The following is a 47,572-nucleotide window of genomic DNA, read 5'->3' on the forward strand; positions in this document are numbered from 1 at the left end:
CCGTCTCTGAACATTACACCCATTGAATCCAATCAACTATCTCTATGGGCGGCTTAAACAAGATTCACGTTTTATTAACAAAATACAGTGCAAACAAATTTGACATTGTAAAAAGTATTATCGAACTTCGTTTTATGTTCAAGAAATAGAAAACAACATCCATATCGCAAGCGTTACTATGGAGCAACGAGATTTATTAAAGGACCAGATCGAACAATTAGGTAAAGTATTAGCAAAGATACTTTCCGACTTTCTAGGATTAAAATCTAAAGGTCAGGGCTCCCAAAAAATTGAAATTACAGACCAACGCTTGTTAAGTGAACTTGACATTGATATTAAAATGTTAGCTGATTTCACAAAAAAAGAACTTAAAAACTATTTTATCGCTCGAAAGTTCACTGCTAATCATTTAGAGATTTTATCGGACTATTTAAATGAAACTGGCAAAGTTGAAAATGCACTAAATAAAGAAGAGGTCAAAATACGTTTAAGAATAGCTGTTGAGCTCTTAGAAATTGCCGATGAAATTTCCAATACCCTGTCATTAGACAGGATTAATAAAAAAAAATGACATTACAAACTCATTAAAACAAAAAGACCTAATGGGTTAACCATTTCAACTTAAAATTACTCCCCTGGAAAATCCGCTTTCCGCTTTTCTAAAAAAGCAGAAGTTCCCTCCTTGAAATCGGCCGTTCCAAAACTTTTACCAAAGGCCTCAATCTCTACATCAAATCCATTAATACCGTCTTTATAATTTGCATTAATAGCTTTTATTGCAGCTCCTATAGCTACTGAAGAATTGCGCATTATTTTAGTTGCAATTTTTTTACATAACAATAGAAGTTCTTCCTGTGTGGTAACATGATTAACCAAACCATAGTTTAGTGCCTGATTAGCATCTATCATACCCGAAGTCATAATAAGCTCCATAGCACGCCCCTTACCTATAAGTTGTGGCAGGCGCTGTGTTCCACCATAACCAGGAATAACACCCAAAGACACCTCGGGCAGCCCCATTTTAGCATTATCACTCGCCACTCTAAAATGACAGGCCATAGCCAATTCCAGACCACCACCAAGAGCAAAACCATTAATAGCCGCTATAACCGGGGTTGATAAATTCTCAATATAATCAAACAATGTTTCCTGTCCTTTTGCAGCAAGCTCGACACCTTGGGTCACACTAAAATTTGCAAACTCACTAATATCTGCACCTGCTACAAAGGCCTTTTCTCCGCTTCCAGTTATTATAATGACTTTGGTTTCACTATTAGAGTCGGCATACTCTATGGCACTCCTCAACTCTTCAATAGTCAACCTATTTAAAGCATTTAACTTATTAGGCCTATTAATAGTGATAACAACAACCCCTCCTTCTTCTTGATATACAATATTATTGTAGTTCATAATTTTAATTTTAAAATTTTAACAAACCTAAATTATTCTATAGGAAACGATACTTTAAAAGTAGTGCCTTTATCCTTTTTGGACACAAACGAAATAGTACCATTATAAGTTTCAACAATATTCTTAACCATAGCAAGCCCTAGCCCCATACCACTAGTCTTTGTTGTAAATTTAGGCTCAAATATCTTATGCTTGTTCTCTTCAGAAACCCCAGCCCCATTATCTGCAACAGTAATCATCACGTCCTTCTGGTCTGTCTCTACATTAATAACAATGCGCGGTATGATAGTATCTGGCATAGACTGAATACTGTTTTTAACAAGATTGGTAACAACACGTATAAGCTGTGTTCTATCAAATTTTGCTATAATATCATTGGAAGTGGCTTTAAATTCAATATAATCCTCATTAAAGATATCTAAAGCCAGTTTTATTATTTCAACCACATTCAGGGTCTCATTCTTTTGCGCTGGCATTTTAGCAAAGGTTGAAAAAGCCGATGCTATGGAGCTCATAGTGTCTATTTGCTGAATTAAGGTCTTACTATATTCATCGAGTTTTTGGTGAATATTTTCATCTTTAGGATCGAACTTACGCTGAAAATTCTGAACAGTTAAACGCATAGGTGTCAACGGGTTCTTGATCTCATGGGCTACCTGTTTTGCCATTTCCCTCCAAGCTTGCTCCCTTTCACTTGTCGCTAATTTTACAGCACTCTCTTCAAGTTCATCAATCATACTGTTATAGGAATTAACCAAAGCGGTGATCTCCTCACTTGTATCGTTGATATCAATCTTCTCATTACTCTTTTCCAGTCGCGTGGCATTAATCTTATCACTAATGGTCTTTAATGACTTGGTAATGTATTTAGACAGCAAAAAGGCAATAACAATTGCCATGATTAAAACCAGTAGAAACGCATAGCCTATACGCTTTAAAAACTCATCCAATTCTTTAGCAAGAAAATCGTCATTTTCTAAGTACGGTAAGTTTAATATGGCTAGGTTCTTTGACTTTTGATCGGTGATATACGTATATGATGACTGGAATGTTTCTCCGTTTGCCACATGCTTATCCACAAAGCGATGTTCAAGCGTGTTAGTTATTGTATTTAATTCTACCGAGTGAAATAAGTCATTTAAAATTTCCGCATCCAAACATTGATTTTCAATATCCTTGTTCAAATCTACCTGTGTAGAAACCAACAAGCCCCCCTCTAGGTCATATAAGTTAATATGAAGTTTGTGAATATCTGTTATTTTGTATAGTTCCTCTTTAAAGATTATTGGGATATTTTCTGTTCTAACCTCCCAGGTATTCTGCCTGGAATTTAAAACACTTTTAATATGGGTTTGAATATTTATCTCTTTACGCTCAAGTCGCTGCTTATGATAATCTTCCCGTTCTTCCTTATATTGGTAAATAGCTACCGTAGAGATAAGAATGGAGGCCAGTAACACCAACAATATCATTGCCAAAAAAATGCGATTACGCAGAGAGAGCTTTCTAAGTTTCATTGAGTTCCATACATTTAAAGTAGCCTAAATATAGCAATAATCAAACCAAACAACCTAAGTCTAATTTAAAATACACTCACCAATATTACAGAAAACCTATTGGTTTAGAATTGAAATTTGATTTTTATGCTTCTGGATTTTTTTCTCGAATATTTTTATAGATTTTAAAGCCTAGAACAATAAGCACTCCCAAAACAATAATCCCCACAATGCCGTATATCCAGTTAATAGCACTTTTTAAAATAACCAAAAACACAACTGCAAATAAAATAAAGGTCGCTCCTTCATTCCAAATGCGCATAAAACTGGATGATTTTTTAACCACTCCTTCCTGCAACTGTTTAAAATATTGGTGCGTTTTTAAATGATAAACAAGCAGTAACACTACAAAACCCAATTTTACTTGCATCCAAGGCTGCTCTAAAAAATACGGTTGCAAAACAAGTAACCAAACAGCAAACAGCGTTGCCAATATCGCAGAAGGCCATGTAATAATATACCACAGCCGCTTAGCCATTAACTTTAACTGTTTTCCTAAAATTTCCTTATCTGGTGATGGTTTATGAAAGGCTTCTATTTGATACACGAATAATCTGGGAATGTAAAACAGCCCTGCAAACCATGTAATAACAAAAATTAGGTGAAAAGCTTTGATGTAATAATAATAGGCCATAATTTAAAGAGTTTTTAATCCAACAAATCTATTTCTGGTTTTAGATTCCTTACTATTTCCCTATTCAAAAAATAGGCTGTTACCACTGTTGCAAGAACATCGGATATCGGAAACGACATCCATACGCCCAACTCACCATAAAATATGGGCAAAATCAAAATAAGCGGTATAAAAAACACCCCTTGCCTTAACAAGGTTAGCAAAAGTGCAGGCTTGGCTTTACCAATAGCCTGAAAATATGCCGCCCCTATAAGCTGTATCGCTATAATAGGTGTAGCAGCAAACACCCAGCGCATATCACTTGGTGTTTGTTCAATAACAGCAGGGTCAGTAGTAAATAAACGTGTTATAGCTTCTGGAAAAACCATCAACACAACAAAAACCAAAGTAGCCAAAACTGCCGCATACTTTATAGCCGTATTGATAATTTCCCTAACCCTCTTAAAGTTTCGGGCTCCATAATTATAGCCCGCAATAGGCAAAAAGCCTTGGGTAATCCCTAACACGGGAAACATCGCAAACATGAGCATCCTACCAACAATTGCATAAGCCGTTACCGATGTTTCACCTCCTAGGTTAAATAAAATATTGTTCATAAACAAATAAGTAATACTAACAACAGCTTGCCTAGACAAGGTAACAAAGCCTAAAGAACTTATTTCTTTTACAATAGACACATTCAGTCCAAAATGAGCAAAATTTAACTTTAATTCTGAATGCTTGGATGAAAAAAACCAAAATATATAAATAAAACAAATAAGATAAGACGCCGTAGTTGCCCAAGCAGCCCCTTCCATTCCAAAATCCAAAACCTTAATTAGAATATAGTCTAGTAACAAATTACTAACCGATGGTATCATCATGGCATACATAGCAAACTTAGGCTTTCCCTCTGCCCTAATAACCGTGTTTCCCATCATGCATAGTGCAAGAAAAGGCACACCATACAATACGATAATGTAGTATATCTTAGCTGGTTCAAAAATAGCGCCTTTACCTCCAAATAGCGGAATAAGCGTATCAACAAACCACAAACCTAAAACAACCATTGCCACTGTTAACAACAACGTTAAAGTAAGCTGGTTCCCAAAGGTTTTAAGCGCTTTCTTTTTATTATCTGCTCCCAGTGCTCGTGAAATAATCGAAGACCCTCCAACGCCAATAGCCATTCCCAATGCAGCAATAAAGAAAGATACTGGCAATACGACATTAATGGCAGCAATGGCCACCGAACCTATCCATCTACCTACAAAAATAGTATCGATTAAGATATTTAGGGACATGACCAAAATACCTATGGAAGCCGGAACTGCTTGCTTTACAAGCAGCTTCCCTATTGGCTGTGTTCCAAGATCTTGCGATGAAACTTTAGCCATTACACAGCAAGTGTTTCTTTTACTGCCCAGTCATTTATCCATTTAGACAATAAAGCAACCCACTCGCTATCATCGTTTAAGCAAGGAATGGTTATAAAATTCTCTCCGCCCATTTCATGAAAAATCTCCTGCCCCTCCATAGCGATCTCTTCCAAAGTTTCTAAGCAATCACTAACAAATGCTGGCGTTACAATTGCCATATTTTTTACACCTTGCTTACCTAAGCGCTCTATAGTCCTATCTGTATATGGCTGCAACCAGGGATCGAACCCTAAACGAGACTGAAAGGATGTAGAAAACGAGCCTTCTTTAAGCTGTAGCTTTTCTACCACCAATCTGGTGACTTCCAAACACTGATGCCTATAGCAAAACTCATGTGCTTTTGATGGTGCTGTACAGCAACTTTTGTCTATTTTGCAATGTGACTTGGTAATATCACTTTTACGGATGTGTCGTTCTGGCACCCCGTGGTATGAAAACAGCAAATGCTCGTAGTTTTTCCCTTCTAAATATTTTTTTATAGAATTAGAAAGTACTTCAATATAATCTGGTTTATTATAAAATGCTGGCACCGATGTTATTTTCAAATCACGAAAACAATCTTGTCGAAGTTCTTCCGCCAATACCGTAATGGTTTCAGTTGTAGCCATAGCAAATTGAGGGTATAAAGGGAACAACAACACCTCATCTACACCTTTATCAACCAACTCCTGAAGCCCTTTTTTAATAGTCATACTACCATAACGCATGGCCAAAGCCATAGGCACCTCTACTTGCTTTTGTATTTTAGCCCTTAACCTTTCAGAAATAACAATAAGCGGCGAGCCTTCTTCCCACCATATCTTTTTATAAGCCGCAGCCGATGCTTTGGGTCTTGTTTTTAAAATAATACCTTTAACAAGTGCTGTTCTTGCCACCAAAGGGATATCAATAACACGCTCATCCATTAAAAACTCTCCCAGATAACGTTTAACATCTTTTGGGTCTGGACTATCTGGAGACCCGAGGTTTACAAGTAAAATTCCTTTCATTTAATTATTTTAAATAATAAAATACGAACCGATTTGGCTTTACTTCAAAAGGTTCATCTATAAATCTGTTTACGATAACGACATTAAATACTTTTTGGGCGTTGTCCCATATTTTTTTTTAAATGCTGCTATAAAGTGACTAGCCGTACTATACCCCACTTTATGCCCAACTTCATTTACATTATTTTCTCCAGATTCCAATAATTTTCGGGCAACTTCCATTTTGTAATCAAACAAAAAGCTGAAGACCGAATCACCATAAATTTGCTTAAATCCTTCTTTAAGTTTCTTAATGTTCAAGCCAATTTCATCGGCCAACTCCTGCAAACTGGGTGGTTCGGACATGCGAGCTACCACAATATCTTTAGCTTTCCTAATTTTAATCACATTGGTTTCATCAACTAAAAACGGGCATTGCTCAATATCGGCTTCCTCACTTCTATTAAAATAAAGACTTAACAACTCATACGCTTTTCCCTTAAAATAAATAGGCTTTATGGATTGATTTAAATTGTAGTTGATTAACTGATTCAAGACAATAGCCATAGAAGGCGTAATGGTTCGTTCTTTATAATATTTCTTATCCTTATTATCCTCATTTAAAAATGAAATATAATCTGCTTCTTGTGAAAACAACCCATGAAACTTTTTTATGGAGATTAAAACAGAAACAATCCATGAATTAGGGCTCACTTCCAAGTTAATGGGTAAATCGCGTTGCGGATTGTACAATAGCAACGAGTTTTCCTCTTGTATATTTAAAGTATAGCGCCCCTGATTAAAGATAAAGGCACTTAAGCCTTTTACGCAAAAATGAAATTGAATATAATCGCTATTTATGTCTCTTACAACACTTTGGGACTCACTGCTATCGTTTTTAAATGTAAATACCAAAAACCCATCATCAACCTGAGTTTCCTCAAAAGAACTTTGAGCGACATTTTTTAAAGTACCATCTTCAGCTTTCATATACAAATTATTTAGATTTATTCTAAATTGGTTGATTAAAAACACTTGAATCTAGTGCAAAAATATGACTTTTATCATATATTTTTTAAAAAACCCCTTAAAAAACCACAAACGACACTAAAAGTTCTTCTAGCGTTATTTTTTTAACGACTATCCCTATATTTTTGTTTTTGCAATTTCCAATTTACAATGCAGAAGTACAACATATCACGAAGCAACTACTTTTACTCCATAGGTTTAAGCTACAAAAAGGCCGATGCTGAAATTAGAGGTCATTTTAGTTTAGATGATGACGCCAAACGCGCTTTGCTTAACCAAGCTAAAGAAAATGACGTTGAAAGTTTAGTTGTCACTTCTACCTGTAACCGAACAGAGATCTACGGATTTGCACAGCATCCATTTCAATTAATCCAATTACTTTGTGACAATACAAGAGGCACTATTGAAGAGTTTCAAAAAGTTGCCTACATATATAAAAACAAAGATGCCATTGCACATATGTTCCGTGTTGGCTCTGGATTGGACAGTCAGATCCTTGGGGATTTCGAAATTATAAGTCAGCTCAAGTCCAGTGCAAAAGCCTCTAAAAAGAATGGTTTATTAAACCCCTTTACCGAACGCTTGGTAAATGCTGTTATCCAAGCCAGTAAACGCATTAAAACCGAAACCAATATTTCTTCGGGAGCCACCTCGGTATCTTTTGCTTCTGTACAATACATTTTTAACACTATCGAAAACATATCGGATAAAAACATTTTACTTTTTGGCACGGGAAAGATAGGGCGAAATACTTGTGAAAACTTGGTAAAACACACCAAGAATGAGCACATCACACTAATTAACCGGACTAAAGACAAAGCCGAAAAAATTGCTGGAAAATTTAATCTGATAGTTAAAGATTATGCCAACTTACAGGAAGAAATAAGTAAATCTGATATCCTAATTGTCGCCACCGGAGCACAACACCCCACGATAGACAAACACATTATCCAAACCAAAAAGCCTCTTCTAATTTTAGATCTTTCAATCCCTAAAAATGTAGATTCTAATGTTGAAGAACTTAACAACATATCGTTAGTTCATTTAGATCATTTATCAAAAATAACCGATAAAACCTTAGAAGATCGCAAAAAGCACATTCCCCTTGCCGAAGCTATTATTGAAGAGGTAAAAAAGGAATTTGGCGACTGGCTAGAGACCCGCAAATTTGCACCAACAATAAAAGCTTTAAAACACAAGCTTACCGATTTTGCTTTAGCCGAACTAGATACACAACGTAAAAAAAATACAGACTTTAATGAAGCACAAGCAAAGCTGATAAGCAATAATATTATCCAAAAGATTACTAACCACTTTGCCCATCATTTAAAGGATGACAATATCTCTACCGACGAGAGCCTCGAACTTATAAAAAAAGTGTTTCAGCTAGAAGAAACCCCAACAAATGTCTAAAACCATAAGAATTGGCACGCGCGATAGCGAATTAGCGCTATGGCAAGCCAAAATAGTACAACAGCAACTCGAAAAACTAGGTCATAAAACACAATTAATCCCAGTAAAATCCACTGGTGATTTAGTTTTAGATAAACCCCTATACGAACTAGGAATAACCGGCATATTTACCAGAACTTTGGATATCGCCATGCTAAATCATGATATTGATATAGCCGTACACTCTTTAAAAGATGTCCCAACCATACTACCCAAAGGCATCGTGCAAGCAGCTGTTTTAAAAAGGGGCAACGTTAACGACACTCTGGTATTTAAAAAGAATGAAGAGTTTTTGGGCTCTCCAAACGCTGTTGTTGCCACAGGTAGTTTACGCCGACGTGCACAATGGCTAAACAGATACCCAACACACACTATCGAAGATTTAAGGGGCAATGTAAACTCTCGACTACAAAAACTTGCAGACAACGACCACTGGAACGGTGCTATTTTTGCGGCCGCTGGTATAGGACGCATTGGTATTCGTCCAGAAGAAGCCATCAATTTAGAATGGATGATCCCAGCTCCTGCACAAGGTGCCATTATGATAACCGCCCTCGAAGAAGACGAAGAAACTAGAACTATTTGTCACGAACTTAATCATGAAGAAACTGAAATATGCACAAGCATTGAGCGTGCGTTTTTAAATAAATTAGAAGGTGGCTGTACGGCCCCTATCGGTGCCCTCGCCAAAATTAAGGATGATGAAATAACATTTAAAGGCGTCCTTTTAAGTGCCGATGGTTCCAACCGCATTGATGTAACCCGTGTTGAAAAATTAGGAAAACACCAAGACATCGCTGCCTTTTGTGCCAATTATATTATTGATCGTGGCGGCAAACGCCTTATGGACAACATAAAGCAGTCCAATCGTAAAACAAATATTTATTCTACAAAATCCTTTACCGAAGACCAGCGCCTTTTATTCCACGAAAAAGTAACCGCCAAAAGTTCTGATTTTGTAAAAATAAGCCTGAATAGGATTTCACCTTACTTTTTAAAATCCGAAATACAAAATGTTGTTATAACCAGTAAAAATGCTGTTGAATCGTTAATTACAAATTACTCGGCTATAGAGCTTCAATTTAAAAATATATATTGTGTTGGACGCCGAACAAAACGATTGATTGAAAACAAAATAGGAAAAGTTAAACATGCCGAAAATAACGCTAAAAAATTGGCAGATTATCTCGTTGAATACATTGAAGGTAACGAAGTAACCTACTTTTGTAGCGATTTAAGGCTTGATGATTTACCTTCAATTTTAACCGAAAACAATATAAAAGTAAACGAAATTGAAGCTTACCAAACCAAATATGACGGCATAAAAATAGAAGATTCCGTGGAAGGAGTTATGTTTTACAGCCCATCAACAGTTGAAAGCTTTGCACAAAAGAACAACAATGAGGTAATCGCCTTTTGTATTGGTGAAACCACAGCAAAAGAAGCCAGAAAACATTTTAAAGATGTTAGAATAGCCAAAGTTCCAACCGTAGAAAGTGTAATCGAATTAGTAAATGAACATTATGTTTAATCGCAGATAGCTACTAGCTATTTGCTCTTCACAGAAATACTGTCTAAAAAACCAATAGCAACTTAAACCTAAAGCCACCTAAAAAAATGAGAGACTTTAAAAAACTTGATATTTGGAAGAACGGAATTGATTTAGTAAAATTAGTCTATCAATTATCCGAAAAACTACCTTCTGAAGAAAAGTTTGACCTAAGAAGTCAAATAACAAGAGCTGCCACCTCAATACCATCAAATATAGCTGAAGGTTGTAGTAGGAATAGTGAAGTTGAATTTAAGCGCTTTCTAGAAATTGCTATGGGATCACTTTTTGAAGTAGAAACACAACTTATAATAACCCAAGAATTAAGATTTATAAGACCTAATGAACTTGAAGCTCTTTTCGATTTAATCCATAAAGAGGCAAAAATGATAAATAGTCTAATTAATAAAATAAAAAACAGCTAAGGGCTAATGGCCAAAAGCTTTCCACACAATATGATAAAAAACGATTTATTTTTAAGAGCTTTAAAGGGAGAAACAGTAAACCGCCCTCCGGTTTGGATGATGCGCCAAGCAGGACGATACTTGCCAGAATTTATGGCTATTCGTGAGAAATATGATTTCTTTACACGCTGTCGCACACCCGAATTAGCAAGTGAAATTACGGTACAGCCCATTCGCAGATACGGTATGGATGCCGCAATTTTATTTAGTGACATTCTAGTAATCCCACAGGCTATGAACATAGAGGTACAAATGAAACCTAACTTTGGACCTTATCTTCCAAACCCTATACGTAACCAAAAAGATGTCGACAATGTTGTTGTCCCTGACGTTACCGTTGAATTAGACTATGTCTACCAAGCGATTAAAGCCACTAAAGAATTATTAAACAACGAGGTTCCGCTCATTGGCTTTGCAGGTTCCCCATGGACTATTTTATGTTATTGTGTACAAGGACAAGGCAGTAAGACCTTCGATAAAGCCAAAGCATTTTGTTTTACAAATCCAGTAGCTGCCCATCAACTGCTTCAAAAAATAACCGATACGACAATTGCCTATTTAAAAGAAAAAGTAAAAGCAGGTGTGAATGCTGTTCAAATTTTTGATTCTTGGGGCGGGATGTTATCACCAACCGATTACCAAGAATTCTCATGGCAATACATTAACCAAATTATTGAAGCCCTAAAAGATGACACCCCTGTTATTGCCTTTGGAAAAGGCTGTTGGTTTGCCCTTGGCGAAATGGCAAAATCGAATGCCTCTGCACTAGGAATCGATTGGACTTGTTCGGCGCAAAATGCACGTTATTTAACAGGAGGGAACATTACCTTGCAAGGTAATTTTGACCCTGCTCGATTATTATCGCCTCCAACAGAAATTAAAAAACAAGTACATCAAATGATTAATGATTTTGGAAAAGATAAATATATCGTTAATCTGGGACACGGTATTTTACCCAACATCCCATTAGACCATGCCAAAGCCTTTATTGATGCCGTAAAAGAATACAATGCTTAAAAACATAGCAAAAGGAATACGTACATATTTTGAGGCATTTACCTTAATGTCTAAGCTCAAACTATGGAAGTTTTTTATCATTCCTATTGCTATAAGCATTATAACCGCCTTGTTAATAGGCGTCTCAGCTTATGGGCTTTCCGATAATATCGGCTTTTACATTTCAAAAATATGGATTTGGGAATGGGGCAAAGAAACATTTGCTGCGATTGGCAATGTTATTGGTGGATTAATTATTATAACGCTAGGGCTTATCGTCTATAAGCACATAATTATGGCACTGTCGGCACCATTTATGAGTCCTGTATCCGAAAGGATTGAAAACCATTTTTTAGAAGCAGATTCCAAATTAAAGCAACAACGTAGAAACACAACTTTTATGGAACAGTTATGGCGCGGTATTCGAATCAACATTAGAAACTTGGCCATGGAACTCCTATTAAGCATTCCTATTCTGGTAATAAGCTTTATTCCTGTAATTGGTATTTTTTCGGCTTTACTGCTCTTTTTAGTTCAAGCTTACTATGCTGGTTTTGGTAATATGGATTATACATTGGAACGCCATTTAAAATACAACGAAAGTTTAGCTTTTGTACGTAACCACCGTGGTTTAGCCATTGGAAATGGTGCTGTATTTATGCTGTTTTTATTAATTCCGATAATTGGCGTTATATTAGTACTACCCTTATCGGTTACGGCAGCTTCAAAAAATACAATTGAAGCGCTACAATTAAAAGGCAACTAAACCATGAATGAAAATAACATTCTCTCTCCTTTCCAAAAATTTGTCAAAATAGAAGGCTTTAGTGGCATTCTTTTGTTGTCGGCAACTATTGTAGCACTGTTTTGGGCCAATTCTTCTTTTTCGGAGAGTTATAACACACTTTGGCAATACAAAATAGGGGTTAGCACTGAGAGTTTTGAACTATACAAGCCTTTAATTCTCTGGATTAATGATGGTTTGATGGCTATTTTCTTTTTCTTGATAGGATTAGAAATTAAAAGAGAATTCCTCATTGGCGAATTAAATTCGCCTAAAAAATTAGCATTTCCCCTTTTTGGTGCACTAGGCGGTATGATTATTCCAGTAATATTGTTTGTTTGCGCGAACCAAAATCCAGACACGCTCAAAGGCTGGGGCATTCCAATGGCCACAGATATTGCCTTTTCTTTAGCTATTTTAAATGCCTTAGGAAAAAGAGTTCCTTTAAGCCTTAAGGTGTTTTTAACTGCGTTTGCCATAGTAGACGACCTAGGAGCAGTACTTGTTATTGCTCTATTTTACAGCGGCGCTATTAAGATTAGCTTATTGGGCATAGCTATTGGCCTGTTAACTGTATTATACCTTTTATCCTTTAAAGGCTTTTACTCCAAATTCTTAACAATTACTCTAGGAGTAGTTATTTGGACACTATTTCTTAAAGCAGGTATCCACCCCACATTGGCGGGTATTTTGCTAGCTTTTTCCATACCCATTAGGCAAAAAATAAAAACACCTGAATTTATAGACAATCTCGTAAAAATAACGAACAATATTAAGCAAGCCGCTATTTCAAAAAAACCAATCCTGTCTAAAGAACAAATACAGGAGATTGATGATTTGGAAGACTGGACAAACAAATACCAGTCACCACTGCAACACTTAGAACATAACCTGCACGATTGGGTAGCTTACTTTATCATTCCAATTTTCGCCCTGGCCAATGCAGGCGTGATTCTTAATAGTGATGTGCCCTTGGAAACATCGTTGGTTATAAACATCGTCATCTGCTTGGTTTTAGGTAAAAGTGTCGGTATTTCGGCAGTGGTATTACTAGCAAAAAAGTTAAAGCTTATAGACATCCCTTCAGACATTAACAAGCTTCAAATACTCGGCGTTTCGTTTTTAGCAGGCATCGGTTTTACCATGGCTATTTTTATTGCCGGGCTAGCCTTCAGCTCCAGTCCGACATACATCGATTCAGCCAAAATAGGCATCCTGATAGGATCCTTTATTTCAGCCGTTATCGGTTACCTTATTTTAAGATTTCAAAAAAAGCATGAAAACTAAATTTTACGAATACATACAAACCCTTCAAGACCAGATCACTTCTAAACTAGAAGCTATTGACGGCAAGGCCAAATTCCGGGAAGACCTTTGGAAACGTCCCGAAGGTGGAGGCGGCAGGACACGCGTTATTGAAAATGGTGACGTTTTCGAAAAAGGAGGTGTTAACATTTCGGCAGTTCATGGGAAACTTCCCCAATCCATGCAGTCCTATTTTAAGGTTGGTGATGTCGATTTTTTTGCTTGTGGACTAAGCCTCGTGCTGCATCCAAAAAATCCTATGACGCCCACTGTACATGCCAATTGGCGCTATTTTGAAATGTACGATCAGGAAGGCGCTATCGTGGACAGTTGGTTTGGAGGCGGCCAAGACCTTACCCCTTACTATTTGTTTGAAGAAGATGCCAAGCATTTTCACCAGACCTGTAAGACCGTATGTGATAAGCATCATCCTAATTTTTATGAACATTACAAAAAGAAGTGCGATGACTACTTCTATAACACACACCGCAGCGAAGCCCGCGGCATAGGGGGACTGTTTTTCGATTACTGCAAAGCTTCGGAGGACATGACAATGGAAGACTGGTATAATTTCGTTACCGATGTAGGCAATAGCTTTTTAGAAGCTTATGTTCCCATCGTTGAAAAACGAAAAGACCTGCCATATACCAAAACGCAACGCACTTGGCAGGAAATAAGGCGCGGTCGTTACGTGGAATTTAATTTGGTTCACGATAAAGGCACCCTTTTCGGGTTGAAAACCAATGGCCGAATAGAAAGCATTCTAATGAGTTTACCGTCATATGTGCAATGGGTCTACGATCATCATCCGGAAAAAGGCAGTGATGAAGAAAAACTATTAAACGTATTAAAACAGCCTAAAGAATGGGCATAATAAATTGTTATTGCGGAAACTCAAAAACCTATGCCGAATGCTGTCAAAAGGCCCACATCGACATGGCATCGGTTACAACTGCCGAACAATTAATGCGTTCCAGGTACAGTGCTTTTGTATTAGCTGATGTGGATTATTTAATGCAAAGTCACCACAGTACCACACGTCCTATAAAAGAAAAAAATGCCATTGTTACTTGGGCCAAATCGGTGCACTGGATAAAATTAGACGTAATTGAAACCTTCAAAGGAAACCCACATGACCAGGAAGGAACAGTTACGTTTAATGCTTATTTTTACGAAAATGGAAAAATAGATGTCATTCATGAAAAGTCTGCTTTCATTAAAGAAAACAAGCACTGGAAATACTTAGGATTAAGTAAATAAAATCAAAGAATATGTTCCCACTAAGACGAAACAGAAGACTACGAAGCAATGAAGCCATCCGCTCACTGGTTCGCGAGACCATTATTAGCCCAAACGATTTTTTAGTACCCCTATTCGTGGTAGAAGGGAAGGGTATTAAAGAAGAAATTACATCCATGCCCAACTACTACCGATACAGCCTGGATCTGTTACAAAATGAAGTCAGAGAACTCTGGAAATTAGGCTTAAAGTCGGTATTGTTATTTGTTAAAGTACCCGATAATTTAAAGGACAATAAAGGCACGGAAGCTTTAAACCCTAACGGATTGATGCAACGCGCCATTAAAACCGTTAAAAATGCCTGCCCGGACATGTTGGTCATGACCGATGTGGCATTGGATCCCTATTCTGCTTACGGACACGATGGCATTATTGAAAACGGACACATACTAAACGACGAAACAGCTATAGTATTATCGGACATGAGTTTATCGCACGCACAGGCTGGAGCCGACTTTGTAGCCCCCAGCGACATGATGGACGGTCGCATTCTATCCATTCGAGAAGCCTTGGAACAAAACGGCTTTAAAAACACCGGTATTATGAGTTATTCGGCAAAATACGCTTCGGCTTTTTATGGCCCCTTCCGCGATGCTTTAGATTCTGCACCGGTAGACATGATAGATATTCCAAAAGACAAAAAAACATACCAGATGGATTATGGCAATCGCATTGAAGCCATAAGGGAAACTTTAATGGATATTGACGAGGGTGCCGATATCGTAATGGTAAAACCTGGGTTGTGTTATCTGGACATTGTCCGAGATATTAAAAATGAAGTAGACGTTCCTGTAGCTGTTTACCAAGTGTCTGGTGAATATGCCATGATCAAGGCTGCCGCCGAAAAAGGCTGGCTAGACCATGATGCTGTCATGCTGGAACAAACCACAGCCATTAAACGTGCCGGTGCCGATATTATAGCAAGCTACTTCGCCAAAGAGGTCGTTACATTACTTAATGGGTAATTCTAGCACCTTGACCGGGTGAATGACATAAACAAGTAAGGCTCTCAATTTCTTGAGAGCCTTACTATTGTTAAGTGAAAAAGAGCGGACTCGAACCACCGACCTCTTGACTGCCAGTGTTGGGATTAGGGTATTAATCACAACCAAAAACCAATTTATATTATTGATTTACAGGGTTTTAATAAATTTTGATTTCATTTGATATCAAACGAAATCAAGGGTTTGCGTGCAAATTGCGTGCAAATTTTTTATTAACTTTGAGTATCATGAACACCAGTATAAAACTTACTTTAGATACCCGTCGAAAGAAAAAAGACGATACTTTTCCAATCATTTTAAGGTTAAGTCATCTTCGCAAAACCACGTCTATACGGGTCGGAGAATCTGTGCCATTAATTTTTTGGGATGAAAAAAGTGAAAGCATAAAAAAATCTTATGGTGATTCAATTACTGTAAAACGCTTAAATAATAAACTCTTAAAAGCAAAAGTGCGTGCAAATAATGTAATTGATAGGTTAAATGAAAAGGAAGAACTCAATTATTTGTCTTTAACACAGCTAAAAAACAAAATCACTAAAAAGGTAACAGTCAACTCATTTTTTGAATACAGTGACAGCATTATAGAAGAGCTCAATAAAGTTGAACGTTATGGTAACGCAAACTCTTATTATGCCATCACCAAAATATTAAAAAAGTTCAATAAGGATAATGATTTAAAGTTCAATGAAGTTAATTATGACTTTCTTAAAAAGTTTGAGCAATTTCATTATTCCAGGGGCAACTCTACCAACGGCCTTGCCGTTTACATGAAAACAATTAGGGCGATTTATAACAAAGCTATTAAGGCTGGAATAATTTCTAAAGAAGCTTATCCTTTTACCAATTATAAAATTAAAACAACACCAACTGAAAAAAGAGCTCTTGACATTAGCAGTATTAAATCCATAATGCAGTTACAATTAAACGAAAATGATGGTTTATTCCATTACCGAAACTACTTTTTAACCTCCTATATGCTCTATGGCGTTTCGTTTATAGACATGGCATTTTTGAAACTTGAAAACATTGTAGATAACCGCATTAAATTCTTTAGAAGAAAAACGTCTAAACCGTACGACATTAAAATTACCCCTCAATTAAAAGAGATCCTTAAATTTTACATCAAGAATAAGAACAAATCGGATTTTATTTTTCCAATCATTACACGTGACACCTATGAGCTCCAATATAAGGATGTATTATGGGCGCGTAAAAGGTATAACCAAGGTTTAAAGGAAATTGCCGATAAATGCAATATAGAACAGCGGTTAACTTCTTATGTTTCTCGCCATAGCTTTGCTACACAAGCGATGCTGCAAGATGTACCCCTACAAGCCATTTCCGCTATGCTTGGCCATAATCGCCTGTCCACTACACAAATTTATCTTAAATCTTTACCAAATGAGGTATTAGATGATTATAACAAAAAGTTGGTTGAAATATAATTACTTAAAACTCTCATAATCTCCCAAAATAGTATCTTCCCTTTTAACTAACGGGTCTAACCAATCAGCCTTTTCATTCGCCCAATTAATCCAGCTTTTTAATGATTGGCTCATTGAACTAGTTTTACTTGCATACTCTTTCTTTGCATTGATAAAACCCCTTAACTGTTCTGCTTTATAATAGCGCGTGGAATCCTCATATAAAAGATTAAATTTCTCAATTTCACTATTACGCAATTCTTTTAAGTCATCCTCTATTTTTTGTTTTCGTTTTTGCTCCTCTCTCCATTTTTCCCGTTCAATCTTTTCTGCCCTTTCCTTTATTGCCTGCTCCTCAAAATAATCTATAATCGAAGGTATTTTAGCTTCTAATTTTACAGATTTAGAGTCATGCCATTCCTTTCTAGGATAATCATCCCTTTTAAAAGCCAACTCACCAATGGGCTCTAATTCCGTTTCATTCCAAAGACCATTGTTTCTAACAATAATTCGCTTATTTTTTTCTCTTAGATATATTGGCGAATCAATACCATGAAGTGATACAACTGTTCCATAATATTCTTTAAACCAAATCTTAAAACCTCTTTCCTCAGCCAGTTTCACAAATAAATCCATAAAAATTAAGGCTCGAGAGACAAGTTTTGGTGTTACGGTAATATTCAAGATACCCTTAGACGTAGTAATCATTCCCTTAGAGGCATACCTATAAGACAGCTTTTTATTTGCTAAATCTTTTTTGGCAATAGCAACTAACTTATGTGACTTTGAAAGCTTTGCAGGTACAATAACTCTTTTTTTATCCAATTTATCGTTAATGGTTTCCAATTTGATTATCAAATCTTCGTCTCCATTTAATTCTGTCTTTTCAACATCTTTACCATGCTTAATTTTTGTCCAGTATCCACTTTTGGGCGTTGGAATATTAAACTTAGTACATTGCTCTTTAAGATAACTTGATTTTACATGAAATTGTTTGGATAAGGTAGATATTGGCTTAGACCAGACCAAATCATACAATTCTTTTCTTGTTAACTCTTTAGCTTCCATAATATTTTAAAATTATATTAGTAAATATCCGAGATTATTAGTAATTTTTACTAACTTTCTCGCAAATTTACTAAGATTGTATTTGTCCGATTTCATAAAAGAGCGTTTATCACTTGAAATATATTCCTTTAACAAGGAAGAGCTTCATGCTATTAGCCAAAAGAATAAATTATCCATATCTAGTGATTTATCATATCTGACAAAAAAGGGAGAGATTGTTCCTTTAAGAAAGGGATTCTATTTAATTATACCCCCAAGATATTCAAAACAGCAAAAGCTGCCCATTGAGCTTTATGTTGAAAACCTATTTAAATTTATTGAAAGACCTTACTATATAGGTTTATATTCAGCAGCTAAACTACAAGGGGCCGGTCATCAACAAATCCAAAAGGATTATGTTGTAACCATGCCACCCACTCTACTAAATATTAAAAAGTCAAATACAAATATTCATTTTTTTACTACATCTAATTGGCCAAAAAAAAATATTATAAGTAGAAAATCTGATGCAGGGTATTTTAAAATTTCCGATGCAATATTAACGTCTGTAGATTTAATATATCATCAAACAAAGTTAGGAGGCATAAACAGGATGCTCGCAATTATTGAAGAATTAACTGAAGAGGTTAAATTAGAAAACTTAAAAGATTTACTTTCATGGTATCCACATAGAAGTTCCTTACAACGTCTTGGTTTTATATTAGAAGAGCTCCAAGCAGATACTCAATTAATAGAACTACTTAAAAACCACTTGAAAGACACAACCTACTTTCCTGTTTTATTAAGCCCTAAATCAAAAGAAAAACCTGGAGCAGTTGATAATTTTTGGAAAGTTGATGTTAATATAAGATTAGAAAACGACCTATGATTCCTAAGCCCTATATCGCTAAGTGGCAAGAGCATGCTCCTTGGAAAGAATTTTCACAAATAGAACAAGATTTAGTTATAAGCCGAACTTTAATAGCTATTTTTTCAGATGGTTTTCTAAGAGAAAACCTAGCCTTTAGAGGTGGCACAGCATTACATAAGCTATACTTAAACCCGGCTCCAAGGTATTCTGAAGATATTGATTTAGTACAAATCAAACCTGGCCCCATTAAACCTATCATGAAACGTCTTCAGGACGTAATTACTTTTTTTGAAGAACCGAGAAAAACACAGGTAAGGGGACATGGCGCAAAAGCATTATATCGTTTTACTTCAGAATACGAAGAAATAAGACTAAGGCTAAAATTAGAAATTAACTGTAAAGAACATTTTAATGTACTGGAATGGGTGGATTTCCCTTTTGAAGTTAACAACGAATGGTTTTCAGGAAAAGCCAAAATAAAAACATATAACATAAACGAGCTTTTAGGAACAAAACTCCGAGCCCTATACCAGCGTAGTAAAGGAAGAGATTTATTTGATTTAGACTATTCAAGATTAAATATGAAGCTAGATTTAGACCAAATCGTCCATTGCTTTAACGAGTATATGACTTTTGCTACAGGCAACAGACCCCCAAGCCAAAAAGAGTTTTTATTAAACATTGAAGAAAAAGAAAACGACCTTAGTTTTACAGGTGACATGGAAGCACTTTTAAGACCAGAGATAAATTATAATCAAAACGCTGCATTTGAGTGGCTCAAAAAAGAAATCATAGAAGAATTCAAATAGAAGCGTTATTAACTTCACCAAACCATAGTAACACCTCCAAATATCTTTTGCAGTTTGCTACGCTCCATAATTTTTACTAAAACCTAATTTAATTGATTTTAAACCACTAAATTTTAATTAAGGAACTCCTTTCACTTTGAAAGCTCCTTAAACCTACAAAAGGCATTCGCTAATTTTATTTGGTGAGGGCTTTTGCATTCCGCTTCAAAAATAGCTGGATTTGCTACCATAATAAAACGTGTACGAGCCCTTGATACAGCCACATTAAATCGGTTTGGACTAAATAGAAAGTCCATACCGCGAGGGGCTTCTTCCAAACTGGAAGTGGCTACAGAGTAAATAATTACGGGAGCTTCCTGTCCTTGAAATTTATCAACCGTGCCAACCTCAAAATTAGGCAATCGTTGTTTGATAGCCTGAACCTGTGCATTGTAAGGAGTAATGATTTTTATATCATTGAACGTCAAGGTAGTTTCTTCACCTCTTTCATTAACAAAAGTAACATTACCTCCAGTCAGGTGCGCTACAATTTCCAACACCTTCTCAACCTCTTCGGAAGAAGAGTTGGTATTACCAATATGTTCAACTTCTTCAAGGTACAATCCTGCTCCAGCATACCTTGAACTAATTATCCGTTGTTGGTCGAGATGGTCTTTTGATTGTAATCTGTTCTCATAAAAGAGCTCTGACACAAACATATTGATAGATGGATGCATGCGCCAGGTTTTAGCTAAAAAGACTCCTTGCTCATCTGAAACGGTTTTCTCGCCCTGTAACACGTGTTCTAAAGCTGATACTTCAGTACCGTCCGGATGTACACCTTGTTGTGGTTGCTTCAATTGTTGTGGGTCACCCAAAAGTACTAGGTTTGAGCAGCAGTGTGAAACAGCGAGCGTATCAATTAAAGATAATTGACCAGCTTCATCCAAAAAAAGATAATCCACGCTACCTTCATAAGGTGGTTTACTCCACATAAATGAAGTTCCTCCTATAACGTGCACATTGCCCATGCTCGCTTGAATAACATTTTCATCTTTGCTAACTGTCCAAGGGGAAGGATTATCCGGATTAGGCTCAGTTTTCTGTATCATTTGAATGTCAAATCCTCCCTCTTGAGCCAACTCCCAAACTTTAGTCAATAAGTTTGTGATAACCTTGTGACTAAGTGCTGTAATCCCGATTTTCTTGCCTTGTTGGGCCAATCGTACAATAAGATGACTTCCCATAAAACTTTTGCCCGCACCTGGAGGGCCTTGAACAGGCAGATAACTATGGTTTAGTTTGGCTGCAAAGTTAAATGTTCTTTCCAGAGTATCCTCTTTGTAGGTCAATACCTTTGTTAAACTAGGAGGGGTATTCAAGAGCAACTGTCTTGCTGCTCGGTACATTTCAACTTCACTGTCCATTCCATTGTCTACAATCCATTCCGCCAACCTAATGATAGCTTCTTCTTTAGCGCTGGAATTCACATTTTCCAAACTCATGACGGTAATTGGGTGAGGCAGATCAATTTTAGACGGTCCCTTTTTGATTCGAAGTATCCCAGCATCAACGTCAATTTCATGAATATTGCCCAGCTTATTATCTTCTTGATCCTCCAAAGAATGACCCGGACGCAAATCACACTCCTGAGATGGAAATGTATACATATCAACCACACTTCTTTTTTCAGGCTCTCGATTACCAGTATATTTTAGAAATGATATTGCCTTTCTCTCTTCCAAAAGTTCATCTTCTGGAAGCTCTTTTAATCGGAAAAATTCCCACCAAAATGACTTCTTTTCTCTGCGATACCAATCCAGCATATTTGCAAGAATGAACTGAGCCTGCTCAATCTTACTTCGTTCTGACTTTACAGGAGGAACTCCATCAAGTAAGGCTTCCATAATCGGCTTAATACGTTCTTGATGTGCTGTGATATTATCACTGGCTTCACCATCCCCATCTTCAGGCCGTGTTATGTTTACTCCCTCTTTGATAAGCACTTCGCGTATCTCTTCTAACCACGCTTGAAGCCTAACTAGTGATTCGCAATCATCTTGATTGTAGAGTTGGACGGCTTCTTTGGTTGCCTTTGTTAATTTATCAATATTACCTGTTTGAAGAAGTAGCTCTAGTTGGGATTTATGACTTGAGAGGTCTCGTAAATTCATCTTGCGCTCATATTTAAAAAATATCTCTAAGTCCTTGATCGAGTATTTCTCAACGCTAGCTCGAATGGATTGTCTAACAACACTATATAGATCGACAAAAGTATTTGACCGCAAAAATGTGTCGATTTCATTTTCGCACGATGCGTATTTACCCATCAACCTCTTAAAAGCTGTAACTTCATAAGGTGCATAGTGGTATATATGGAGTGAGGGATCTTCTAGTTTTAGCTTATAGGCAAAGTCAATGAATTGTTCAAAAATCACTTTTTCTTCTGCTTCGTTTTTAGCCCAAAGAGCATGGTACATACCTTTATGAACGTAACCAACCATATATTCAAGGCCATCAGGCTCAACCATACGGTCACCTTCTAAATCAAGATAAATATCATTCTTGGAAGGTTCTGGTAGTTTATACAACCCTTTACCCTCTTCAATATCTAAGGTTTCGTAGATAGGTTCGTAACCGTTTTGTCTACTCACATACTGAACACGTCCCTGTTCTCGCAGTTTGTTGAATGTCTCCTTAACTCCCTTAGAAGGCTCAAATGGTACTGGCAAATCAAGTTTTGCCAATTTCTCTAGTGTATCAACATCATGCAGTTTGAATTCCTTCATTTGGGATTTACCCATTCCAGCTACAAAAGTTAGATGGTCATCTTTTCTTCTTATTGCATTACAGTTCAACCACCATTTGCAAATATCACAATGACTCACAGGATCAGGGTAAGTATCCTCATTATTGAGGATTGATGTCTCCAAGTTCCGTTTCACTAGTCTAATGTATGCTACATGTTCATCATATCGGTATCGCTCTTCTCCATTAGGCTTAATCACACCCATATACTCTGGAGGTATACCTTGGATTTGAGCTACGCGCTCCGAATAAAGACCAATCTGAAGTATTGTTCCGGCTTTCGTTTCATTTGCTAGTTTGGTATCCCATACTTCGTATGACCAGTCTCCCAAATTGCTAGGTCTATCAACTTTCTTTAAAAAGTCAGCCCAGCCACTCCATTTATCACCTTCCTTTAACCTTGCTTGGTAAATCACATCTACACCCTCTTTCATTGCATCTATTGTGTGACTCTCTGCATTTGGGTCTTCTGCACTGATTTCTGCAACAGTTTTACCTTCATCTTTGATCTCCTTTAGATAATTCTCCTCAAACTCAATACCTTTCTCCTTAAGCATTTTCAAAACATGATTAGTGTATTGTTCAGGATCTACTATTTCGCCTTTTGTATGCTGTTTGTTAAGCTGAGTGAGATGTTTGCAACTGCTGTGAGAAGACAAATCGGATGGGCTATAAATAATCCGGTTATTAATGTATTTCATATAAAAATTGTAGAAAAGTTGTTCTTTGAAAAACTATGTTAATCGGTATAAGTCATTTGCCTAATAATTTGTGCATTGTGTTATAGTATCCCGAAGGGTGCTATGCACTATACATTAATAAACTTTTTGGGCATTGTCATCTTCAGAAATCTGTCTCATGTATTTATTGATCTTTCACTAATACTTTTTAATGCGACGGTCTGCTTAAATTAATATTTTATCATATAAAAAATCTCGGTAGACCTTGTTGTCTTTTGAGGTTAAAAATATGTTCATCCGTTTAATTATCTTCATCCCAACCTTCCTCACTATCAGTTAATTCTAAAGCTTTAACAGATTGAATAGCGCTACCCGCAATTCCTTTTATAGAGGCGTACATATCAATAGTATTTGTAACCACCTTTTCAATTTGTTTCTCTCTTTGCTTCCAAATACGTTGCATAGAACGTTTTTCACTTTCTAAATCGTTTTTCATTGTAGAAAAGCCTTCAACAATGGCCTCTACCTGCATTCGGAAATTATTACTTGTCAAATAATCATAAAGCATGTGCATCTTGTCTCCTTTTCCTTCTTGTGAAGCAACTGCAAGGCTCAACTGAATTACTGATTCCCTTAATACTGCACAAAGGCCTTTGAATTCTTCATAACTACAAATCCAAACTCCATCTTTAATTCCCATTCGTTTAAAGTCTGACGGCATTGCCTCTGTTACCAGAACACCTATATCTGCTCCTTTCTCACGCATATCGGCTTTGAACTTTTCTATCCAACTCGGATGAAAATCTTTAGTACGCTTACTCTCGTAATAAATCTTCCCACAATTTTGACGACTTCTCGTATTCACGATTTGAATGCAATCTCCTCCTCTTGCTCCTTTCTTAATTTCTTCAATAGAATCCAAAGGGAATTGGGCTGCCAACCACTCCTCTATTGCTAGCTCCTGAACTTCACCCTGCATTTGCATAGAACCTTGTTCCTGCTTCCGTTTCATTTCTTCGGTAAGCTTCTTCTGATCTTCTAACTGTTTTTGAAGTTCTTTGAACTTTAACTCGTTTTTCTCTTCTTCAGCTTTTCTAATCTTTTCTTTTTCTTCAACTAAAGTTTCATTCAACTTCTTCTGAGCTTCAGCTTCAGCTGCTTCTTTTAACTCTGCCTTTTCTCGTTTGAGTTTTTCTATTTCAGCTTTTGTTCTATTAAGTTCCTTAATTTGCTCAGACTTCTCATTCAATTCTTTCTGCAAAGCATTGAACTGCTCAGAGTTCTCCTCTGTGAGTTTTGCTTTGAGTTTTTCTTCGATCGCTTTTTTCTCCTCTTTTAACTGCTTTTCCAAACGTTCCTGAAACAACTCATTTTGCTGTTTCTTCTTCTCTTCAAAGGCTTTACGATCGGTTTCTAGCTTTTCCTGATCCGATTGAAATCTCTTCTTTTCTTCTGCAAGTTGAGACTGATACTTTTGTTTTATCTCCTCTTCTAGTTGATGAGCAAGTATATCCTGAACATCAATCGAAGTTCCGCAGTTAGGACATTTTATTTGGGTTTCGTTATTCATAATATTTCTGCTTTCTTTTATTAAATGCTGGCATAGCTCCTTCAAGTACGTTCACTATTCTCGTATTCACCTCTCGATTTTCTATACTTCCTGAGATATATTGAAATTTGTTCTTCTCTTTTTTATCGATATCAACCCATATTATTTGCTCAGCATCTGCGACTACCGCCAGATTTGGGTTATGCGTGACTAATATGATTTGTCTTTTTTGCTTAGCCCTTCTTATAAAAGGAACTAAAACATTTGCTACGCTATGATTGTCTAGGTTATCTTCTGGTTGATCTAAAATGAGCGGAATATCATTATTATCCAGAAGTAGATAAAATACTAATAACAATGCACCTCTTTCTCCTGGAGATAATTGTTCAAGGTTCTTTTCTCCTAATTTTAAGCGGTAATTGTAGTCTAGGTACTGGAGTGAATAGAGGTAGGAGTAGAATTCATCTAATTCAACAATTTGATCATCAACAAATCTGGTTTCATTGTTTTGCCCTTCACGGTAATCGTTGTTAAGCAATTGTATTATTTTGCGAATAAAATCCTTAATATCCTCAACTTTACTTGCATCACAATCTTCTAAAGCTTTTATCAATTGAACTAAACCTGTTTCTTTGCCATAAAAAGAACCCTTTTTTTGTTTTGATATAAAGTTCATGAACTTATCCTTAAAGTTCTCTTTGAAAACAATTGATGCATCTATATTTATATTGTAATCTTCAAGAAGAGATTTGTTTTCATCAATCTTCTCATCAATTTTCAGTTTCACTTTTCTGTAGATTTCAACAATTGTTTCTTTTATTGAAAAAATTCTTTCAGAATAGTTTAGAATTTCAGCTCTCTTAGTTTGAATTTCATTTTCTATTTCAAAATCTATATAGTGAAGTTCTTTCTCAAAGTATTTCAGAGTATTTGTTTTATCATCATCTCCTTCTATTTCAATCTTTTTAGCTTCAAATTGTTTCAAATCTTTAAGATAATCTTGGTATTGTTTCTGTGTGCTATCTAATTTCTTCTGTTCTTGATTAAGTTGATCATTTGCTTTTGCCAATTTACCTTCTAATGAATTTTCAGGATTTTGTTGATCACCACTAATTTCTTTTTGGATTTTATCAATGTTATCTTTTTTTAATTTTATCAACTTATCGAGTTCTTTGTAATCAAAATCAACTTTGATAATATTCTCAATTTTTAAGCTGTACTTTTCAGTCAGATCTTTGTATTCGCTTTGAAAATGAACTATTTCTTGTTCTTTTAACTTAAGATCTTGAACGAAGTTGTCTAACTCAGACTTCTCTACTATCAAATTTTGTTTAGTGTCTTTTTTCGAGGAAATTAAATTGGTAAGTTCATCAATTTGGATTTTAATTTTTTCAATTTTCTCTAAGGTTTCTTTGTTCAATCCAGAAAGTAGATTGTCTGAATTAGGGTCTTTAACTTCTTTTGGTTTTTCCAAAGCAGCTAATTCTTCCCTTTTTTGTTTTAATCTTCCTTGAATAGAAGCTACGTAATTCGGATTTTTTTTGTTCTCAAGCTTAATTAAACTACTAATTGCAGTTTGAAGGTCATCTTGTATTGATTTTATCTCCTTATCCGCTATTAACTTTTTATTCTCAATTAACTCACTGAAGTTTCTAAACGATAATTTATCCTCATCTTCTAAATGAGAAAAAACGACATTTTCAATTTCTTCTTGAAATGCCTTTGCTTTATCTATTTCATTCGTTAAGTCTTCAAAGTCCCCCTGTGGTAGATATTTAACTCTTGGTAGTTCATCAGGATCAGGGTTTTCATCTAGTTGAAATTGTGATTCAACACCACTTTCCCAAGTAATTTTACCCATAAAGTGTTTTGCTAAACTTCCTTTTCTAAATTTGTTCTTATTTAAAAAAGAAAAACTATCGGGTTTATTAAAGTTTCCGCACAAAGCTAGGATATCAGCAATAGCACTTTTACCACTTCCTTTATTCCCAATTATAGCAACAAGTTCGCTATTAAGTTCAATATTTACGTTCTCAAACCATTTTCCAAATTGATCAGAATATTCAGGTACTTTATTAATCTCAAGATGTTTTATGTATTTTGTTTGATTATTATGAACTTTCTTAAAAATAGCAGGCTCTTCACCTATGAAAACTCTTTCAATTGGCTCTATTAAGACTTGTTTTAAACCTTCGAATGTTGTATCAGCTTTAATCCAACAAAAACGATTAAGGTCAGGAACACAAATTAAACTACCATCCTTAGAACCATGATAATCCGAACCATGAATACAAGGTAAAAGCTTTCCATAAAAATTGATTATTTGTTCTATAGAATCTACTCCTTTACCCGAGAAATAAATACGGTCTGAATCTTGAGCTGAGAAAATGAAATGAACCCCAGAATATAAAATGTCTCTAATTCCTTGTAAATCTTTTATACCTGAAGCTCCATCTCCTGAGTTATTAGATATGCCAATTAGTATGTTGTTTTTAAGATTATCAGATAACTTATTGTACTCCTTAAAAAAAGTATCGTAGCTTATTGTAAATTCATTTAATCCCTTTTTAAAAGCAGCTTCCTCACTTATGTCAACTCTACTTACGTTACGACCTAGCTTTATTAAATCTTTTTTAGAACAGGTATAATTCTCTGCTCCAAATTCAAATTTGTGCAAAAACCTTTCAATACCATCTATTTCAAGAGCTTCTGGGTTAGGTATTATATGCAAATTGATCTTTTTATTACTACCCGTAACTGGTGTAATCCTTAATTCGATATTTGGAACGATAAAATCAAAATGAGATAACTCGTCTTTTCTATCTAAGACAAGTTTATAACCATCAAGAGAAAAATAGTCTGTAACTCCTAAAACAGAAACATCTTGTACCTGTTTTAACTCTTCGATAAATTTATCTTGTTTATCTTGAAGACTATCACCCTCAAATTGATCGTTTTTAGCACAGGTATATTCACTTGGTGCATGAAAATGTAAATCCCATTTTCTCCAATTTGCTCCTTTGATAAATTTATCTTTCATTCTGTTTTAAGTTTTGTATTCTGGTTTTTACTTTAAAAACACTCTAAACACGTGCTATCTCATTTATTAGATCCACAATTTTGTTATTACTAAATTGAGTATTAAAGTCAATTTTGACACTACCGTTGAAGAATTGTTCTGCATGTTTAATCTTCTGTTTTTCTTCATCTCGCAAACTGTCTTCTCCATGTACATTTTTTGTCTCTACAATGAAATGTAATTTCTTATCTCCATTCTCAAAGTTCAAGACATAGGCAAAATCTGGAGAATAACTTTTCCCCCCTGCTACTGGTATTTGAATAGAGTTCTTCGGAATCTTTGTAAACACAACGACTTCTTTAATTTCAGTTTCAATATTTACTTTTTCCAATTCAGAATCGTAGAATAGTTCTTCCAAGAAATAACTATCTGCAACTTTTGAATTTGCATGAAGTACTCCTACGTCTGAAGCATTTATTTCTTTAAGAACTTTTCCTGAACTATCTGTGAATTTTGTGGGATGAATACTATTTGACACCTTCTTATACTCGATACTGAATTTATCAATAGCGTTGTACATTAAGTAGTTGTCAAAATTTTGTTTGATTATTCGGATCGTAGAGGTATTCAAGTACTGATTTATGTCTATGCCAGATTCAATTAGCGAAGCGTGAATTGTTTTTAGGTTAATGTTTAGGGATTTAGAAAGGTCTCGAATAAAATCACTGTATTTCATAGTTGAAACAGGGGTGATTTCATTATCTAAAACGGAAATTTCATCCATTGTTATTGCTTGTCGATCTTTGATTTCGACTTTTGTTTTTCGCTCTTTAATACCCTCAATAGAAAAATTCGTTTTCTGAGCTTTGAAAAAAGAAGTAAGTAAGTTTTGAAAATCTAATTCCTTTTCAAATTTGTACTCCAAAATCACCTTTTCATTTAGCTTTTCCCATAAATCTTTTAATTCTTGGTACTTATCAGTTCGGATGGAAACTTGTTTTTTGGTGTCTGTAGATTTTCTGACCTTATTTGATCCAACCCCTTCAAAGATTTGAGGAAATTTACTCTTGATGTATGTCCATCCTCCATCTTTAAATTTATTAGTTCTATTTACCACATTGTGTTCGTCAAGTTCTTCCAGAAGATCATCTTCATTAGTATCATAGACTTCACATATTTTTTTGATTAACTTATCGGATAGTTTTTCTGGTTCTTTTTCGATAGATATAGCACCTGACTTTTCGTTTATTTCATTAACCAATCTATCTACAAAGTCATTTTCAGTAAAATCCACAAAGTAGTTAAGAAAGAACTGTTCATCCTTAACTCTATTACCGTATTCATTAACAGGTAAACGTAAACCACGACCTACTTCTTGAAGTTTTGACATATCACTACCACTACTTCTTAATTTACATATTTGGAAAACATTAGGGTTATCCCATCCCTCTCTCAATGTCCACTTCGAGAAAATGAATCTTCTAGGGTTCTCTAAATCAAGCATTGTTTGTTTGTCGTGTAAAATCTCATTAACCTCTTGTTCAATGGCTTCATCTTTTTCCGAGTTGTCTTTTGAAAAGTACCCTCCATGAGTTAATGCAATATCTTCCACTGTCTTAATTAAATATGCTTTATAAAACTCATTGGATTCTGTTTTGAGTAACTCCTTAACTTCTGCTGTTACTAAATCTTCCAAGGTTGATTTTATATATCCAGATTCACCCCTATATTCCTCAATGTTATCAATAAAAAATAAGGTTAAAGGTTTAATTCTGACATCTCTTGTTAAGTAAGACTTTTCTAATTCAAAATGATGCTTTACAGCTTTTTGAATCATAATTTCCTGTAGGGTTTGAGCGTAAGAATAAGGATTGATTTTATCTCCCTTTTTTAATTCTAGGCCATTGGACAAAACTACTTTCGTTTTATTCAGGTTTTCAATCGTCAAATCGGTCATTTCAGAATGAACCTGTTGTAAGCTAGATTTTTTAGTAAGCTTTACTGTTGACTTTCTGGAATTTTGTACTAATTCGAAAGTAGCTTCAGTACCATCAGTACCAACAAGTCTTACAATGGCATTCTTTCCGTTTTCAAACTCTGTGATATGTCCAACAACCCCTTTTACTAGATTCTTATTAAAAGAGTCAACTGCAGATAGAGTATAAACAAGGTTTTCGTATTCTTGAAATGTTGCTCCATATCTCAAAATGAATTGAGGATTCATCTTCTGGATATTCTCCCAAGTTTTATTGGCTTGTGAGAACTTATGCGGTTCATCTATGATCAGGAATGGATTTACCGCTGCAATGCCATCAAAAGGGACGGTATATTTATCGAATAGCCCTTTATCAAGGCTTTTCTGCATGGTATCGGAGTTAATCATACCTGCATTGATAATCATAACTTGAATGCTATTCTTTTCAAAATCTCCTGAAGTAACAAAACTGTTAACAGCAGGTGGCATATATGACTTTTTACTCTTATTGCCTTTTTTACTTTCAACAATATGGAGTTTTAGGGTTTTACCATATTGTTCTTTGAAATGCTCTCTTGCACTATCAGACTTTAAGAAGTCCACCGTACCTGCTTTAATTGAAAGTGTAGGCACAACAACAACAAATTTGAAGATTCCGAAATTCTTATTGAGTTCAAAGATGGTTTTGGTATAGGTATAGGTTTTTCCTGTACCAGTTTCCATCATAATATCAACGATGTTACTTTTGCCATTTCTTATTTCTCCAATACCATTTTGCCCCTGTATTTTAATGATGTTTTCAATGTATTGATAGCCATCATCTTTATTAAGAATTGGATTAATACATTTATTATCAGCCCCTTCTGCCTTTAAGATTTGCAGATGTTCAAATACAGCAACAGTACTATTTACAGCCTGCGATTGATGGTTTAGATTCTTTTCAAAATTAAATCCCTTCATGCCTAATATCTTGTTATAAAGTCAATATCAATATTCTTCTTATTAGCATAAGAATTAATATTTTCAGAAATTTCACGGAGATTCTTACTATCGAAATGATAACCGAAAGCTATTATTGATGTAGGATTGAAATTCTTATCCGAATCTATTTTCTCAAGTAATTTTGTAAGGTTCGTGGTTGAAAACCCCTTATCCATCAGATAGAGTTTACTATTTACATAATGCCCTGTATAGCCTTCAAAATCGTATGTTGTAGTTTGTTCTGTTAATGGAGAGCCATCAAAGGTTTTCCATGTGATGAGAAGAGCTTTAAGGTCTTCTTCATTTAACTTGGTTTCGTCAAATAGTTTTGTCTGACCAGATAATTCGGTTGAATCAAATCCATAATCTTCCCAAACTGGAATTGTCTCGAATATTTTGAACCCAAGATCTAACCCATCTGGATTGGTTTCTTTAATTCTTTTTGCAGATCGGATTAATCGTTCTTTTGTAATATCAAATATTGTTGGCTCTTCAATACCTAATTCTTTTTTTACAAATTCATAAGCAGGTTTACTTTTAGATTTATCAATTGGTTCAGGTAATTGCGCTAGGATAAACTTCCTATTTCCTCCATCCTCCTTGTTGAGACGCATTACTGCATCTCCCGTTGTACCAGAGCCAGAGAAAAAATCGAGTGTTAGATCGTTATTTTGTCCAGCAAAAGCCATTAATTCTTGCAATAGTTTAACCGTTTTGGGGTTCGTGAAGATTTTTTTTACAGAAGGAAATAATTCTTTTAATTCATTTGCTCCAATTCTACCGTCTAATTGAAATACAGAACTAAGCTTCTGAGTATAATCCTTTGCATAAACTTTAATTTCTACCAGCTTATTCTCATCTTCACCAAAAATGATTATTCCATCTTCAATCATCTTATCCATAGTTTCCTGAGGAAATCTATACCCCATAAGTGGTTGTTTACACGGTTTTTTTGTTTTGGGATGAATTATATCATACCGATAACCATCTTTGCCGGGGTTATGAACACTTTGACTTCCTGTAAATATTCCACCTTTATCTATATACTTATAGCGATCCAATTCGCCAAGTTGGTTTTTGTTTTCACGAAACCACTTTGTATATTGAGATTGCAATTCTTCTTGGTCTGGATAATTGGACACCAACTCATTTCCTTTTTCAACCAACAATTCTTTAATATCAGATAAGCTAGATTTCCAGAAAGGAGCAATTTTAGCTTTGTTGACGGAATAGCATATCACATATTCATGTTCGGTAGCAATATTTGACGGATTGTTGTCAGTAACATTTTTCCAAATTATTTTCCCCACAAAATTCTCCTCCCCAAAAATTTCATCCATGATCAATCTCAATTGAGACACTTCGTTATCGTCAATAGAAATAAATATTATTCCATCTTCTTTTAATAGTTGTTTGGCAATATAGAGTCGAGGATACATAAAAGTTAACCATGCGGAATGAGAATTACTTTTACTTTGAGTGAACTCTAAAATTCGTGAAGCTTTTTCCTCATTAACACCTGCAAGTTTTTTTAGGTCTTCAATTGTAAACTTTCTATCGTCTTGATAGAAGAAATCATCTTTCCCTGTATTATAAGGAGGATCAACATATATCATATTGATTTGCTCATAGTAGCAGTTCGATAGATGCTTCAAAACTTCAAGGTTATCCCCCTTGATAAGCAAGTTTTTAGAATCTTTATTTTCTTCTCTTAAATTGAATTCTTCATCTTCTTTAAGCAAAGTAGTTGCAGAATCACTAGCTATAACACGTGCATAAGATTTTCCAAGCCAGTCCATGCCATAACTTTCTTTATAAAAGTCAATTTCATTCTCAGATAGTTCTTGTTTGAATTTATCAAAATCAAAGTTTCCACTTTTATCAAAACATTGCCCGAAGTGTTTTTTCAGAACCTCAATATTTTGATTCTGTGCTTTTATATTATTAGTAATATTTTCCTCCATATTATTCTCATTTTTTTTGCCTGACAATTTCTCCTTAAATCTTTAAAGCTTCCTAATAGTAGATTCACTATTTTAGCTATGTCATATAATCCTAATAGCTATCATTTTTATACTTGATAATTTTTATATTTTATTTTAAACTTCCACAAATCCCAATTTGAATAAACCCTTTATTTAAAGAACATTAAAGACAGTAAATAATCTTTATATTGGGAATCGGCCTCTACGCCTCGTAATATTACATTTGCAGCTTTCCATCGCTCATGCTCGAAGTTAATATCTGCTTTCGGTTTGTTCTTAGTTATAATAAATCTTATGCTATGGGTATATTAGAACATATTTAGCTCTTAAAAGTAAGAAATCGATTTCATATATAAATAAGGAAATCCTTAATTAAAATGTACACACCAATCCACTTTGGTAAACTTATAGCTAATTATATTGTAATTATTCCTGTTTAGTCAATTTTAGATCTTTACACACTTCTTTTAATAGATCTCCCGGATCTTCATCAATTGCGAGAGCAATCAAATAAAGTTCATCAGCACGAAGCTTGGTAGAATCATTGCCACTCAATTGGCTTAAGCGAGATTTACTTATCCCGGTTCTTCTAGCTACTTCTGCTTTATTTATAGATTTCTTGGCTAAATACAGTCCTAAATTAGTCATAATAAATATCATTTTTGGATACATAAATATAGAAAGTAGACACCCCTGTTTAAAATATTTACACTTTTGTTTTGAATTTGGGTTTATTTTAAATACATTAGTATTTATTTTCTACACTTTTGTATATAATATAGACACAATAGTTAATTACAAAACTTAATAAATGATATAATGAAATATGAAAATCCTAACATCCAAAATCAGATAATCATAAAACTGAAGGCTCTTTTAGATCCTAAACACATCTACAAATCCAGAATCCAGACAGATGATAACCCTACTCCCCTTTTAATCATCATACTCAAAGGAACTTGTTGTTCTCTAACTAAAGAGTTGTCCTCAATGGTATCTAAAATATTTGAGAACGAAACGGATTACCTATATCGCATATTTCCATATGAATATGCGGTGCAACAATTGAGGGAAGAAAATTTATTCTTCGTTCATGGGTGTTCGTGTGATAGGCTTCTCTTTAAAGATTCTGATTCAGAATTAGACATTTTTCATAACTACCATATAATCGAAAGAACATTAAAAAACATACAATCCGTTTTCGACAAAGAAAGCAACAAAATGGCTGCTTTTAAGGAAGGGGCTGATTTCTTTCTAGAAAATGGGAATTACTCCCAAGCTGTTTTTATGCTCCATCAATACATTGAATTATGGTTTCGATATGCGGCACTTTTTATGATGGGCAAGGAACGTAAAAGCCATAGCATTAAGGAGCTTCAAACATATCTTAGGGGCTTTACTCCTGAACTTGGCAACCTTTTTAATACTGAAATAGAGGAAGAGCAACACCTTTTAAAGCTTCTTGATAATGCCTATATAAGTACACGCTATGAAAACAGTTACCATATCAATAAAGAACAAATCTTAAAAATTCAAGCCAAAGCAGATGCCATTCATAACACAGTAACCTACTTATTTAACAACAAACTCAATGATACCAAGCAGTTGATTGAAGAAAAGAGTAAAACGGAAAAAGCGAATCTCGACATAACCTCTAAACCTGATATAGCATCTGAAACTATTGCAAAAGAAGCATTGACTAAAATAAAGGGCTACGCCAACGAGCATTTTTATTTACTAAAACACAATCCCCACCGTAAAGAAACCCGCAACATCCATATTGAAACCAAAGGTTATTTGGACACTTCTTTCTTGCTAGCAAACTTCTTAAAAGTCAGTATCATGGCATTGGAAGCTATAGAAGACAAAAGTGAATCTGTAGCCGGTGCGGACTATGCGGTTCAACAAGTACTTCAATGCGCTTTAAAACTCATACCCTATGAAGAAATGGAGTTCCTAGATAAAGTGCAGCATTTATTATCTGAAACAGAAATCGTTAATCAAAATAAAACAGACTATGAAAACCAAGAAACAACAAGTAAAACTACTTAAGGAAATCCATCAACTTCACCAAAACCTCCATGGGATGTTACAACCTGTTACCCTTAGAAATACAATTTATTACCAGGCAAGCTTTTTGGTTAAAAGCAATGAAGACCTAATCTCACAAATATCGAACCTTTTGGAAGTCTGCGCTTTAGCTTTGGATGGTAACGGTATGTTACTGTCTCCTAGCAATCAAAATGTAACGAAGGAAGATAGTGTGTGTCGTGTATTAGAAATGGTGTTAAATCTCCTGCCAGATGCCCAAATGCATTACCTGGATAAACTAACTGAAAAGTTTTCTGAAATGGAAACAAAAATTGATTGATATAAAACCCTTAAGCCATGAAAGCAAAAAAGAAGGATTTCAAGAGATTAATGAAATCTGCTAGGCATCAATTCGATACTTTGCAACCATCAGATATCCGAAACGATAAATTTAAAGCCACCTACTTAGAATTTGACGGCTATTTAGATCTGTTTACAACCATTGAAGCTTTACTGAATGTAAGCATATTGGCCACCCAAGGTGATACTTATTGCCCGCCTCATATAAAAGATCATGGCAAGGATATCCGCAAAACTCTAGAGCTAGCACAGAAACTTTTACCATTTGATGAAGGCGAGTTTTTGGATGATGTATATGCAATCATTAAACAAACCGTATAAAGTAATACCAAAGCAATCCTTTATTTTATAACTACATAAGCAGCCAACACTACGGATACAACAACACAAACTATAAAGATCACCACCGCCCAATTAGGATATATTTTGGCCTCCCTGATCTTTTTATTGAAACGTTCTTCAAACTGTTCTATGGCCTTTTGGTGTTTGTCCATTTGATTTTGATGTGATTCTATAATGGATTTATATTCAGTTAGATCCATTTTAATCTTAGTGGTTTTAAGTTCCTCATTGATCTTTCCAAGCTTTTCAATCCCCTTATTAAAGTCGTTAAGTTCTTCAACCAATAATTTCGAAAGTTCCTCTATTCTTGTCATAACATTTATGTTTTTAGTATCCTATTCCTTTTTGTATCGCTTTTTTAAGGATGAACCTGGCAATTTTCAGACTAACGTTGGGTGTCAGATCAACCGCCTTGTCCATAAGTTTAACGGTTGCCGTTCTTGTTTTTGAGCTCAATTGGATTTCAGCTGTAGACCTGCCGGCTATTTGTTGGGCAATATTGCCAACGGACATGTTACGGTGCACCTCACTCCCCTTAAGGTTATGGCCATCAAACCCAAACCGAAATCCCTGGAGCTTGTTCTGTTTGTTTATGACCGGTATTACATCTACGCCATTAGCCTTCATAGCCTTTATATAATCATCCATCCCCCTGGGCTTGAGTTGGCTCATGGACAGGTCATGCCTGCGCTTTATCTCCGCCCTTATCTCCCTAAGGTTGAATTCCTTTTCAAACTGTACCTGCTTGACCGTTGTTAAATGCATGCGCTCTGCCACACGTTCCGCTGCTTGTTGGCTCCGTTTTCCAATGAAGCTATCGTTATAGGCCTGACCATTAAAGTCAATGCGGTTGACATATAGATGGATATGGGTATGCTCTTTGTCCCGATGCACAAAGGCAATGGACTGGCGTTCCTGAAGCTTCATTTCCTGGATAAACTGCCTTGCAATAGCCTCCAGCCCATCCTTTTCTAGCTTCTTACCGTCTTCAATGGTCGGACTGATAACAAAGGACAGGGTGTTCTTTTTGCAGTTATCGTTCAGGTCCTGGAGCATTTGAAATTCTTTGGTGATTTCATTTGGCGTTTCACCATATAAATATTCCTTTAAAATGACCTCTGCATCCTTTTCCTGGTTCCAACCATAGGACATCGATGCCCGTGTATGTGCTATGCTCTTACCCTTGCCTATCATTTTTGAAAATTGTTTAGATGTCTCTTAATTTCATTTGCCAATTCATGAACCTTTTGCGTGAGTTTTGGGTCTCGCTTTTTGAACATATTACCGATTGACTTAAAGTTGTTATGGTATTTAATCAGCATTTTATAGATATTGATATGCTCTTCACTAAACCGTTCGGTGATCTCCTTTTCAAAAATAGAGCGCCTGATGTATTCACTAAGGGTCAATCCCGTGCTTTTTGCCTTGACCTTCAATAGTTTCTTTTCGTAGACGGAACATCGAAACTTAACGAGTTCTTCCTTCCCCTTAAACACTCTTTTTTCTCTGCGACCTTCGGGAGCAGACGAGAATGTGTCCACAGACACACATCTCGAATTCCTACCCAAAACGATCTTCCCTTCCGTTGCACCTGTTTCCAATTCCAATGCAATACTATCCGAACCGTTAATCACATCGGTAGGAATCTCAAGCGTCCGTTTATCCTGTTCCTGAATTTCCGGGGGTATATATTCAAAATTAGCTTCCTCTAACATGGCACAGGTATTCGTTTAAATCTTTATGGTTTTTGTAAGTTTCCTTTTTGTCAGTTACAAAGGGAAAAATTTCTGTTAAATACCTAGTGGCCTTATCACCTGCCCTGTCATTATCCAAATAAAGTAAGATTCTAACATAATGATTAACATAATGATTAACATAATCCTCCACATCCCTTATAAAAGCAAGGGAATTGAGCACGATAATATCCGAAGTATTGGTTAGCTCTTTCTCTAATACCGTTAGTGAGAATAGATCGAACATACCTTCCACAATAACCAATTGCTTGCTGTCTCTTTTAATAAGACTATAGGTTTTGGGACTGCTGCAATTTTTGACAATCCTATTGCGAAGTTCCCACCCTCCTTTTATGCTCTCCAGTCCAATAGCAAAGAATAGATTTGAATTGTATTTATACCATACTTGTTTACAGTAAACTTTCGCTACTGACAACGGTATAGATCTTGAACTTAAGTACTGGATCAATGCCGGATGCGTTATCTCCTGTATCTTGACCACCTCGACAATAGATATATTCTCCTTAAATGGTATCTGTTGCTGCTGAAAAGAAAAAGAGGTTGGATTATCGCTTAAAAACATCAGAGCATGTTTTACCGGACAGCTTAAGACAAGTATTACGAGATCAATTACATTGCCACCAATACCCAGCCCATGATCGTACCATCTGTTCTTTCTTTTAGACACTTTCAAAGAGGCTTGTGTTTCTGACCTGAAAGGACTCAGAAACCAAGCTTCTTGTTCCGTTTCCCTATTGGGAAAGTGCCCTAATTTTTCCAGTGCTTTTTCCACTGGAAAATTACGGGCTGTTTCACAATTTATTTTTCTTTTCATCTGCATAATTTTTATTGTTTTTTATCGGTAAGATGTAATTCGCTATGAAGCATTTCCAGTTCATACTTAGAAAAGTTATGGCTCATTTCATAAGCCAATAGGTTTTTAAGTTTATTTTGATGTTTTGATGACAATTCTTTGTTAACCCTAATAAACACAAGGGTTTTGCTTGTCATCAAATTGACATCACTTCATCACTTTTTAATTTTATTTATCTCTATCTATCATCATTATTTATTTTGATGACTTAAAGATGATATAATGATGACAGCCTCAGCCCTTATAAACAGCGAGCTTTTAATCATCTGTCATCAATTCATCAAAATTTTTAATCAGGAAATCCTTTTCAATAGTAAAATAGCGTCCCTTAGCTGGAATTAGGTTAAAACTACCATCAGCCCAGATCACCAGTTTTTGATATCGGTTGGAATTTCCTTGATTCATTAATTTCCAATCGTTTTTAAACATCCTTCTAAGCTGGGTATGATCAGATTTAACTCGTGTGGTATTTAAAAGCTGCACAGCGTCGTAAGAACACATATTAATTGTATTAACATCTAAATGCTCCATAGCATTAAGCAATATGCTGGCCAGTTCCTTCTCTACGCGATTCCGGTTATTACGAATCAATCGCAGCAAGGCTTTAGTCATAAGTTGTTGAGGCTGGAACCACATGCGTGTGACATGCCTGGAGCTTAGTTTCCTATGGATTAAAAAATGTAAAAAGGCTGGAATTTCACTGATTAGATTATCTAAGAAGTCTGTTTCTTCCTGTGTTATAGATGGGATTTTCAATACCCAGAACCGGGTTTCATTAGCATCAATTTTGATAAAATTATCTTCATTGTTGCTGCATAAAATAAACTTACCAAAAAACTCAACTTCTCGCTTATCTCTACCTTTGGCCTCCAACATATTGGTATTAGTCGTGCTTAGGTATTTAATACGTTCGGTAAGCTCTTCTCTATTAAACAACACTTCATCAATACATATCAGCAGCTTATTCACCCAATCTGCATTAAATGGACTCCCAAAACTATCATTGGTTAGATAAGTGAGATTATTTTCAAACATAGCCTTCAGCCACTTCAGAAAAGTACTTTTACCTGTAGTTCGCTCTTTAGAAACCAAGCATAAAATGGGTAAAACCTGAACAGGCCGCATATAGAGGATTTGAAGATAGTCCAGACCTAATTCAAATTGAGGCCCGAAAATATGCTTGACAAATTTTAAAGTCGTTTCTATTTCTCCCTCCTGTGGAGATCTTGATAACGGCGAATAGGTATTATAAAACCCGAAGTATTCCTGTTGGTATTCCAAATGGCTTGGTATGCAGGTAAAACCGTCATACTTTGGTATTTTACTCAGGTAGTTCTTACCATGGTCATGCTTTATGGTGTCCAAAGTCCAATGAACCAGAATTTCATTAAAATGACCTGCAATAGTCGGAGCTTTGACACGCTTATAATAGGACGTGCCTACACGTACATAAGGTATCTGTTTCATGATAAATATTTTTATTGAATTACCCTACCGTGCCCCTTGGTTTCCAGTATTAAACAAAGTTCTTGATTCGAGATTTTGTTGTGGATTACGATTGTTTTGAAGTAACCAGTCCACAAGCTTCTTCTTTTCAAAAAAGAGCATTTTACCATTGGGCTTGGAATGTGGAATTTTTCCGGAAGCTGTTAGTTTATAAAGATAGCTTCGAGATATGCCAGTATAATCACTGGCCTCATCAAAGGTCAATACCTCTTTTTGGCCAATGAGCAATTTTTCTAAACGGTCAAGCCGTTCCAATATTAATAGATTGTCCATTTTTATTGTTTTTAGGTTAATAAAATGAACAAAGGCCTTTGTTTTCCCTTATGGGAGTGTGGAAATAAAAGTATAAAACAGAGCTTTTGAAAGAAGAAAAAACTTAAAATATTTATTCACATATATTTGACAAACAGCAAATTAAAACAGTTCTTTTCAGGCTATATAACAAAAACTATTACTTCGTTTTTCTTCTATCTTATTCATATCAATTGACACTAATTAAAATGGCAAAAAATTGCAGTTTTCAGGACGTATTTTGAGTTATTAACAATGAAGTTCATGTTCTTTAGAAAATTCCAGGAATAAAAACGCAGATTAGAGAGAGTGTACTTAGGCCAAATGCTTGATTTCAACCTTTGAAAAATTCAATCTTATTGGAAACACACATGACAGAAATGTTAAATTAAGTTAAATCAATAAAAATTTTATTAATTATTATTTCCGCGTGCAAATTGCGTGCAAATGAAAAGGCTTCAAAAGAGTAAAACTCTCTGAAGCCTTGCTATCACTGTGGAGAAGATCGGGCTCGAACCGACGACCTCTTGACTGCCAGTCAAGCGCTCTAGCCAACTGAGCTACATCCCCATTTACAGTATATGTAGTGTTTTCAAGGCTTTACAAACATTTTAGAGTATTTTACCCTATTTGCATACACCTGCAAAACAGCGCAAATATATGCATTTTAATGCAAAAACCCACCACTAAAACCCACCACCAACTAAAAAATATTTTGATACGAAATTGAGTACAAATATGGTATATTAGCTTTAAACAAATTAAACACAAAGATTGGTTTACAAGGAACAAAATAAATACAACCAATGGTCAAATTTAGAAGAGACAGCTAAAAATGAACTGCATAAAAAACAAAACTGAACTTGAAGAAAATGGATATTCCATTTTATCTGACCTTTATTCGGACTACGAAATAAAACAGATTTTAGCTTGTATCGAAAATACTGAACAGGATGGAAATTCATTTATGAAAACAAAGGATTTATTTGCAATTAGGCAATTAATAAAAAATATTCCTGAACTAACTGATTTGTTATTTAACACAAAACTAACCCAATTACTCTCTGAACTTTCCGAATCCGAATACTTCTTAACAAAGGCAATTTATTTTGACAAACCTAACAAATCTAATTGGTTTGTTGCTTACCATCAAGATTTGAGCATTTCCGTTGACAAAAAAGCAGATCTAAAAAACTACTTAAACTGGACTATCAAACAAGGACAATATGGAGTTCAGCCACCAATTGAAATTTTACAAGACACAATAACAATCCGAATTCATTTAGACAAAACAGACAAAAATAATGGTGCTTTAAAAGTAATCCCTAAATCGCATTTAAAAGGAATAGTTCGCACTAACTCAAAAGATTGGAATATCGAAAACGAATTCATCTGTGAGGTGGAAAAAGGAGGAGCAATGCTAATGAAGCCTCTTACCTTACATGCTTCAGACAGGACGACAAATGGAAAAAAAAAGAAGGGTAATACATTTAGAGTTTAATAAACATTATTTGACTAAACCGTTAAGTTGGTCGGAACTATTCAAAATAAAAAAAGCTAATACGCGCAAAGAATACAATTAAAATCATCCAAATGAAACAAAAACTTTTATTGACATTACTATTGATTTTCACAATTAAATTATTTTCCCAAGATTCTAAATTTACTTTTGAGGCCAATTACCCCACTCCAATAGATAATAATTTTCTTGGAAAAGAATCTTATGGGATAATTGATGTAGGTTTAAAATACAAGGCTGTAGATATAAAACCCGTTAAACTAGGAATTAGCTTAAATGGAGGCGTTTTAATCAACAACTCCAATCAAAATAACGGGCCTCTAGATTTTTTAGTCACTACATATACAATCCAACCTAAGGGTTTTGCCGAACTCAACATAAATGCAATAAAAAAATTAAAACCTTTTATAGGTTTGGGGTATACATTTATGATCTTTCAAGTTTCAGGCACTAATAATGGATTTGATGTCTCTGGTGAATCAGAGACTCAAAGCGGATTTGGAACTAACCTTGGCATAGCATACGATATTAGCAACAAGTTATTCATTCAAGTTCAATATGACTTTACAAAGCTTAATGTTGATAATGTTCCAGATATAAAATACAATACAAATGTTAACCTTTTAAAAATTGGTTTGGGGTTAAAAATTTAAGCCTTTTAAATACTCCACCTAAAAAAGAAACCGTAATATTAAAAACAGTAAAACTTAGTTAAAAATTCAAAACAAATCTTGAGCAGAGCATTAAAAAATGGATTTACAATATTTATCATTGCTTTAATCGCAGTTTCTGGTTTTATTGTTTTTGGACTTTACTTAATGGAAATTGAAGATCACTACGGAGCTTACCAAGAAATTTATTATATATCAAAAGATTCAGACATTATAGTTAATGAAGAAACGTTTGAATTTGGTGTAGTAGAAAAAAACTGGAAAAGGCTAAACATAAGAACAAAAAACAAAGATTCAACGGACTTATACACATTTGTGACCAGAGCAAGTTATTATTCAAACATAAAAATATACAGACCCAAAACAGAAATTGTTCCTATAGAGAAAATGAACTATTCAGATGTTCAAAAATTAATAAACGAAAAGAAAATTAAACTAATATTCGAACATCAAAATGACTAAGTTAATCAGACAGCTAAGGAACATCTTTATTATACTCTCTATAGTGACTATTCTATTGGTTTCAGGATTTATGTACATTCTTAAAATTAATGGAATTACTGAGTTTAATCCTAATAATCCTAAATATGAGCCGCTAGTTTCCAAAGACGATAAACGAACTCCTGAATTTGAAAAAGGATTGAATATATTCTTAAACGACTGTGAAAAATGTCACGTTACAAAAGGCAACCTTCACGATTATTTAGAAGGAATTGTTGACAAAGTCGGCATAAACTATTTAAAATTATACTTAACAAAGCAAGATTCATTGATTGAAAACAAAAATCCATACGCTCTTGCCCTAAAAGATAATTGGGGAAACCAACCTAATTCTCATAATTTCGCCTACTCGACTAACGAATTAAACTTATTGATCGAATATTTAAAATAAAATGACACCATTTCCAGTTACGGCATCTACTATCTCGGCAAAAGCCTTAGGTGAATTTATAAAAGACAAATATCAATTTACCAAAGATTTGAAGTGTGAACTATTTAGAACCGGAATAAATCACACCTATTTTCTATCAGATAACAATACAAAATACGCCTTAAGAGTTTACAGTCATAACTGGAGAACAAAATTGGAAATCCTCGAAGAGATAAAACTTTTAAATTTATTGAACCAGAACAATTTAAGTGTTTCTTTTCCGATTAAAGACAAGAACGGTGCGTTTATTCAAGAGATCAATGCACCCGAAGGCATCAGATACCTAATCCTTTTCTCCTTTGCGAAAGGAGATAAAATTCGATTTTTGGATAAAGAGACTTGTTCTAAAATAGGTTCTCTAATGGCCAAAATGCATAACCTTACCTTAAACACTATCATTAACCGAGTTACTTACAATAAAAAATCGCTTATAGAATTACCTTATGAGCATTTAAAATAATTTTTTTCAGAACAATTACCTGAAATGAAGTTTATCAAGGCGATTGGAAAGAGTTTTCAAAACCTTGATTTTAACAACACAAAAAAAGGAGTTGTTCATATGGATATTTGGTACGATAATATGGCTGTGACTAACGAAAAAGAAATTACAATTTTTGACTTTGATTTTTGTGGAAATGGAGCACAAATTTTAGATCTTGGATATTTTTGCAAACAACTATTTCATATTGAAGCCGACAAAAAAGAATACGAGCGAAAAATGAAATACTTTTTGGAAGGCTATCAAAGTATTAGACTATTATCGGATGATGAGCTGAAATTAATTCCCCAAGCAGGCTTAGCTGTTTATGTTTTTTATCTTGGTGTCCAGGCACAAAGGTTTGATTGGTCAAATATCTTTTTATCCGAAAACTATCTCAAAATGTTCTATGTAGCAAGACTAAAATCTTGGATTGAATACAATAATATTGAAATAACAACGTAGATCAACAAGAATGAACCACATTATTAGGAAAGGCTACAAAACAACTTAAAGAGTATTCTGCTAAGGAAGGCTACAGTATCATATCGAAAAAACCCTATCATCATTTTAAAATATAAAAGTACAAAACGATTTATTATGTTAATTCCAGCATAGGAGTTATCTTTAGAGAAGAATAAGACACCCTTATTTTTCATGTTATGGTAGTAACCTAAGAAAGAATTTAATGAAGCAATTTATTTTTTTACTATTTACAACAACACTTGTATCGTGTATAGCAACAAAGCCAATTAATGGAACTACCGTAACCGAATACAATAGGTATTCCGAACCAACTCACCCAATAACCAAGTCATTGTTTGATGACAAAAGTGCAACTATTTCTGAAGAGAATATTCAAAAAATTCTAGAAGGAGAATACAAGCTACCAAATAACCTAAGGGTTTCTATTGTTAAGCTTGAAAGCATTCAAAACCAACGGAGATACTATTGGAATAACGAAAACTATTTAAAATCGCAACAAGCATATTTAGATTTGTTTTCTGAAATATTCAAACAATCAAATAGAATAAATAAGGTTTCCGTAATACCCGATTTACTAATTTCAAGTTCTCCTACATTTACAAGTATAAGAGAATCTGCGGTTAGAACACAATCTGACATTGTGGTAATATATTCAATAGCTAGTGACATATATTCTAATTATAAATTGTTTGCAAAATCCGACATAAAAGCTTTTGCCACAACACAACTAATTATTTTAGATGTTAGAACAGGCCTGATCCCTTTTTCGACAATTGTAACAAAAGATTTTCAATCAAAAAAACAAGACGGTGAAATAAGCGAAAGTGAAGCAGTTAACAGAATTAAAGACAAAGCTGTTCTTTTAACCATTGAAGAAATTGGACAGCAATTAAATAGTTTTTTAAAGAAATGAAAAACATCCTAGTGCTAGTTTTCCTAGTTTTCTTTTGCGATATACTACCAGCACAGGAATCTTTTTCGCATTCAGTTGGAGCTGGTGGTTTTATAGGAACCAGAAAAGCATCACTCCATGCAATTGGAGTGGTTTATTCGCCTAGATTAAATTTAATAAACGTAGGTAAATCTTCAACTCTTTCGCTTGGTGCTAATTTTGGAATTGGTTATAATGTTGACAACAACTTTATTGAAGAAAATCAAATTACCTTTCACATACCGATTATTATAGACTATAATTTCGGACTTGCCAGCAGCAACAAAGCACAGCAAAATAAGAGCGGGGGCTTTTTGGGCATTGGATACAGTTTTGAACAAACAGGAGAAAGGCTTAATAATGGAAACTTCAATGACCCAACACTTATTAAGAAATTCATGAATGGCCCCCTGGCAAATATTGGTTACCGATTTAAAATTGGATCTAAACCATTCGTAATTCGATTGTCATATCTATATGGAACTGGAGATTTTGAAGGAGGATATTTAACAACATTATCGTTACAATATATTTTTAAGTGAAAACTATTATTATTTTTTCTTTTATGCTAAGTCAAGCTATCTATTCTCAAACCGTGAACTTAGATAGCATCCATACTTTGGAAATAAAAAAGATTGAAATAAATAATGGTCTTAGAACCCGAGTTAATAGATCAAGTAAAAAAGAAAACGATAAAATCATTAGCATCAAATGTATTATTAGATCGAACGATAAAGATTCTATCGACATAAACGCATTTAGTTTGATTGACACCGAAAACAAAGTAAGATACAGGTTATCCGACTACCAAGCACATAAAGGGAGGTCTGTTATAGGATTTGGTCATACTCACGAATCTTACTTAAAATCAAAATTGGTAGACAAAAAAGGAAAACCCTACAAACTACTCCCCAAATACGATCCGTCGAAAAAAGACTCTTTTAATACTTTTAAATTTGAGGGCTATGAAAATTGTGAAACCAGAACATACTTTGGAACCAACCGAAGACATTCGGCAAATGACCTATTTGAAAAACAAAAAAGGTTAATTTCTGTGGTGTACTACCCACACTCTAAACCCAAATGGGAACAATTTGTGTGTTTCTTAAGTTTTCCTTGTTTGAACTCTGATAACCAACCAAAACTTGAACTTTATTATGGGAATAAGTTTATCTCAAAGATTAGAAAATAATGTACAGCAAAGCAATTTTTAAATACTTCATAGATATAAATATATTCAATGTCCCCTTTAGTTTGGTTATCGGATTAATGTCTGGTGTTTTTTGGAGTATCGTTATTTTTTCCTCCGTGGGTATTTTAATAGGTTCTCTAGGCTATCAAACTTTTAAAAAGAACGAATATTACGCCTATCACAACCTTGGGTTTACAAAAGCTGCTCTTTTAAAAAAAGTATGGATGTTCAATACGATAATCTCTCTTTTGCTCTTTCTAATCTCACTAATGTTCAGATAAATGGATACCTTAAAAGTAACCAACATTAACAAATCATACGGAAAGAATACCGTTTTAAAGAACGTTGAACTTGATTGCAAAATAGGCGAGATTATTGGGATATTTGGCCGTAACGGAACAGGTAAATCGACATTGTTAAAATTAATATTCGGAACGGTAAAAGCCGATGCTATCCTTATAAAAATAAATTCAGATAACTTTTTACAAAAAGAAATAATCCCCTCAAAAAAGATAGGCTACCTACCACAAGACTCTTTTTTACCAAAGGAACGGAAAGTAAGAGAAATAATCCCTATATTCTTTCCTAATGGAGATGACCAAGACGCTGTTTTTTATGCTCCTCGAGTATCAAGTTTTGAAAAAACAAAAGTTGGAAAACTATCATTAGGGCAATTACGCTATCTTGAATTATTAATAATTGGAAACCTAGATCATCCGTTCTTATTGTTGGACGAGCCATTTTCAATGATCGAACCGATTTATAAAGATGTAATTAAGGATTTATTACTAAAGCTTAAGAAATCAAAAGGAATAATTCTAACAGACCATTACTACGATGATGTGCTAGACATAACAGATAAAAATTTCGTTATAAAAGATGCCGAAAAAATTGAAATAATAGATAAGGACGACCTAATAAAACATGAATATTTGAGGTCGAACGAATAACAATATTTTAGATTACCAAAAACTGAATTAAAAACCAATACAAATCAGATGAGTAAACTATCAGTAGTTTTTATAATTATGTTATTCTGGTCACAGTCTTATGGACAAAAACCAAGAGCAAGAGATTTGGGAATCCCTTTTGAAGGAACGACAGGTAAATTCAATGCTATTACAGATGTGAAAGGGGTATCTGTTGGACATTCAACCATAATTGGCTATTTCGGCGTGACCATGCCACGTATTTCGGTCAAACAGTGCCACTTTGAGAGATCCTGCAATGAT

The 47,572-nt window shown here is 34.8% G+C and carries 45 protein-coding genes, 1 tRNA gene and 1 pseudogene; 27 read left to right on the plus strand and 20 right to left on the minus strand.

Annotated elements, in window-relative coordinates; genetic code table 11:
* Window positions 1-178: 178 nt before the first annotated feature.
* Entirely contained in the window at window positions 179-571 is a 393-nt protein-coding gene (locus ABD792_RS04430; RefSeq protein WP_345004601.1) for a hypothetical protein, read from the plus strand.
* A 56-nt stretch (window positions 572-627) separates the two neighbouring features.
* On the opposite strand, the gene ABD792_RS04435 is transcribed toward ABD792_RS04430, so the two are convergent.
* From ABD792_RS04435 to ABD792_RS04460, 6 genes are all read right to left on the minus strand, one after another.
* Window positions 628-1,410: an enoyl-CoA hydratase/isomerase family protein gene (locus ABD792_RS04435; RefSeq protein WP_345004602.1), complete on the minus strand. Its 783-nt coding sequence runs from the start codon at window positions 1,408-1,410 to the stop codon at window positions 628-630.
* A gap of 32 nt (window positions 1,411-1,442) precedes the next feature.
* On the minus strand, window positions 1,443-2,927 hold the full coding sequence (locus ABD792_RS04440; RefSeq protein WP_345004603.1) for a sensor histidine kinase: 1,485 nt from the start codon (window positions 2,925-2,927) through the stop codon (window positions 1,443-1,445).
* Between the two features lie 124 nt (window positions 2,928-3,051).
* Complete coding sequence (locus tag ABD792_RS04445; RefSeq protein ID WP_345004604.1) at window positions 3,052-3,600, minus strand: CopD family protein; 549 nt, start codon at window positions 3,598-3,600, stop codon at window positions 3,052-3,054.
* A 14-nt stretch (window positions 3,601-3,614) separates the two neighbouring features.
* Entirely contained in the window at window positions 3,615-4,976 is a 1,362-nt protein-coding gene (locus tag ABD792_RS04450; RefSeq protein ID WP_345004605.1) for an MATE family efflux transporter, read from the minus strand.
* Entirely contained in the window at window positions 4,976-6,007 is a 1,032-nt protein-coding gene (hemH, locus tag ABD792_RS04455) for a ferrochelatase (RefSeq protein WP_345004606.1), read from the minus strand. Before hemH ends, ABD792_RS04450 begins: the two co-directional genes overlap by 1 nt.
* A gap of 69 nt (window positions 6,008-6,076) precedes the next feature.
* Window positions 6,077-6,976, minus strand: coding sequence for a helix-turn-helix transcriptional regulator (locus ABD792_RS04460; protein ID WP_345004607.1), 900 nt, complete (start codon window positions 6,974-6,976; stop codon window positions 6,077-6,079).
* A gap of 189 nt (window positions 6,977-7,165) precedes the next feature.
* Here ABD792_RS04460 and hemA point away from each other — a divergent pair, with 189 nt between their 5' ends.
* The 10 genes from hemA to ABD792_RS04510 all read left to right on the plus strand — a co-directional run bounded on the left by hemA (window position 7,166) and on the right by ABD792_RS04510 (window position 17,313).
* Entirely contained in the window at window positions 7,166-8,428 is a 1,263-nt protein-coding gene (gene hemA / locus ABD792_RS04465; protein ID WP_345004608.1) for a glutamyl-tRNA reductase, read from the plus strand.
* A complete protein-coding gene (hemC, locus tag ABD792_RS04470) occupies window positions 8,421-9,998 on the plus strand; it encodes a hydroxymethylbilane synthase (RefSeq protein WP_345004609.1) in 1,578 nt (525 codons plus the stop codon). Before hemA ends, hemC begins: the two co-directional genes overlap by 8 nt.
* 86 nt (window positions 9,999-10,084) lie before the next feature.
* Window positions 10,085-10,441: a four helix bundle protein gene (locus tag ABD792_RS04475; RefSeq protein ID WP_345004610.1), complete on the plus strand. Its 357-nt coding sequence runs from the start codon at window positions 10,085-10,087 to the stop codon at window positions 10,439-10,441.
* A 30-nt stretch (window positions 10,442-10,471) separates the two neighbouring features.
* A complete protein-coding gene (gene hemE / locus ABD792_RS04480; RefSeq protein ID WP_345004611.1) occupies window positions 10,472-11,497 on the plus strand; it encodes a uroporphyrinogen decarboxylase in 1,026 nt (341 codons plus the stop codon).
* Entirely contained in the window at window positions 11,490-12,242 is a 753-nt protein-coding gene (locus tag ABD792_RS04485; protein ID WP_345004612.1) for an EI24 domain-containing protein, read from the plus strand. The genes hemE and ABD792_RS04485 overlap by 8 nt, the downstream gene beginning before the upstream one ends.
* Window positions 12,243-12,245: 3 nt before the next feature.
* On the plus strand, window positions 12,246-13,547 hold the full coding sequence (gene nhaA / locus ABD792_RS04490; RefSeq protein WP_345004614.1) for a Na+/H+ antiporter NhaA: 1,302 nt from the start codon (window positions 12,246-12,248) through the stop codon (window positions 13,545-13,547).
* Window positions 13,537-14,439: an oxygen-dependent coproporphyrinogen oxidase gene (gene hemF / locus ABD792_RS04495; protein WP_345004615.1), complete on the plus strand. Its 903-nt coding sequence runs from the start codon at window positions 13,537-13,539 to the stop codon at window positions 14,437-14,439. The genes nhaA and hemF overlap by 11 nt, the downstream gene beginning before the upstream one ends.
* Window positions 14,430-14,825, plus strand: a complete 396-nt coding sequence (locus ABD792_RS04500) for a YchJ family protein (RefSeq protein WP_345004616.1) — start codon at window positions 14,430-14,432, stop codon at window positions 14,823-14,825. The genes hemF and ABD792_RS04500 overlap by 10 nt, the downstream gene beginning before the upstream one ends.
* Before the next feature lie 11 nt (window positions 14,826-14,836).
* Complete coding sequence (hemB, locus tag ABD792_RS04505) at window positions 14,837-15,829, plus strand: porphobilinogen synthase (protein WP_345004617.1); 993 nt, start codon at window positions 14,837-14,839, stop codon at window positions 15,827-15,829.
* A gap of 266 nt (window positions 15,830-16,095) precedes the next feature.
* Window positions 16,096-17,313, plus strand: coding sequence for a tyrosine-type recombinase/integrase (locus ABD792_RS04510; protein WP_345004618.1), 1,218 nt, complete (start codon window positions 16,096-16,098; stop codon window positions 17,311-17,313).
* Here the strand turns inward: ABD792_RS04510 and ABD792_RS04515 are convergent, their stop codons facing one another.
* Entirely contained in the window at window positions 17,314-18,360 is a 1,047-nt protein-coding gene (locus ABD792_RS04515) for a hypothetical protein (RefSeq protein ID WP_345004619.1), read from the minus strand.
* A gap of 82 nt (window positions 18,361-18,442) precedes the next feature.
* Here ABD792_RS04515 and ABD792_RS04520 point away from each other — a divergent pair, with 82 nt between their 5' ends.
* Window positions 18,443-19,228, plus strand: a complete 786-nt coding sequence (locus tag ABD792_RS04520; protein ID WP_345004620.1) for a type IV toxin-antitoxin system AbiEi family antitoxin domain-containing protein — start codon at window positions 18,443-18,445, stop codon at window positions 19,226-19,228.
* Window positions 19,225-20,019 carry a nucleotidyl transferase AbiEii/AbiGii toxin family protein gene (locus ABD792_RS04525; RefSeq protein WP_345004621.1) on the plus strand — a complete coding sequence of 265 codons (795 nt, stop codon included), beginning with the start codon at window positions 19,225-19,227 and terminating at the stop codon, window positions 20,017-20,019. The genes ABD792_RS04520 and ABD792_RS04525 overlap by 4 nt, the downstream gene beginning before the upstream one ends.
* Before the next feature lie 131 nt (window positions 20,020-20,150).
* On the opposite strand, the gene ABD792_RS04530 is transcribed toward ABD792_RS04525, so the two are convergent.
* From ABD792_RS04530 to ABD792_RS04555, 6 genes are all read right to left on the minus strand, one after another.
* Entirely contained in the window at window positions 20,151-23,507 is a 3,357-nt protein-coding gene (locus tag ABD792_RS04530; RefSeq protein ID WP_345004622.1) for a TM0106 family RecB-like putative nuclease, read from the minus strand.
* A 280-nt stretch (window positions 23,508-23,787) separates the two neighbouring features.
* Window positions 23,788-25,056 (minus strand): DUF2130 domain-containing protein, encoded by a 1,269-nt coding sequence (locus tag ABD792_RS04535; RefSeq protein WP_345004623.1) that lies wholly within the window; start codon window positions 25,054-25,056, stop codon window positions 23,788-23,790.
* Window positions 25,049-28,075 (minus strand): TrlF family AAA-like ATPase, encoded by a 3,027-nt coding sequence (locus ABD792_RS04540; protein ID WP_345004624.1) that lies wholly within the window; start codon window positions 28,073-28,075, stop codon window positions 25,049-25,051. The genes ABD792_RS04535 and ABD792_RS04540 overlap by 8 nt, the downstream gene beginning before the upstream one ends.
* 43 nt (window positions 28,076-28,118) lie before the next feature.
* Window positions 28,119-30,989: a type III restriction-modification system endonuclease gene (locus tag ABD792_RS04545; RefSeq protein ID WP_345004625.1), complete on the minus strand. Its 2,871-nt coding sequence runs from the start codon at window positions 30,987-30,989 to the stop codon at window positions 28,119-28,121.
* Window positions 30,990-30,991: 2 nt separating this feature from the next.
* A complete protein-coding gene (locus ABD792_RS04550; protein ID WP_345004626.1) occupies window positions 30,992-32,974 on the minus strand; it encodes a site-specific DNA-methyltransferase in 1,983 nt (660 codons plus the stop codon).
* 447 nt (window positions 32,975-33,421) lie between these two features.
* Window positions 33,422-33,643 carry a helix-turn-helix domain-containing protein gene (locus tag ABD792_RS04555; protein WP_345004627.1) on the minus strand — a complete coding sequence of 74 codons (222 nt, stop codon included), beginning with the start codon at window positions 33,641-33,643 and terminating at the stop codon, window positions 33,422-33,424.
* A 171-nt stretch (window positions 33,644-33,814) separates the two neighbouring features.
* Here ABD792_RS04555 and ABD792_RS04560 point away from each other — a divergent pair, with 171 nt between their 5' ends.
* Genes ABD792_RS04560 through ABD792_RS04570 form a run of 3 tightly spaced genes read left to right on the plus strand, consistent with a single transcriptional unit; the run spans window position 33,815 to window position 35,707 of the window.
* Window positions 33,815-35,047 (plus strand): HEPN domain-containing protein, encoded by a 1,233-nt coding sequence (locus ABD792_RS04560; protein WP_345004628.1) that lies wholly within the window; start codon window positions 33,815-33,817, stop codon window positions 35,045-35,047.
* Entirely contained in the window at window positions 35,013-35,366 is a 354-nt protein-coding gene (locus ABD792_RS04565; RefSeq protein WP_345004630.1) for a hypothetical protein, read from the plus strand. Before ABD792_RS04560 ends, ABD792_RS04565 begins: the two co-directional genes overlap by 35 nt.
* Before the next feature lie 17 nt (window positions 35,367-35,383).
* A complete protein-coding gene (locus tag ABD792_RS04570) occupies window positions 35,384-35,707 on the plus strand; it encodes a hypothetical protein (protein ID WP_345004632.1) in 324 nt (107 codons plus the stop codon).
* A gap of 20 nt (window positions 35,708-35,727) precedes the next feature.
* Here the strand turns inward: ABD792_RS04570 and ABD792_RS04575 are convergent, their stop codons facing one another.
* The 7 genes from ABD792_RS04575 to ABD792_RS04605 all read right to left on the minus strand — a co-directional run bounded on the left by ABD792_RS04575 (window position 35,728) and on the right by ABD792_RS04605 (window position 40,702).
* The gene (locus tag ABD792_RS04575; RefSeq protein ID WP_345004633.1) at window positions 35,728-36,042 is read right to left on the minus strand and encodes a DUF6730 family protein; all 315 of its coding nucleotides are present in this window, start codon (window positions 36,040-36,042) and stop codon (window positions 35,728-35,730) included.
* Between the two features lie 13 nt (window positions 36,043-36,055).
* Window positions 36,056-36,922, minus strand: coding sequence for a relaxase/mobilization nuclease domain-containing protein (locus ABD792_RS04580; RefSeq protein ID WP_345004634.1), 867 nt, complete (start codon window positions 36,920-36,922; stop codon window positions 36,056-36,058).
* Entirely contained in the window at window positions 36,919-37,443 is a 525-nt protein-coding gene (gene mbpA, locus ABD792_RS04585) for a mobilization protein MbpA (protein ID WP_345004635.1), read from the minus strand. Before mbpA ends, ABD792_RS04580 begins: the two co-directional genes overlap by 4 nt.
* Window positions 37,427-38,296 (minus strand): toprim domain-containing protein, encoded by an 870-nt coding sequence (locus ABD792_RS04590; protein WP_345004636.1) that lies wholly within the window; start codon window positions 38,294-38,296, stop codon window positions 37,427-37,429. The genes mbpA and ABD792_RS04590 overlap by 17 nt, the downstream gene beginning before the upstream one ends.
* Before the next feature lie 297 nt (window positions 38,297-38,593).
* The gene (locus ABD792_RS04595) at window positions 38,594-39,802 is read right to left on the minus strand and encodes a primase-helicase family protein (protein WP_345004637.1); all 1,209 of its coding nucleotides are present in this window, start codon (window positions 39,800-39,802) and stop codon (window positions 38,594-38,596) included.
* 24 nt (window positions 39,803-39,826) lie between these two features.
* Complete coding sequence (locus ABD792_RS04600; protein ID WP_345004638.1) at window positions 39,827-40,114, minus strand: helix-turn-helix domain-containing protein; 288 nt, start codon at window positions 40,112-40,114, stop codon at window positions 39,827-39,829.
* A gap of 514 nt (window positions 40,115-40,628) precedes the next feature.
* A tRNA-Ala gene (locus ABD792_RS04605) sits at window positions 40,629-40,702 on the minus strand.
* A gap of 265 nt (window positions 40,703-40,967) precedes the next feature.
* Here ABD792_RS04605 and ABD792_RS04610 point away from each other — a divergent pair.
* The 11 genes and pseudogenes from ABD792_RS04610 to ABD792_RS04660 form a co-directional block, all read left to right on the plus strand.
* Complete coding sequence (locus ABD792_RS04610) at window positions 40,968-41,633, plus strand: phytanoyl-CoA dioxygenase family protein (protein ID WP_345004640.1); 666 nt, start codon at window positions 40,968-40,970, stop codon at window positions 41,631-41,633.
* Between the two features lie 92 nt (window positions 41,634-41,725).
* A complete protein-coding gene (locus ABD792_RS04615) occupies window positions 41,726-42,304 on the plus strand; it encodes an outer membrane protein (protein WP_345004641.1) in 579 nt (192 codons plus the stop codon).
* A gap of 78 nt (window positions 42,305-42,382) precedes the next feature.
* A complete protein-coding gene (locus ABD792_RS04620) occupies window positions 42,383-42,784 on the plus strand; it encodes a hypothetical protein (protein WP_345004642.1) in 402 nt (133 codons plus the stop codon).
* Window positions 42,777-43,214 (plus strand): hypothetical protein, encoded by a 438-nt coding sequence (locus ABD792_RS04625; RefSeq protein WP_345004643.1) that lies wholly within the window; start codon window positions 42,777-42,779, stop codon window positions 43,212-43,214. The genes ABD792_RS04620 and ABD792_RS04625 overlap by 8 nt, the downstream gene beginning before the upstream one ends.
* Window position 43,215: 1 nt before the next feature.
* Window positions 43,216-43,713, plus strand: coding sequence for a protein kinase family protein (locus tag ABD792_RS04630; RefSeq protein WP_345004644.1), 498 nt, complete (start codon window positions 43,216-43,218; stop codon window positions 43,711-43,713).
* Window positions 43,714-43,737: 24 nt separating this feature from the next.
* Window positions 43,738-44,196: a phosphotransferase gene (locus tag ABD792_RS04635; protein ID WP_345004645.1), complete on the plus strand. Its 459-nt coding sequence runs from the start codon at window positions 43,738-43,740 to the stop codon at window positions 44,194-44,196.
* Between the two features lie 223 nt (window positions 44,197-44,419).
* The gene (locus ABD792_RS04640) at window positions 44,420-45,130 is read left to right on the plus strand and encodes a hypothetical protein (RefSeq protein WP_345004646.1); all 711 of its coding nucleotides are present in this window, start codon (window positions 44,420-44,422) and stop codon (window positions 45,128-45,130) included.
* Entirely contained in the window at window positions 45,127-45,690 is a 564-nt protein-coding gene (locus ABD792_RS04645; protein WP_345004647.1) for a hypothetical protein, read from the plus strand. The genes ABD792_RS04640 and ABD792_RS04645 overlap by 4 nt, the downstream gene beginning before the upstream one ends.
* The gene (locus ABD792_RS04650) at window positions 45,687-46,340 is read left to right on the plus strand and encodes a hypothetical protein (RefSeq protein WP_345004648.1); all 654 of its coding nucleotides are present in this window, start codon (window positions 45,687-45,689) and stop codon (window positions 46,338-46,340) included. Before ABD792_RS04645 ends, ABD792_RS04650 begins: the two co-directional genes overlap by 4 nt.
* A gap of 281 nt (window positions 46,341-46,621) precedes the next feature.
* Entirely contained in the window at window positions 46,622-47,290 is a 669-nt protein-coding gene (locus ABD792_RS04655; RefSeq protein WP_345004649.1) for an ATP-binding cassette domain-containing protein, read from the plus strand.
* 48 nt (window positions 47,291-47,338) lie between these two features.
* Window positions 47,339-47,572, plus strand: a pseudogene (locus ABD792_RS04660) (hypothetical protein); the annotation flags it as partial.

Source organism: Snuella lapsa, assembly GCF_039539345.1.
Taxonomy (GTDB): domain Bacteria; phylum Bacteroidota; class Bacteroidia; order Flavobacteriales; family Flavobacteriaceae; genus Snuella; species Snuella lapsa.

Coding starts and splice junctions, on each gene's coding strand:
- ABD792_RS04575 (WP_345004633.1), bottom strand. CDS start 36,042: ATGACAAGAATAGAGGAACTTTCGAAATTATTGGTTGAAGAACTTAAC.
- ABD792_RS04535 (WP_345004623.1), bottom strand. CDS start 25,056: ATGAATAACGAAACCCAAATAAAATGTCCTAACTGCGGAACTTCGATT.
- ABD792_RS04645 (WP_345004647.1), top strand. CDS start 45,127: ATGAAAAACATCCTAGTGCTAGTTTTCCTAGTTTTCTTTTGCGATATA.
- ABD792_RS04510 (WP_345004618.1), top strand. CDS start 16,096: ATGAACACCAGTATAAAACTTACTTTAGATACCCGTCGAAAGAAAAAA.
- ABD792_RS04655 (WP_345004649.1), top strand. CDS start 46,622: ATGGATACCTTAAAAGTAACCAACATTAACAAATCATACGGAAAGAAT.
- ABD792_RS04430 (WP_345004601.1), top strand. CDS start 179: ATGGAGCAACGAGATTTATTAAAGGACCAGATCGAACAATTAGGTAAA.
- ABD792_RS04590 (WP_345004636.1), bottom strand. CDS start 38,296: ATGAAAAGAAAAATAAATTGTGAAACAGCCCGTAATTTTCCAGTGGAA.
- hemA (WP_345004608.1), top strand. CDS start 7,166: ATGCAGAAGTACAACATATCACGAAGCAACTACTTTTACTCCATAGGT.
- ABD792_RS04595 (WP_345004637.1), bottom strand. CDS start 39,802: ATGAAACAGATACCTTATGTACGTGTAGGCACGTCCTATTATAAGCGT.
- ABD792_RS04515 (WP_345004619.1), bottom strand. CDS start 18,360: ATGGAAGCTAAAGAGTTAACAAGAAAAGAATTGTATGATTTGGTCTGG.
- hemE (WP_345004611.1), top strand. CDS start 10,472: ATGATAAAAAACGATTTATTTTTAAGAGCTTTAAAGGGAGAAACAGTA.
- ABD792_RS04450 (WP_345004605.1), bottom strand. CDS start 4,976: ATGGCTAAAGTTTCATCGCAAGATCTTGGAACACAGCCAATAGGGAAG.
- ABD792_RS04565 (WP_345004630.1), top strand. CDS start 35,013: ATGAAAACCAAGAAACAACAAGTAAAACTACTTAAGGAAATCCATCAA.
- hemC (WP_345004609.1), top strand. CDS start 8,421: ATGTCTAAAACCATAAGAATTGGCACGCGCGATAGCGAATTAGCGCTA.
- ABD792_RS04625 (WP_345004643.1), top strand. CDS start 42,777: ATGACTAAGTTAATCAGACAGCTAAGGAACATCTTTATTATACTCTCT.
- ABD792_RS04630 (WP_345004644.1), top strand. CDS start 43,216: ATGACACCATTTCCAGTTACGGCATCTACTATCTCGGCAAAAGCCTTA.
- ABD792_RS04550 (WP_345004626.1), bottom strand. CDS start 32,974: ATGGAGGAAAATATTACTAATAATATAAAAGCACAGAATCAAAATATT.
- ABD792_RS04635 (WP_345004645.1), top strand. CDS start 43,738: ATGAAGTTTATCAAGGCGATTGGAAAGAGTTTTCAAAACCTTGATTTT.
- mbpA (WP_345004635.1), bottom strand. CDS start 37,443: ATGTTAGAGGAAGCTAATTTTGAATATATACCCCCGGAAATTCAGGAA.
- ABD792_RS04615 (WP_345004641.1), top strand. CDS start 41,726: ATGAAACAAAAACTTTTATTGACATTACTATTGATTTTCACAATTAAA.
- ABD792_RS04475 (WP_345004610.1), top strand. CDS start 10,085: ATGAGAGACTTTAAAAAACTTGATATTTGGAAGAACGGAATTGATTTA.
- ABD792_RS04500 (WP_345004616.1), top strand. CDS start 14,430: ATGGGCATAATAAATTGTTATTGCGGAAACTCAAAAACCTATGCCGAA.
- ABD792_RS04600 (WP_345004638.1), bottom strand. CDS start 40,114: ATGGACAATCTATTAATATTGGAACGGCTTGACCGTTTAGAAAAATTG.
- ABD792_RS04560 (WP_345004628.1), top strand. CDS start 33,815: ATGAAATATGAAAATCCTAACATCCAAAATCAGATAATCATAAAACTG.
- ABD792_RS04555 (WP_345004627.1), bottom strand. CDS start 33,643: ATGACTAATTTAGGACTGTATTTAGCCAAGAAATCTATAAATAAAGCA.
- ABD792_RS04485 (WP_345004612.1), top strand. CDS start 11,490: ATGCTTAAAAACATAGCAAAAGGAATACGTACATATTTTGAGGCATTT.
- ABD792_RS04530 (WP_345004622.1), bottom strand. CDS start 23,507: ATGAAATACATTAATAACCGGATTATTTATAGCCCATCCGATTTGTCT.
- ABD792_RS04610 (WP_345004640.1), top strand. CDS start 40,968: ATGAACTGCATAAAAAACAAAACTGAACTTGAAGAAAATGGATATTCC.
- ABD792_RS04570 (WP_345004632.1), top strand. CDS start 35,384: ATGAAAGCAAAAAAGAAGGATTTCAAGAGATTAATGAAATCTGCTAGG.
- ABD792_RS04435 (WP_345004602.1), bottom strand. CDS start 1,410: ATGAACTACAATAATATTGTATATCAAGAAGAAGGAGGGGTTGTTGTT.
- hemH (WP_345004606.1), bottom strand. CDS start 6,007: ATGAAAGGAATTTTACTTGTAAACCTCGGGTCTCCAGATAGTCCAGAC.
- nhaA (WP_345004614.1), top strand. CDS start 12,246: ATGAATGAAAATAACATTCTCTCTCCTTTCCAAAAATTTGTCAAAATA.
- ABD792_RS04640 (WP_345004646.1), top strand. CDS start 44,420: ATGAAGCAATTTATTTTTTTACTATTTACAACAACACTTGTATCGTGT.
- ABD792_RS04545 (WP_345004625.1), bottom strand. CDS start 30,989: ATGAAGGGATTTAATTTTGAAAAGAATCTAAACCATCAATCGCAGGCT.
- ABD792_RS04445 (WP_345004604.1), bottom strand. CDS start 3,600: ATGGCCTATTATTATTACATCAAAGCTTTTCACCTAATTTTTGTTATT.
- hemB (WP_345004617.1), top strand. CDS start 14,837: ATGTTCCCACTAAGACGAAACAGAAGACTACGAAGCAATGAAGCCATC.
- hemF (WP_345004615.1), top strand. CDS start 13,537: ATGAAAACTAAATTTTACGAATACATACAAACCCTTCAAGACCAGATC.
- ABD792_RS04540 (WP_345004624.1), bottom strand. CDS start 28,075: ATGAAAGATAAATTTATCAAAGGAGCAAATTGGAGAAAATGGGATTTA.
- ABD792_RS04460 (WP_345004607.1), bottom strand. CDS start 6,976: ATGAAAGCTGAAGATGGTACTTTAAAAAATGTCGCTCAAAGTTCTTTT.
- ABD792_RS04440 (WP_345004603.1), bottom strand. CDS start 2,927: ATGAAACTTAGAAAGCTCTCTCTGCGTAATCGCATTTTTTTGGCAATG.
- ABD792_RS04525 (WP_345004621.1), top strand. CDS start 19,225: ATGATTCCTAAGCCCTATATCGCTAAGTGGCAAGAGCATGCTCCTTGG.
- ABD792_RS04580 (WP_345004634.1), bottom strand. CDS start 36,922: ATGATAGGCAAGGGTAAGAGCATAGCACATACACGGGCATCGATGTCC.